The organism is Salegentibacter sp. 24 (assembly GCF_004362395.1).
Classification (GTDB): domain Bacteria; phylum Bacteroidota; class Bacteroidia; order Flavobacteriales; family Flavobacteriaceae; genus Salegentibacter.
The window spans coordinates 173,015-223,272 of the sequence record NZ_SNWE01000004.1 but is presented as its reverse complement, the minus strand read 5'-3'; the positions used below and the strand labels follow the sequence as shown (position 1 = coordinate 223,272).

Here is a 50,258-nt window from a genome sequence, read left to right as displayed (position 1 = left end):
AGAAAAATGGTCAAAACTTAACCAGATTCAAGAGAAAACTAAAATGGCTCTAAAAAATTACTACTGCTAAACTACTCATGAATAGTCCGGGTTAAAAGGGAAGTTTAAAAATATTTTCAATCAGGTGGTTCTTTTATTAGCTGACCAGGGCGTATTATCTTTAAAGAACCTCTTTGTGGATGGCACCAAGATAGAGGCCAATGCCAATCGTTTTACTTTTGTATGGGGTAAATCCATCAAGAATAGTAAAGAGCGCATAAGGAAGCAACTTCGGGAACTATGGTCTTATGTAGAGAAGGTCTATGACCAGGAACAACTACTTCCAAATGAGCCTGATTTTGAGGCTATCGATCCGGCTGAAGTAGCCAAAACCATTTATACCATTAATGAGGCATTAAAAGATAAGGAGATCGACAAAAAGGTAAAACAAAAGCTCAACTATGCCAAGAAGAACTGGCCCGGGAACCTAAAGAAATACCAGAAGCAGGAAGCAATTCTGGGCAAGCGTAACAGCTATAGCAAAACAGATCCCGATGCCACTTTTATGCAAATGAAAGATGATTACATGCAAAATGGGCAGTTAAAACCCGGGTATAACTTTCAGGCCTCCACCAATAACCAGTTCATCACCAACTACACTTTAGCCCAAACCACCGCAGACACCACTACTCTAAAAGACCATCTGCAAGAACATATAAATTCCTACGATCAAACACCTCAAAGCCTTACTGCAGTTGCCGGCTATGGCAGTAAAAAGAATTATACCGATTTAGAAGAAAAGGAAATCACTGCTTATGTGAAATATAACTACTTCCATAAGGAGCAACGCGATAAAAAGCATCGGGAAAACCCATTCCATCCGGACAACCTATTCTATAATAAAGAAACCGATACGTATTACTGCCCGATGGGTCAGGCGATGAAGAAAGTAAAGCGTTATGAGAGTGAAACAACTACCGGTTTTAAGCAACAGATCCATCGTTACCAGGCCGCCAACTGCCAGGGGTGTCCCTTGCGGGGCAGCTGCCATAAAGCCAAAGGAAACAGAATCATTGAACGCAATCACAACCTGATTCGTCTCAAGAAAAAAGCCAGGAACCTATTATTAAGTGAGGAGGGAATAACACATCGCAAAAGAAGATGCTGGGATGTAGAAGCAGTCATTGGAAATAACAAGCAAAATATGGGCTTTAAGCGATTTATGCTCCGAGGAATGGATAAAGTAACTACTGGAATAGGCCTAATAGCAATGGCACACAACTTAAAGAAGTTCAGTATAGCCTAGGCCAGGGGATCTCTCTCTTTCATTTTTTATCACAAAGAAAATTTACAAAAAGAAAAAGTGTTTTTGTTCACAAAAAAATTATCAAAAAAAAAGGCCATCTAAATACTTTTTAGACGACTTCATTTGCAACATACTTACTAGAAACCTGAGTTCAACCTAAGGATTTAATAAAACAGTGCAATTTGATTGGTTGTTTGTGTTTCAAATTTAATCGCTGGTTTTTTTTCCTGGAAAGAATAGCAGAATAAGCAATAAGATTCACTACAAGATTGGTAATAAAATTCCCAAAGCTTCTATGCCTTGAATGTTCAGCCTGGCAGATATTTTTAAGCTGATCGTTGATGGTTTCTATAACTGACCTCTTTAGTAACAAGATTTTATTTAGCATGGTCATCAGTACATTCTTCATATTATTTCTTATTCCTGTCACCAAATGTAGTCCCTGATCGAATAGTAGCGCAGTGAGTTCCTTTGAGAGGTACCCTTTATCAGAATATAAGCTACCAAAAATATTCTTTAGAAAATTGTCTTGTTCTATCGGTGTTCGGTCACAACATTGACTTGGTAGATAATAAAATCAAGTAATTCCCCTTTATCATTTACCACTATATGTAGCTTAAATCCATAAAACCATCCCATCGTGGATTTGCCAGTGGTAGCAATATCTTTAAATACTTTTATTATTCTTTATCCGCTTATTTTCACAAACTCGTATGGGAGTAGAATCTACGAATGAAATTCCGGTACATTCTCCAAGACAGCAAGTTTTCATATAAAGGGTCAGTGGAAGCATATTGGCCTGCATCAGTTCTACAAAGCGGTTATATGAAACTGTCTGGGGAAATTCTTTTTGTAAATGTTCCTGAACATAATATAAATAGAAGTGTTTAAAGCTGCGATGACCACTCAGGTGAAACAGCACAGTGATGGTTAATATTTCACTGGTAGACATCCTAAAAGATCGATTTCGTTTGTTTCCTCCCCTGGTAAGTGTTCTTTGTTTTAGTGCAGGTTCAAAAACTTTACAAAAGTCATCGAAAGAACAGAAAATTTCAGTAATTTTATAAATAGTAATCCTAAGCAGAAATTAGGTTAATATTTTGGTTTTCATATACTTAAATACAACCATATGTCTGCTTTTTTCATGCTAAAAAACTACTTTTCTTACGTCGAACTCAGGTTAGATGGATATTTAATAAATTTTAAGTTAATATACAAATGTAAATATGGCTTATAATTCGGTGTATTCTGAAAAATAAATAATCTCTAAATAAAGAGAGGATTGAAACCAACATAGGTTATGAAATCAATTATCTATTTTGATAATTCAAGGTTGAACTAACATAGCATTTTATCAAAATCAAATTCCTAGTCAATTAAAACTTCAGAAATTTTGTGTATTATGCAATCTTGTAATTTGATGGCAGAGCCTGAAGATTTTCGAGAAGGAATTAGCTCTCTGAACATCGGAACCAACTGGTCTCTAAAAACAGACTTCGGTGAAAACACCTCAGAATGTCTTTAAAACTTCTCTATTTACCAGCATAACATTTATAATCGGGGATAAACTAATAATTAATAATAAAAATCATATTGAATTTAATGAAGTTTTAATAGACTCGATTGTTCATGGATCATTCTCAAAAGTTGTGTGTGAATTGAAATAATAGTTTGATTTTTGTTTTCTAAAACAGGAAGCATTGGATCCATATATAGACCTACTCAAGATATTATTACCAGAATTATTAATCACCCATTTTGATCTTACCGGACATCAATCAGAGGGAGATCTACTACACCTGCATTTTGAAGAGAAGCCGGATATTCCTAAAGAGTTTTCTTCAAACCAGGTCATAGCACACGGGTTCCATAAGGAAATAACAATTCAGGATTTTCCTGTACGTGGAAAAAAGGTATTCCTGCATATAAAACGCCGTCGCTGGCTGGATAAACAGAACAAAAAAGTTATGCAGCGTGACTGGAACTTAGTAGCACAGGGAACCCGAATGACCGTCGAGTTTGCTGCTTTTTTAAAAGTACTTAGTCAGTACTAAAGCCTCTGACTGTCATACCATCGGTGCATTTTACGGGGTAAACGGAAAGAAGCTCCAGCGCCAGTATAAAGATTATTTAAGCGATTTTAAAGAGTGGGATCAAAAATCCCATTCCAAAGAATGGCTCATCTTCCCTAAGAACATCAGCTCAAAGCTCTCTATAGATGAGACTGCACTCTCCAAAGGGGAACTTTACACCATTATTACCAATAAAAAAGCTAAGGGTAAAAAGGGCAGTATCGTAGCTATTTTCTCGGGAACCAAGGTAGAACCCATTATAGAACAACTGCTTAAAATACCCGCTTCAAAACGAGCACGAGTCAAGGAGATCACCCTAGATATGGCCAATTCCATGAAAACCATTGCCAGGAAATGCTTCCCTAAGGCCGTACAGGTTACCGACCGTTTCCATGTGCAAAAACTTGCCTTTGAAGCCCTGCAGGATATTAGGATCAAGCATCGATGGGAAGCTATAGATCTGGAGAACGAACAAATCAAACAAGCCAGGTTAAAACAGAAAAGTTTTAGTCCAGAAATCTTTGCAAATGGGGATACCAGAAAACAATTATTAGCGCGTAGCCGGTACCTGCTCTATAAAGCACCTTCAAATTGGACAGAGAACCAGCAGGAACGCAGCAAAATACTCTTCGAGCAATACCCGGATATAAAGTTGGCCTTTAAGCTTACACAAAGACTTAGAAATATATTTAACCATGCTAAATCAAAAGAAGGGGCTTACACAAAACTAGCTCACTGGTACAAGGATGTGGAGGATACGGGGTTTAAGGCTTTTAATACCATAGCTAACACCATTACTCTTAACTATAGGTCTATTCTCAATTACTTTATCAATAGAAGTACCAACGCTTCAGCAGAATCTTTTAATGCAAAGATAAAAGCGTTTAGGGCTCAGTTTAGAGGAGTGAAAAATGTTGAATTCTTTCTATATAGATTAACCACAATTTTTGCCTTAACACAACAATTGCGCTTGATCCTTGTTCATTTCATCGATTATTTTTGTCTTTCATCCATTTTTTATATATTTATTAAAATTATATCTTATGAAAAAATTATTACAACTTATCATTATTCTGACTTTCTTAGCTTGTAGCCAAGACCAAGTTGATACCACTAATGAATCCATCTCAAAAGAAATCAAGAATCAAGAACATCCTTTATTTAAGGAACTTTTAAAATATGGTTTTAATAAAAAAAGCATAAGAGAATTCGAGAATTATTTTATAGTAGAGGAGGATATAATTTTCTTAAAAAAGAATGAATATTTCGACCCAAATGATAATGTAGTAAAACAAAGGCGTACAGAATACTTAACCACCTTAACATCTATAAATATCTTCATTGATGAGGGAATGGATTCTAATTGGGAAAATGCAGTAGAGGAAGCTATCACAAGATGGAACAATGTTGAAACCAATTTAATTTTAAATAGAGTCATCAATTCCTCAGACGCCCATGTTACAATAATTTATGATTTTGATGATGGCCGTGAACTAGGTTTGAATACATTCGGTAGTGCATTACCACCCACAGTAAATGGCTTGCCAGGTAATAAAATATGGATTAATCCAAACTTTAGTCCATTTTCGGCATCTTGTGACAACCCTCAGCCAGTAACTCAGGCTATGAGAATTTCCAATGTACAACACGAAATTGGACACACTGTAGGTCTGCATCATACAAATATCACTGGCGATGATTCCGTTTTGATTCCTGGAACAAATGAAAGTGACCCTTTATCAATCATGAATGAGGGTATAGCTTGTACATTAGACTGGTCATTTAGCCCTGGTGATATAACCGCCTTAGAAATTTTGTTTCCTCTACCTCAAACGTATGTTTACATCTCAGGTCCTTCATCCGGGAATAATAGCGGCTCCTATACTTGGACAGCCAACGTTCAAAATGCTCCTACACCAACTACCTTTAATTGGAAATATAGTTATGATGGCGAAAATTATGTAAATTCCTTTAATTCAACAGAATCTATTACTAGTAATTTACCTTTAAATAAAGATCTATATTTGAAAGTCACTGTTAGTATTAATGGGGTTAATTATTCAGCCACTTATTTTGTTCGAAATAGTGACGGCGGGATTAAACCTCCAAGAGAAGTTTGATCTTTACTTACTTATTTAGGAGGCAGTCAAAGACGACAGCCTCCTAATTTTTATATATAATCGGATAACATTTCTCGTCAATTACAGTTTACAATAGTTAATCTCTGATTTGGAAATAGTGATTTCATGGATTTCCGTTGTCCTCCCTTTTTATTTCTTATTCCATCTTTATCTAGCGATGTTTTCTAACCAGCTTGGAGGTTTTGATTAATCCTTTTGTATCCGGCAAAATTCATTATTTTTCGCATTCAACCTTTAGTATAATAACCATTGATTATTTACTTTTAAATTTGGTTCTTCCCGAAAAATGTTGATCCACTTTTAAATTTATGTCCGTTGACTTTTCACAACAATTATCAATAAGATCTTACTTACCAAAATTCCTTCTAGGAAATCAAACAACAGCGTAATTTAATTATTTGTTCCATCAAATTAGACTTCTAAATACCTTTTTGAAAATAATAGGTTAAAAGAAAAGAATGGTAATTAAATTCCCATAGCTGCTGTGTTTAGAGTGTCCCTGCTAGGATAATATTTTTTAGTTTTCGAATAATTGTACTATAACTGATATCTATCGAAAAAAGATTTAATCTCGCTTGACCATCAGTAAATTCTTCATAATTTTTATTTATTTGGATATAAATGTTTTTGAAAAATAAATTTAAGCCCGAAAAAGAACTTTCGTTGTCCCATGGTTATGATGCGAGGTGTAGGAAGCATATAAAAATCTATTAAAATTATATTTAGACAATCTATTTATAGAAATCTTAAATTTTTAAAAACAAAACCTACCTTTGCGCTATGGAAGAAACTACACGTATTTTTGGAATCAGAGCTGTTATCGAAGCTATCCAGGGTGGAAAGAGTATAGATAAGGTATATATACAAAAAGGCCTTGCAGGACCTCTTTTCCAGGAATTAAACCATTTGGTACAAAAAGGGGATTACAATATTTCTTTTGTTCCTGTTGAAAAACTCAATAAACTTTCCAAAGGAAACCACCAGGGTGTTGTAGCTACAATTTCACCAATTAAATTTGGCAACCTTGATGAAACAATAGAGAAGATCCTTACAGAAAAAGCTAATCCACTCTTCCTTTTACTGGATCAGATCACCGATGTTCGAAACTTTGGAGCTATCATTCGAACTGCGGAATGTACCGGAGTCGATGCCATAATTATTCCAGAAAAAGGAGGGGCCCCAATCAATGCGGATACTGTTAAAACTTCGGCCGGCGGAGTTTTCAATCTTCCCATTGTCAAAGTAAATCACATAAAAGATGCTGTTTTTTATTTACAGTCTTCCGGGGTACAAATTGTAGCGGCCACCGAAAAAACAGATGACAACATCTATGATGTTGAATTCGATAAGCCTTCTGCCATTATAATGGGAAATGAGGCCAAAGGAGTTTCCAATTCAGTTCTGAAAAGCGTAGATAAAAAAGCAAAACTCCCTATGTTTGGCAAGATTGAATCATTAAATGTTTCAGTAGCCTGCGGAGTGTTTTTATATGAAGCCATAAGACAAAGAAGTCTACAATCTGAAAAAAAATAAATTTAGCAGTTTACTTTTTTCGATCTTTTGACTCTTTATAGATATACCTATAAGTGATATTAGTCTGTTCTTCCTCATTTAAAGGGTTCTGCTCAGAAAAAGAAGACTGCAGATCTTCTTCCTCTTCCTTTATTTCAAAACGTCTTTCGATGAAATTTCCATCTTCATCAAAATGCTGCATAAATAAATCTTCCTCCACTTTATATTCAGGTTTCTCCCATTCATATTTTGGGGCAGGAATACTATTTTTTCTATAGATCAAAGACAAAACGAAACCGGAAATTAAACCAGACAAATGACCTTCCCAGGAAATTTCGGGATCAATTGGAGTTACATACCAGAGCATTCCGCCATATAAAAAGACAACGATCAGTGAGAGCGCTACCAGGCGATAGTATTTGGAGAAAATACCTTTAAAGAATAAAAAAGCAGCAAGCATATAAATAATTCCACTGGCCCCAATATGGTTTGCCGGCCGGCCTATACTCCATGTTAAAATTCCGGTAAGCACCAAACCAATTAGAAGCACCTGCCAGCTAATCTTTCGGTAGAAATAGAAAAGGGCCATCGAAAGGACAAAGAGTGGTATTGTATTGTTAAAAAGGTGTTTTATATCCCCATGGATGAATGGTGAAAATATAATCCCCCGTAAACCTTTTACCTCCCCCGGGCGCACCCCAAAATCATTAAAACTTATTCCAAAACGAATCTCAAACCAGAATACTATCCATATAAGCAGCACAAAAAGGATGGGATAGCCCAAAACACCAGTAGTAAACACAAATGGACTCGACTGTTTCAAAAGATTTTGTTTTATTTAATATTACAAAAAAGAATCCATTTGTTAATAGATGACAAAGTGTTATCCAAATTACTAATTTTGTCAGATGAGCAAACCCTTAGCAGAAAGATTACGACCACAAACTTTAGATGATTATTTAAGTCAGCAACATCTTATTGGGCCAAAAGGAGCCTTGAGGCAACAACTAAAACAAGGGATCATACCTTCCATAATATTCTGGGGACCTCCGGGAGTTGGAAAAACCACTTTAGCCAATATTATCGCTACAACTTCAAACAGGCCATTTTATACTCTTAGCGCGATCAGCAGCGGTGTTAAGGATGTTAGGGAAGTGATTGAAAAAGCTAAAAAAAGTGATGGCTTATTTACCACTAAAAATCCGATTTTATTCATTGATGAAATTCATCGGTTTAGTAAATCGCAGCAGGATTCCCTGTTAGGAGCCGTAGAAAAAGGCTGGGTCACCCTAATTGGCGCTACTACCGAAAATCCCAGTTTTGAGGTGATCTCTGCACTATTATCCCGTTGCCAGGTATATATTCTTAATCCTTTTAGCAAAGAAGATCTGGTGGCGCTTCTGGAAAGAGCAATGCGGGAGGATAAAATCATAGCTTCAAAACAAATAACATTAAAGGAAACTGAAGCCCTACTCAGGTTAAGTGGAGGGGATGCCCGAAAATTGCTGAACATTTTTGAGCTATTAGTCACATCCTCTGAAGGAAATATCGAAATCACCAATGAGCTTGTCTTTAACAGGGTGCAGCAAAATACAGTCCTATATGACAAAACCGGGGAACAGCATTACGATATAATTTCAGCTTTCATAAAATCTATTCGGGGTAGTGATCCCAACGCTGCAGTTTACTGGCTTGCAAGAATGATTGAAGGAGGTGAAGATGTGAAATTCATAGCCAGGAGATTATTAATCCTGGCTAGTGAAGACATTGGAAATGCTAATCCGACTGCCCTGGTAATCGCAAATAGCACTTTCCAGGCCGTAACTACCATTGGCTACCCAGAAGCCCGAATTGTACTTAGCCAGTGTGTCACCTACCTGGCAACTTCCCCAAAAAGCAACGCGGCCTATATGGCAATTAACCAGGCCCAGAGTGCGGTGAAGAAAACCGGAAATTTATCGGTTCCGTTATCTATTCGAAACGCCCCTACGAAATTAATGAAAGATATCGGCTACGGGAAAGATTACAAATACGCCCATAACCACGAAAATAATTTTGTCGAAGCTGAATTTCTACCCGAGGAAATAAAAAGCACAAAATTTTATGATCCCGGCAATAATCCACGGGAAAATGCGCAACGGGAATTTCTAAAAAAACGATGGAAAACCAAATACAATTATTGATTGGCACGAGCTATATAAACCAGCCTCACTGGTTTATTTGTCGCATCTAAATATTCAACTACCAAATTTCCTTCCTGATCAAAATAGGCGATGCCCTGATGCGTAAGGGATTTATAGATGAAACTGTCTTTATCCCCAGATTTTGCCAACACCGCAAAGGGTTCCTCGGAATTTTGCTGAAAAAAAGAATAGCCCGATTCAGATTTTTCCAGAAAATAGGTGATACCTTCTTTTTCAAAATCCAATTCTTTTGCCGAAGTCTTAACGACCATAGGCTTCCCAGCAGGGACCTCAGTCTCAGCAGCTGTCGCTTTTCTAACCTGGGAGGCTTCAACCGCTTGAGTTTTGGGCCTGGTTTGGGCCAATTCAGTATTCATTTCTGGTGAAGTTCCCCTTGTCCCAGGTTCATATTGGTAATTTAAATCCTGAATATCACTAAAAGCATTCCGCAGAGCCTCGTGATAAGCCTCTTTAAAATCCTTTAACCTACTTCTCCCCTCTTTGGTTTGGAAAACAATATTCCCGCTGCAATCTTCAAGTTGGACCACCAATTTGGTGACAAACAAACCAGAATTATCTTTTACACTGGTAGTAAGACCTAAACAAGGCTTGCCCTGAAGATCAAGTGGTTTTAATTCCCGTCTCATCAGGGTTTCAAACCCGAACTTTTCAAACAGGAATTTAGTGAGTGCATTTAATTGATATTGGTTTTCTTCCTTAGAGAAATCAAACTCCTCAGGAACGATTACATATTTATATTCATTTAATTCCTGGGCACAGACATTGAAGGTTCCCGAAATCATAAATAGTATAAAAAGTATTTTTCTCATGTATCGATATTTTAGCAAAAATTGAAAAATCAAGTTTAATCCTTCCTCAGGAAAATGCCTGAGTTAAACCCTAACCTACTGGTTCTGATTAATTGTTATTATCGTTAAAAACCAACTGCATCCCTAACTGAATTGAAGCGCTATGGGCTTTGGCCAGGTTAGGGTAAGCCAGTAGATTATTGACTGCAAGATATACATTAAAATTATTAAAAGTTCTGGTATACATCAAACCAATATTCGTTAAAGAATAATCGTCTAGAGAATAGGAAAGTTTAAATCGTTGGTTTTCATCAATTTTTCTGTCCCAGTAGGAGGTAAAGGTATATACAAAGCCTTTGGGTCTTTTTACTCCACTGAGTTGCATTCCGAGTAAATTCATATACCTTACTTTTTTTTCACTCAGGTAGTGGCAGGGCAGATATGCCGGTCCGAAGCCATATTCCATAGCGAAATTTGCCTTTACAGGTCGCCAGGTAGTATAAGATTCGCTTGTGGTTCTGTCTCTGAGGTTTCTGTCTACCTCGTCTTCAAAAATATCCCAATAAGGAATAGCCTGATCATTCTCATCTAAATCTGGAAAAAGAGGTTCTATACCACTGGTTTCATAAGATCCAAAATAACGGTAATTCTCTACTTCCTTACGTTGAAAAACGACCCCAAGATCCTGCACAGAACCAGAAAGTATAAATTGTTCATCAAGAATATAGGAAAGTCCAAGATCCAACCCGAACCCCACGTTACCACCAAAAAAAGACCTACTTAATAATTCAGCTGTTGCTTGTTCTACGGTCATGTTCGCTTCTTTCTTCAAGGGTGCAAAACCGGAAGTATTCACTAAAACATTAAGGTCCACCACCTCGTGATTATATACATTTCTACCCTCAGGGGTGGTATAAGTGGTAAATCTTCCCGTATTCCCGGTACTTTCCACATTAAATACCCCGGAATAAAGCTTCGCCCTTGCTCCTACTGTAAGCCTTTTATCAAATTTATGATTAATTCCTAAATGATAAACCGTCACAATCTCCCCGGTAAAGGAAACATCATCGAAATAAAAAGGTTCATTTAAATAATTGCTATTGCCCTCGTTGACAAGTATAGCAGGATCCTTGGGAAAATAAGCGAATAGATCCATTTCCTGGTAAATGCCGGTAGATAGGTAGTTTCGCCTATCGAGTTTCCAGCCTAAAGAAATAACTTCCAATTGCTGGTTCACCGAAAAATAATCCCTGGAATCCATACTTCGCATAGTTTCCTGAATTCGGTCATTTATATCGCCAGAGTCCTCTGCAAAAATATCATAGAGATTGGCGCCGGTGGAACCTGCTGAAATATGGATCTGAGAAAAAAATGGAATTCCGATATGGCCTGTGAAATTAATTTGAGCCCCGGGATTGCTCATTAAGGTTTGAGGAAGATCATCTACATTAAATAGCAAGGGTTTGTTTTGAGCTACTACCGTACTGCATAGAATCAGGAAAAGGTATAAAAGCCGCCACATCTTTAAAATTTAAATGTAAAGAGACCTTTCGAAGCAAAATCCAATTCTCCCTGGAATGCTGTTGCTCCCGGCTGGACCTCTAATTCCACTACCATTTTTATACTTCTGCGTACTAAATCTATACGCTCTTCTTCTATTAGTTCATAACGCTCCGTAGTTACGGGTTTACCTTCTGCACCTGGTTTTATGGTATAGTTTACAGCGAACTGCTCTGAATTCTCATTAGACAGGAACCTGATTTTACTTTCAATCTCGCGGGGAAAGGTATTGATATGCCTAAAATAAAATTCTACTGAAGTAAGATCTTTCTGAATATAATCATCATCAAGAAACGCTAGACGTACCGTATCGCTTATCCTGGTTTTAAGGTCTCCGGTTTCGGGATCCATGAACTTAGACTGATCGATGTTGTATATAAGTAAATCGATTTGGACCTGGGGACCAAGCATGATATCTTCTCGCTGCTCTAGGTCCACGTCCTTCACACAAGCACACAACGAAACACTGATAGCCAAAAGGCTAATGATTTTGGTAAGAAAAGTTGAGAAAAACTTCATTAGCTACCAGCTTAGGTTGTACTAACGAAATTAACAAAAGATTATTATTACAGGTAAGCCTTTAGTTCATTTAACGTTTTTATGTGTATTATATCGATGTTTTCCCTGTTCCCGTAATAATCAAAGAAAATTGGTCTCATTCCACAATTTTCGGCCCCCGTGCAATCGGCCTCAAAATTATCACCAATCATAATGCTATTTTCAGGCCTGGCCGAAGATTTTTTAAGCACAACTTCAAAAATTTGTTTGTGAGGCTTTTTAACCCCGGCCTCTTCTGAAGTGGTTACCGTGGTAAAATATTTATCAATTCCGGAATTTAAAAGCTTTTTATGCTGCACCTCCCCAAACCCATTGGTAATGATATGCAGGAGATAATTCTGCTGAAGATATTCAAGCACCTCTTCACTTCCATCCAAAAGGTGATTGTGGTCCGGAAGGTATTCTATATAATCTACAGCTATTTTATCGATTAAATCGCTATCGGCTTCGAATTTTAATAGCTCAAAACTATCTTTCAATCTTCCGTATCGCAGTGCTTCCTTGGTAACTTCATCATTTCTGTAACGTTCCCAGTAGTTAAAATTCACCGGCATATAAACTTCAAGAAAACTATCTACTTCAAGAGGAATATTTCTAAACTTAAAAACCCGCTCAAAGGCCAGGGCTGAATTTCTATCGAAATCCCACAGGGTATGATCAAGATCGAAGAAAATATGCTCAATATTATTTAATTTCATAAATCTGATTTATTAAGGCATAATATGCCTTAAAGTTGGCATATTCTGAAAAATCCTGGTTCTTGAAAATGGCTTTAAAACTACCATCTACTTTTTTAACTTCATTCAGCATTTTTCCAACATCACTAGTTAATTTTCCAGTATCAGTAGTCTCAACAATATTCGAATTGAATACATATGGATGAATTTTTAAGGCCAAGGTGGATTCCGTATTGATATCATAAAATAAAAAAGGGCTACAGGTACCTGCTCTAAAACCGGCGGTTTCAGGATAACCCATAGAGTAATCATGCGGAATCTCGAGCTCAGTCAAAAAGGTATAAAATTCGGGAATATTCAAATTATACTTCACATTAATCACCCTTTCCAGTGGGGTATGAACGGTGTTTTCCATCCGCAGCTTTTCCTTACGTAAGGTTTTAAAATCATCAAAAGCAAAATATCCCGGAATCAATCCTACTTTAGCATAGTCGGCAACATATTTAATAATCGAGCGATATGGGTTTCGGTTATAATTAATATTGCGATCATATATGGAAAAATCACTTAACTGGAACATAAAAAGCATAGACACCTTATGCTCTTTAATAAAGCCAATAAGATCCTCAAAAATATTAATTGGATCTTTCTTTATCCTCATAAGTACCTGAAGGCGATCTATCACTTTATTGAATTGTAACTTGATGATATCTAGATGCAGGCCAGCCAGACTTCGTAAAAAACCTTTATTTTGAAAATTAAAAACATGTTCTACCGCTATAACAGCCTCGGTATGAAATTCCCTATTGGCTAGCGAAATTTCCGGAAACCTTTCAAGCAAGATCTCTTTAAATTTATAAGCCCAAATATCCACTACTGGAGCATGCAAAAAACCTTCTTGATACCCGACACTTTCTGAAGCCGGAAAACGGCCGAAATCGTCTTTGACATGGGGTAGATATTCCTCATACCTACTTAACAGGAAAAAAGAAGCAGCAAAGATATCAAAAGGCAAAGCGCTGTTTTCGGAGACGGGAAAGAAACAAAAGTTATCCCCCCATGGTTGCACCTTAATGTCTACCTCACCTAATCCCTGCTCAAGTAAAAGGTCTACTTTCTGAAGAAACAATTCGTTTCCCAGCGCCTGTTTTCCATAGGAAAGTTTCATACCTTCGTGGGCGATGAATTCTTCGATTCTTGTGGTAAATTTTATAGAAATCCCCAGAATATTTGTACAGATATGTTTAAATGTATAAACTATTCGCGGAGTGATTTTCTGGGTATAAATTAGTAGCATTTAAACAATTTAAAGTACGCCTTCGTCTGCAAAGCTAAAATATGATTTTTCAGTTACAATAAGATGATCGAGTACTTTAATATCTAAACTCTGGGCAGCTGCTTTAAGCTTTTGTGTGAGTTGTTTATCGGCTTCACTGGGTTTTAATGTTCCTGAAGGATGGTTGTGCGCCAATATTAAAGAGGTTGCCCCAACTTCAAGTGCCTTTCTCAGGGTGATTCGAACATCTACAAGGGTTCCGGTAATTCCGCCTTTACTGAGTTGTAATTGTTCAATAATTTTATTGGAATTATTAAGATAAATAATCCAGAACTCTTCATGTGGAAGTTCACCTATTATAGGTTGCATCAGTTCAAAAACCGATGCGCTGGAAGTGATTTTCACTTTCTCTAATGCCTCTTCCCTTCTTCTTCGCCGACCAAGTTCCAAAGCAGCCACTATACTTATGGCCTTTGCAGGACCTATGCCTTTAAATTCACAAAGTTTTTTTACGGAAAGCTTGCCCAGATCCCCAAGTTTATTCCCTGTGGAAGCTAAAATGCGTTTGCTTAATTGTACAGCAGATTCCTTATAACTGCCCGAACCAATTAAAATAGCGATGAGTTCCGCGTCACTAAGGCTGAATTTACCCTTATGAAGGAGTTTTTCCCTGGGCCGATCATCTGCTGCCCAGGATTTAATTCCAAAACGAATTTGATTTTCCTGCCCCATAGTTTTATAAAGATAAAAAATGATTCTTTATCCTGGTTAAAACTATTTAAAATCAACTGGTTAAATCAAAAAAAAGTTTTCACCTCTTCCAGGTCCAAATTCCCAAAAGTCCCACTGCTCATCAAAAGCAATACGGAATTATTTAAATCCTTCGATCGCAATAAATTACTTAAAACTGAAGTTTCGGAAATTACTTCCAGATCCGGTTTATTAAAGGATAATTGTATATGTTCGGCAGAAATGGCTTGCATTTGTTTTTTTGCGATTGCCTCCGGAGAATAAAAAATGATTGCTTCATCGGCAGCATCCAAGGTGTTTTTATACTGCTTAATAAACTCTGAATTAAGACTGCTATAGGTATGTAATTCCAGACAGGCTATAAGTTTTTTGCTGGGATATTGTTCTTTCACGGCCTGAGTACTGGCTTTGACTTTTGAGGGACTATGCGCAAAATCTTTAAAGATCATCGAGGTCTGATTTTCATAGACCTTTTCCAACCTTCGCCTGGCCCCTTCAAACTCCATCATGGCTTCATAGAAATCATCTTCATCAATTCCCATATGCTGGCAAATCCATTTTGCACCGGCAAGGTTACTCATATTGTGCCTGCCAAATATTTCTAAAGGCATATCCCCTTCCGAAGTTTCTAAAATGGTTTCTCCATTTGATATGTGATATGTGGGGCTGGTATACCCATGCTTTCTTATTTGGTTTTCGGTACGCTCAACAAGTGACTTTAGGGTTTCATCTTCTTCATTATATACGAGGATCCCGCCCTTTACTATAGAATTTATAAAAAACTGGAACTGCTCTACATAGTTTTCAAAAGTTGGAAAAACATTTATATGATCCCAGGAAATACCGCTGAGTAAAGCAATATTAGGCTGGTACAAATGAAATTTTGGTCGAAGATCTAGTACCGAGGCCGGGTATTCGTCCCCTTCAATAAGGATAAAATCATTTTCATCGCTTAAATTAATGGTTTTTTCGATCCCTCCAACCGGCGCCCCAAGCATATAGTCAATCTCCTTTTCGTGATATTGCATCACGTGAAGTATCATAGCCGTAATCGTAGTTTTTCCGTGAGATCCCCCGATGACCACGCGGGTTTTTTCTTTCGAAAGTTCAAAAAGAAATTCAGGATAAGAATATATTTTCAAACCCAATTCCAGAGCTTTCTTTAATTCAGGATTATCTTTCTTAGCGTGCATACCTAAGATAACCGCGTTAAGATCAGTGGTAATTTTTTCAGGAAACCAGCCTAAGGTTTGTGGAAGCAAACCTTGTTTTTTCAGGGCTGATCTGGAAGGTTCGTAGATCGCATCATCGCTTCCTGTGATAGTATTCTTTTTTTTATGAAGAGCAAGGGCCAGACTATGCATAGCACTGCCGCCAATTGCTATAAAATGAAGTTTCATAAGATTTTGTATCGTGCCATTGATTTGGCTGTTTCCAGGTTCTTTAACAGCTTACAAATATAGTTAAGCATTAGGAAAATCCCCTGGCTTACATCTCTAATATTTGTTGTTTCAGTTTTTCAGCCTCCGGAAAAATCAATTTTTCAGTCAATGCTCGATTTATGTGTATTAAAGCTTTATCCTGATTGTTTTTAGAAGCCTGGATTTTAGCAATATAAAAATGCGCCCAAGCAGGAGATTTTAAGTCTTTGTAATTATAATTCGCTATGTAATTCTCTAAGAACCCTATTGCTAGATTTGGCAAAAGCCCTAAAGTAGCCGCTCTTTCTCCCAGTTCATAATTTAAATAATTACGCTCCACCAGACTTTCATCCTTCTGGGCCTCCTCCAGGGCGCTAGTTACCGCGGTTCTCATGGCTTCCATATTTTCTTCGGTTTTATGAATATAAGCCTGAGCCAAATAGGCATCTACTTTATTGATCGAATGAAGCTCTGTAACATACTGCTGAGCCAAATCCTTGTCACCCCCTATAAAAAACGGTAATTGCATGTAAAGCTCAACCAGCGCCCGACGAACCTGCGCGTGATTTTTATCCAATTCCGCAGCTTTGTTCAGATATGATTTAATATCCCCAAGCATTAGAGCCGCTTTTAATTTAGAAATTTCCATAGCTTTCATACCCATAGCACCTCCAAGCTTAAAATTATATGCCGAAGAGTTAGGCTGGTTTTCCACCAGTTTTTCATAATATGCTATTGCTTCATCCCATTTTTTTTGGAAACTGGCGATATCGCCAAGGTATTCTACAGCTTTTAAATTATCCGGATGGGCCTCAAATACCGCTTTAGCGCTCTTTATTTGGTTTTCTTTAAGATACTCTTCTCCCTTTTGAATATCGGATTGAGCGCTAGCAGGCATTGCTACTGTTGTTAGGAATATTGCGATTATTAATAATTTCTTAGTCATCCTATTAATTTTTTCATAAATTTATTGCGAATATCGACAGAAAGCACCAAGTAACGTTTAACCTAAATTGATGCATTCAGTATCAAATGATAAAAATTGTTAAAGTAGTGCTTAGTTTAACTCACAATCTTAAAAATTATTTTAATATTTGTGCTGCTAAAATTATTTAAACCTAATACTAATAATTGAATTTTAACACCTAGCCTATGCAAAATTTTACTTTTGGGAGGAAGGGAACGAATTGGTTCCTTTTCGCCTTTGTTATGTTAATTGGAACCTTGCCTTCATTTGGGCAAGATTGCGCCACTAGCGTTGGAGATGATGACAGCGACCCTAATAATGGGTATCAGCAATCATTCTGCTACCTACAAACAGTAGAAGACATTGAAAGAACCGGAACAGACACGGCTATCTTTGAAACTGATGACACTGTAAATGATACTCAACCTATTGATTCTGATGAATTATTAACCGATGGTATTACTTACTACGTAGGTAGTACTACGCAAGACTGTGACCGGGTAGCTGTTGAAGTTACTGTAACTGCAGCGGCCACTCCAGACAATACTTTATTTCCTGGACAGGACAATTTCACGATATCACCTTGTGTATCTTCAAGTTTTACGGCTGAGGATCTTGAAGAATTGTTTATAGTTGATGCTGGAACAAATTATTCGATTGAAGCTTATACTTCTGAATTCGGAAATGAAACTGTAACTGGAGATTTATCACCTGGAGAAAGCTATTATGTAGCCCAAGTTTCTTCAGTAGCAGGCGAATGCCCTTCACCCAGAGCTGCTGTAGGATATGATCCTACTGAAGCTCCCTCTCCAATTACTGAGTCAGCTCAAACTTTTTGTGAAGGTGCAACAGTAGCAGATCTTGTTGCTGAAGGAACGGAAGAAAATACTCAGGCCATCAGATGGTACAGAAGTGGAAATTCCAATAGCCCCCTGGCAGATGATGTTGAATTAATAAATGGTGAAGATTATTTTGCTTCTCAAATTGTAAACGATCGTAATGATCCTTTCCCCCCTTGTGAAACCGACCCTGCAGACAGAGCTGTAACAGTGGTTACTGTAGAGTCTCCAGATGCAGGAGAGAATGCTTCTGTCACCTTTAACAGAGGAGATGGAACGGTAAACCTAATTAACTACTTAAACGGCACTCCTGATACAGGAGGAACCTGGGAACCTGGCAATGCTGATGGAACTTTTGATACTGCAACAGGCGAACCTGGGGTATATACTTATACTGTAACTGCAGGAGAGTGCGAAGACTTCGCTACACTTACAGTTTCTTTTGATGATTGTCCCGTAGTAGATGATACTGAACAGGCATTTTGTGAACTTCAAACAGACTCAACTGGAAACAATCCTCGAATAGCACAGGTAAGAGACCTGATGCCTATGGATGCTTTCTGGTATACCGAGAATAATTCTACAGAAGCATTGGATCCAATGACAGAATTAGTTGATGGCGAGGATTATTTCGCCGGAAATGAGGACGCCAGCTGTATTAATCAAAATGGTGTAACTGTAAACATAGATGAAGCCCCTAGTGCGGGTGCTGTTACTATTATAAGCGTTTGTGAAGACGCCGCAGCTTTTGATGTGGTTCCCTTTATAAATGACGCAGTGCAGGGTCCTGCTGAAGCAGGAGGCACTTTTTCACCGGAATTTGCAAGCGGAACAACTGTATTTGACCCAGCCGTAGATACTGCTGGAAGATATACTTATGCGGTTTCCAGCGAGAATGGAGGCTGTGAAGATGATACTACTTTTGTAACATTCCAAATAGAAGATAGCCCTAATGCAGGAGCCGATGAAAGCCTTGCACTATGCCAGTCAGAGTTGGATGCAATTATTGATTTAGCTTTCACAAACCCCGATGCAGCTCGAGCATTATTATTGGACAGGGTTGGAGATCGTGACTTAGACGGTACTTTTAACTATCAAAACCTTCTTGCTCAGTATCAAGCTGGTCAACAAGCTGGATATCCTATTAACATCAATGCAGAGTATACAGTAACTAACACATACGAAAATGCTTATCCTCAGGGAGACGAAGGAACCCTGGAGTGTGAAGATTCTGCTACTCTCAGTCTTACAATATATGAATCTCCTTATGCAGGTGATAATACAAGTAGAGAGGTCTCTACAGAAGATGATCCTCTAGATCTTTACCAAGTTTTAGTGGAAGATAGCGAAAACACTCCAGATACGGGAGGAACGTGGTCTTCAGGAAATGGAACATTTGATCCAGCAACTGATGAATCTGGAAGTTTCACTTATACCGTAACTACGGAGAACGATTGTTCTGATAGTGCTACTGTAACCATCACGGTTCAGGACGAACAAGAATGCCCAATCGTTGAGGAAACCACTCAATCTTTCTGTGAGTTACAGACAGATAGTACAGGAAATAATCCAAGAAAGGCACAGGTTAGAGATTTAGCTCCTAGCGGCGCAACCTGGTATGCTACTGCAGATTCCGAAGAACCCTTATCAGCAACAGCCTTGCTAGTAGACGGAGCGACTTACTATGCAGGTAATGCAGCAGGGGAATGTCCAGCAAGGACTCCAGTTGCAGTGAATATAGACGAAGCTCCAAGTGCTGGTGCTGTAACTATTATCACTGTTTGTGAAAATGACGACGCTTTTGACGTTGTTCCTTTAATCAACGAAGCAGTTCAAGGTCCAGCTGAAGCCGGAGGAACCTTTTCTCCTGAATTTGCTAGCGGAACTACAATTTTTGATCCTGCTGTTGATCAAGCAAGGAGGTACACTTATAATGTAGCAAGTGAAAACGGAGGTTGTGAAAATGACTTTACTTTCGTAACCATAAATATTACCCCAGCCGAAGATGCAGATGCAGGTCCTGCTGTGCAACAAGAATATTGTTCAAACGAAGCTACCAAAGACTTATATAGCCTAATTCCAGACGGTACAACAACTCAGGGAACCTTTGAAGGTTATGAGGACGGTAATTTCGAGCCAGCCAATAATATTGGAACAACTGAGATTACTTATGTTGTGAACCCGCAATCGGGATGTTTTAATGGAGTAGCTGAAAGCACATATACTATTACCGTGTATGAAGCTCCAAACGCAGGTGAAGATGTAGATCTTGAATATTGTATTACAGATATTGAGGAAATGACAGAAATAGAAGTATTAGAAATTTTTACTTCTCTTTTAGCAGATAGGGATCAAAATGGTTTCTTCCCGGAAGGCGAAACACCGATGGATCTATATGCAGATTTCAGTGCAAATCCTATTGGAACTTTTTCAACGACCTATACCGTAACCAATTCAAACTGCACGGACTCAGCAGAACTTTCCATTACAATAAATGATACTGAGTTGGCTGATGCTGGTAGCGATGTTGGAAACATTACTGTATGTTCTACAGATCCAGATATCAATTTATTTGATTATCTGAGCGAAGATGCCACCCAGGCTGGTTACTTTGAAGAATTAGAAAATGGAGTATTCAGCCCATCCTCAAATGGAGCAGGTACTTATACATTCACCTTTACTGTGGATCCTTCTACTGCTTGTGTGACTGACAGTGATTCTGCTATTTATACAGTAGAAGTTCTTCAGGGACCAAATGCAGGTGAAAATGGAAGTGTTGAATTTACCAGGGAAGATGATCCTGTGAACTTATTCACTTATTTGAACGGAACACCTGATGAAGGTGGAGTTTGGACCCCTGGCAATGCCGATGGTTCATTTGATCCATCTACTGGCGCAGCCGGCACCTATACCTATACCGTAACGAATGAAAATGATTGTTCTGATTCAGCAACTGTTTCTGTAAGTTTTGAAGATGAAGTAATTGTTGAATGCCCAGAAGTTACTGATACTGAACAAACATTTTGTTCGGTGGTGTCTGATGAAGATGGGAACAATCCAAGAAGACCTAATGTATCTGACTTAATGCCAATGAATGCAATTTGGTATGCAAGCGCAGATTCTGATGAAGCACTTACACCTACTACCCAATTGGTAAATGGAGAAACTTATTTCGCAGGAAATACCGAAGGTGATTGTGAGGAAAGAAATAGTGTTGAAGTTACTATAGAGGACAGTCCAAGTGCTGGTGCAACTACGATTTACGAAATATGTCAAAACGGGGAACCTTTTGATATTGTAGATATTATGAACCCTTCGACAGAAGGACCAGCAGAAGCAGGAGGAACTATAACTCCTGCATTGGCAAGTGGCACTACTATTTTTGACCCGGCGGTTGACACAGCTAGAAGATATACTTATACAGTAGCTAGTTCAGGCGACACCTGTCCAGACGATTCTGCTTTCATCACCATCAACTTTACTGAATCTGCTTTTGCAGGTGCCGACACTGAAGTAGATGTTTGTATGAATTCAGGAGCGCAGGATCTCTTCAATTATATAGATGTTGATGCTGACACTAATGGGGAATTCATTTTGAATGATACTGAAATAGAAGATGGTATTATGAATCCAACTGATTTTGAAGTAGGAACTTACGAAATAACTTATTTCGTAGCTTCCGAAAATGATTGTGGAGAAGATGAAGCGACAATTACAGTAAATGTATTAGAAGCTCCAGAGGCTCCCGTGACAGCTGAGCAAGTTGCTTTCTGTGCAATTGACGGCGCAACTGCTGCTTTGCTAGAGGCAGAAGGAACTAACTTAACCTGGTATTCTGATGCTGACCTAACAATGATGGTGACTGAAGAAGACCTATTGGTAAGTGGTGAGTACTATGTTACACAATCATCAGACGAAGGATGTGAATCTGAAGCTGCTATGATTACTGTTAATATCGTAGATTCTCCTGCTCCAACAATTAGTACAGATTACGAGCTATGTGAGTTTGATAATCCAACACTTGCGGAGCTTACTGCCGAAATCAATGAAACAGGCGAGGTGACCTGGTATGATTCAGCCGATAGCATGACTGCTCTAAGCGACAATGCTATGCTTACTGATGGTACCACTTACTATGCCACGCTAATTTCAGACAACGGCTGTGAGAGTTCAGAAAGATTAGCTGTTACAGTTACTCTGGAAGATTGTGCTCTATTATTCCCAGAAGCCATTACACCAAATGGGGACGGGATGAACGATAGTTTCGTAATTGAAAATATCGAAAGTGAATATCCAAACTACAACATTACCATCTTTAACAGATGGGGTAGTGCTGTTTACAAAGGCAACGCCTCTGTACCGGCTTGGGATGGAACTTCTAACCAATCAGGTAGTCTTGGAGACGGTGTACTACCGGTAGGTGTATATTTCTATGTGGTAGACTTTAACGACGGAAGCACAGAGCCACGTCAGGGTAGAGTATACTTGAACAGATAATATAAAAGGATAAACATTAGAAAGAAATGAAAAAAACAATCACAAAATATTTAATATTCGCAGGCATTATCCTTTTCTCAATTAAGGGTATGTCTCAGCAAGACCCTCTGTTCACTCAGTATATGTATAACATGAGTGTAATAAACCCGGCCTATGCTACCGATGATCCTGGTATGTTAAACCTGGGGGGTATTTATAGATCTCAATGGCAAAATGTTGACGGTGCTCCAAGCACCGCCAACTTCTTTGCCCACACCCCAATTAGTGAAAGGGTAGAACTTGGTTTAACCGTGGTTCATGACGAAATAGGTAATATTGTAAATGAAAACAATATCACAGCTGATTTCGCTTATGTAATCCCTACGGGAGGAGAAAGCAAAATCTCTTTCGGTCTTAAGGGTGGTCTTACCACATTTGATGCAGACCTAGCTGGTTTACAGGTAAATGATCCCACTGATCCTGCATTGCAGAATATAAACGAAGTATTCCCGGTATTTGGGGTAGGTGCTTTTTGGTTTGGAGAAAACTATTATTTAGGTGCCTCTGCTCCTAACCTGTTTACTTCAAAGTATATTGAAAATGAACAAGGACTTGCAGCCTTAGGGGAAGAAGCAATACATTACTATTTAACCGGGGGGTACGTTTTTCAACTCAACCCAGATCTTAAACTAAAGCCTGCATTTATGGCCAGAGGAGTTAAAGATGCCCCGTTATCAGTAGATGTTACAGCAAATGTTTTGTTATATGACAGATTGGAAGCTGGTATTGGTTACAGGTTTAATGAAACCATAACCGGTTTGGTTAACTTTAAGATAACCCCGTCACTTCGTGTTGGGTATGCTTACGACCATTTTACTTCCGAATTCGCAAACTACGATTTAGGTGGAACTCACGAAATTATGCTGTTGTTTGATCTAGACCTGTTTGGCCTTACCAAAGGATATGACAAATCACCTAGATTCTTCTAAAAACCGAATAATATGAAAAATTTATATAGTACACTTTTTATTCTTTTTATAGGCCTTGCCGCTTTTGGGCAAAGTGCTGAAATAAAGAAGGCAGATAAATTGTTTGTTCAAAGAGCATACATTGACGCTGCAGATGCCTACGAAGATGTTGTAGATAAAGATCAACATGTATTGCAGAACCTTGGTGATGCATACTTTTTCACCAATCAAATGGAAAATGCAGCGGAAACTTACCGTACTCTTTTTCTTAGACATGCAGAAATCACGGCTCCTGAATATCAGTTTCGATTTGCCCACGCTCTGCGTGCCACAGGAAACCAGGAAGAAGCCGATAAGTATATGAGTGCATATACTGGAGAAGATGTAGACTACGAAGATTTTGCACGTAAATTAGATACTGCTGTTCCCCACGTTTATACCACAAATCAGGTTATGAGCAACAGTTCTTCTGCAGATTTTGGTATTGCCTTTTATGGGGACCGTATAGCTTTTGCTTCTACTAGAAACCAAGAGCGCCCGATTTACCCCTGGAACAAAAAACCAACCTTAGATCTTTACAGCGCTGAAATTTCTGATGATGGGGAACTAAGTGATATCGTATTATTTTCTGATGAGATTAATACGGATCTACACGAAAGCTCCGCTACATTTAGTGAAGATGGCCAGGTGATGTATTTTGACCGTACCAGTGAAGACAGAGTTAAAAATGAAGAAGGAATTAGAGTTGCTCATATTAAAATCTTTCGTGCAGAAATGGTAGATGGCCAGTGGAGCAATATCGAAGCACTTCCTTTTACAAGTGATGAATATTCTACGGAACACCCAAGCTTAAGCGCAGATGGCAGCAAACTTTATTTTGCCAGCGATATGCCGGGTTCTGAAGGTTCTTTTGACATCTATGTTGTAGCTATTAATGAGGACGGTACTTATGGGGAACCAGAAAATCTTGGTACAGGAGTTAACACTGCTCATCGTGAACAATTTCCTTACATTGATCAAAAAGGAGTACTTTACTTCACTTCAGATGGTCACCAGGGATTTGGTAACCTGGACGTATACAGAACTGAAGGAGATTTCTCAGAAGTTCAAAACTTAGGTAACACGGTTAACAGTGGTCACGACGATTTCGCTTTTGTAATCGATGAAGAAAACCAGAAAGGCTACCTTGCTTCCAACAGAAGAGGTACAGATAACCTTTATGTTTTTACAAGGGAAGATTATGTTCCTCCAGTTGTTGAATATGATGACAGGGAAACCAACCCTGAAACAGGAAGACAACAATTAAGAGATGTAGGTAACATTTACTTTGCTTTTGATAAATCAAACATTCTTCCTGAGGCTGAAATCACTCTTAACAAGGTTGTGGCTATTATGAATAAATATCCAGACCTAGAGATAGAGATAGGTTCTCATGCAGATTCAAGAGGATCTAATCCGTACAATATGGCTTTATCTGAAAGAAGGGCTGCCTCTACTCTGGAGTATATTGTAAGCCAGGGAATTTCAAGAGACCGCTTAACAAGTAAAGGTTATGGAGAAACCGTTCCAATTGTAGATTGTGAGGCTGAGACCATCAATTGTACAAAGGCTCAATTTGCATTAAACAGACGTAGTGAATTCACAATTATGAATGACGAAAACGCTATGGATTCTGAAGAAATGGAAGACGAATAAACCTTCCATAGGTTAGCTACTAACTAACCAACCAAAATGTGAAAAGCCCCGGATTTCCGGGGCTTTTTTATTGGTTTCAAAATTATAACCATACCCCTCACTAATAAATTCTTAGTTCTTCTCTGGTGGATATCCTTTTAAGGCCTTTTCAACTATTTTTTCAAACATAGCACGTCGTTCCTGCGGGGAAGCATTAAGATTGATTTTAGATTCTACCACAGCTTGCCATATCAGCGCATCCTCTTGTGCATTAATAAAGTCTATGGTAATCTCAAGAATCTTGGTATTGTTCTCTAAAGGGATCCCTCCTGAAACTCCTACTCCAACATTACCACTACCACCCCCAATTCCTATACCGACCCTACTTCTATTCTGGTCAATATATTCCCGGGAATAAGCATTGACATAAATATCGGGTTGCTCCGAAATAGAAAACCCATTGTTTTTCATTCCCTCTCTAAGGCTCTCGATAAGCCTGGTTTCATCTAAGGCAGACAGCTCCGACTGAAAATCAGGATAGAGCCCATAAGTATTAAATCCTTTAAAACTAATGCTCTGGTCGTAATCATAAATCGCTCTCGGGCTATTACATGACATAAGGATTAGGCAAACCAAAACCAATTTTATTAATTTCATAGACGGTTATTATTTAAATTAAAAGCATAAAAAAACAGCGTAGAAATTAATCTATGCTGTTTAAAATTAATCAAAAACTCTGCAGGAATTCTAAAATTAACAGGGTTTAAGAGGGCTCTTTATTTAACATTTCCCATAACCTGTCTTTTAGTTCGGTCAAACCTTGTTGTGCCACTGAAGAAATAAACAGATAAGGAACTCCCAGATTTTTATCTAATTCGTTTTTCAACTCTAATTTTAATTCGGCATCCAGCATGTCACTTTTTGAGATAGCAACCAGCCTGTCCTTATCCAGCATTTCCGGATTATACCTACGTAATTCATCCAGGAGAATTTCGTATTGTTTTGAAATATCAGGGGCATCAGCCGGCACTAAAAATAATAATGTCGAATTTCGTTCAATATGGCGCAGAAAACGATGGCCGATGCCTTTACCTTCAGCAGCACCTTCAATAATTCCTGGTATATCAGCGACCACAAAGGTTTTAAAGTCACGGTATTCCACAATCCCCAAATTGGGTTTAAGGGTCGTAAACTCATAATCGGCAATCTTTGGTTTGGCAGCGGTAATTACAGAAAGTAAAGTTGATTTACCTGCATTGGGAAAGCCAACCAGGCCGACATCAGCAAGGATTTTTAACTCCAGGGTGATATCTACCTCGGTACCATCTATTCCCGGCTGAGAATATCTCGGGGTTTGGTTGGTGGAGCTTTTAAAATGCCAGTTCCCGCGACCACCCATGCCCCCTTCAGCGATAAGATATTCTTTTCCGTCTTCCGTGATTTCATGAATAACTTCCTGGGTTTCGGTATCGCGAATTACCGTTCCCAGAGGTACTTCTATATACTGATCAGCACCTTCAGCTCCGGTACTACGTTGCTTACTACCGTTACTACCGTGTTCAGCACGAATATGCCTTTTAAACTTTAAATGATATAGCGTCCAAAGGTTTTTGTTTCCCTTCACAATGACATGTCCGCCTCGTCCTCCATCACCTCCATCAGGCCCGCCTTTGGCAACGTATTTTTCACGGTGCAGGTGTGAAGATCCACTTCCTCCTTTTCCGGAAGCTACATGAATCTTTACATAATCAACAAAATTCCCTTCAGTCATATTTTAAATTTATTAAGCCTGCAATTTATCAATTACGGTACTTAGACGCTGGGTAATTTCCTCCACGGAACCGACCCCATCCACACCGTAATATTTGCCTTGTTTTTTATAATATTCTTTAAGGATAGCGGTTTCATTATAATACACCTTGATCCTGTTTCTTATTACCGATTCATCGGCATCATCTTTTCTTCCTGAAGTTTTTCCTCTTTCTAAAAGTCGTTCTACTAACACCTGATCATCTACTTCTAAGGCAATCATTGCGGTCACTTCGGTATTCTTTGATTCCAATAATTCAGCTAAGGCATCTGCCTGGGCCGCAGTTCTGGGAAATCCGTCAAAGATAAAACCCTTAGCTCCACTATTTTTTTCCACCTCAGCATTCAGCATTTTTATGGTCACTTCATCGGGAACCAACTGTCCTTTATCCATAAAAGATTTAGCGTGTAAACCCAATTCAGTTTTGCTTTTGATGTTATACCTAAAAACATCTCCGGTTGAGATATGGATTAGTTTATATTTCTCTTTTAGAATGTCTGCCTGAGTTCCTTTACCGGCGCCGGGTGGGCCGAACAAAACCAAATTTGTCATGTTGTTTTCTTTACGTTTATAGATTTGTGTAAGATTTCGTCCTAAACCATCATAATCCAGACCATAACCTACAATAAATTTATTCGGAATCTCTAATCCTATATATTTTATTTTAAAATCCTTTTTATAAGCTTCGGGTTTGTAAAATAAGGTCGCGACTTCATAATTAGCAACCTCTTCCTGGTGCAAGATTTTATTGATCTCCTCCAAAGTATTACCGGTATCCACAATATCTTCCAGTAAAATAACTTTTTTACCCTTGAGCGACTGAGTCAAGCCTAAAAGGGTTTTTACTTCCCCAGTAGTTTTGGTACCCTGGTAAGAACCTAGTTTCACAAAACTAACTTCGCATTCTCCATTAAATCTTTTAATCACTTCACTTGCAAACATAAAAGACCCATTAAGCACTCCTAAAAAAACCGGATTAGCATCACGGTAATCTTCATTAAGCTTCGCAGCCAAGCTAGTTATGGCTACATTGATTTCTTCTTCTGAAATATAAGGCTCAAATTCTAAATCGTGTAGTTTTATCAAATCTGAAAAATTTTAAAGGGCAAAGATAAGGATTCTTAACAACCCAAACTGCCAGATTTCCATAAGAATAATAGCACAGCTTGACCGAAAAAATTATTTTTGCGGAAACATTCACGGTATGATCAATTATTTTTCTTCCGATTTTAAATTGGGAATTCTAGGTGGGGGACAATTGGGCAAAATGATGCTTTATGAAACCCGCAAATACGATATCCAAACCAATGTTATAGATCCAAACCCTGAAGCCCCCTGCAAAATTGCCTGTGATTATTTCGAAACCGGGGATCTTATGGATTTTGATACGGTGATTAACTTCGGAAGAAAAGTGGACGTGCTCACTTTTGAAATAGAAGGTGTAAATATCGAAGCATTAAAGCAACTACAGCAGGAAGGTGTAAAAACCTATCCTGCGGCTGAAACTCTGGAGAAGATTCAGAATAAGGGAGTTCAAAAGAATTTTTATAAAAAACATCAAATTCCAACCGCTGATTTTAAAGTTTATTCCACCAAAAAAGAATTGATTTCCGCCCTAGAGAAAGGTGAAACGCATCTGCCTTTCGTTTGGAAAAGTACAACCGGGGGTTATGATGGAAAAGGAGTTTCGGTAATAAAAAGCATGGAAGCTATACAGGAGCTCCCGGATGCAGAATGCATTGCGGAAACCCTTGTTCCTTTTAAAAATGAATTGGCAGTAATTGTAGCTAGATCAGCTTCAGGAGAGGTAAAAACCTATCCGGTAGTAGAGATGGAATTCCACCCCACAGCCAACCAGGTAGAATATGTAATTTGTCCTGCCAGGATCGAAGATTCGGTGGAAAAAAAAGCCAGGAAGCTGGCGGTTAACGTATCCGAGGCATTTAAGCACGTCGGCCTGCTAGCTGTTGAAATGTTTCAAACAGAAGCTGATGAAATTCTGGTGAATGAAGTCGCACCCAGACCACATAACAGCGGGCATTATAGTATTGAATCGAGTTATACCAATCAGTTTGAACAACACCTTCGTGCTATTTTAGATTTACCACTGGGAAATACCGATAGTAAAGTCGGTGGAATTATGGTAAATTTGGTAGGTGATCAGAATCACCAGGGCGAAGTGGTATATGAGAATATTGAAAAGATAATGAGGATGCCGGGAGTAACACCACATATTTACGGCAAAAAAATGACTCGTCCATTTCGGAAAATGGGTCACGTTACCATCGTAAATAAAGATCTTTCGGAAGCGAGAAGAATTGCAGAAAATGTTAAGAATTCAATAAAAGTTATTTCTAAACAATAAGGTTTACAAAGTTTTTTGAAACTATAATTATGAACAAAGTAGCAGTAATAATGGGAAGCACCAGCGATCTTCCGGTAATGCAGGAAGCCATAGACATTCTGGAAGGCTTCGACCTGGAAGTGGAAGTAGATATCGTTTCTGCCCACCGTACCCCAGAAAAATTATTTGAATATGGAAAGACTGCGCACCAGCGTGGAATAAAAGTGATTATAGCCGGTGCCGGTGGCGCCGCTCACCTCCCTGGAATGATTGCCTCGCTTTCCCCCCTTCCGGTAATTGGAGTTCCGGTTAAATCCAGTAATTCTATTGATGGCTGGGATTCGGTTTTATCTATCTTACAAATGCCGGGTGGTGTCCCGGTAGCTACAGTAGCACTTAACGGAGCAAAAAACGCAGGAATTTTAGCGGCTCAAATAATTGGCGCTTCTGATAAATGTACCTTAGATAAAATTCTGGTTTATAAAGAGGGCCTCAAAGAAAAAGTAATTGAAGGCTCTAAAAAAGTAAAGCGATAAAAAGCAAAAGCCACGTCGCAAGACGTGGCTTTCTTTGTAGTAAACTTACCTAAATCTGTACAATTATTTATTAACCATTCTAAATATTTAAACCAGAAAAACTTTAAAAGCTACTACAATTTTAAAACGTTCAATATTTTAAAGCTGAAATATACAGTTTTTCCCATAAAAAAAATGTTTTGCGTTAAAAAAACTTACTAAAAACGTCAAATTTAAGTTAAGTACATGCCTAAAATCGCTTAAACAGTGATTAATAAATAAATTAGACATTTCAAATTAAAAAGCAACCAGAGATAATGACCACTCAAAATAATCCCCTTTTACAGGAATTTGATTACGCTCCGTTTTCAACAATTAAAAACCAGCATTTTAAACCTGCGATTATCAAAGCCATTGAAATGGCCAGGGAAGAAATAAATGCGATTAGCACAAATCCTGAAGAACCCAGCTTTTATAATACCATTGAAACCTTAGAATTTTCAGGAGAAAAATTAGACCGGGTCACCAGTATATTCTTTAATCTTAATTCCGCTGAGACCAATGAAGAAATTCAGCAAATCGCTCAGGAAGTTTCCCCGATTCTATCAGAATTCAGGAACGATATAATCCTCAATAAAGCGCTTTTTGAAAGAGTGAAATCGGTTTACTTAAAAAAAGAAACACTTGATCTAAATACCGAACAAAACACACTATTAGATAGAAAATACAAGGCTTTTGCTCGCAACGGTGCAAACTTACCTATTGAAAAACAAAACGAACTTAGAGATATTGACAAATCCCTTTCAAAGTTAAGTTTGGATTTCGGTCAAAATGTACTTGCCGAAACTAACAAATTTGAATTACAGCTCACCGATGAAAATGATTTAAAAGGACTTCCTGAAAGCTTTAGGGAAGAAGCGGCACAGGTGGCCAGTTCAAAAGGAAAAAAGGGCTGGATATTTACCCTGGAGTACCCCAGTTACCTCCCTTTTATGAAATATGCTCAAAACAGGGATCTAAGAAAAAAAATGGCGCTTGCCTTTGGTTCCAAGGGCTTTCACCAGGACGAATTGGATAATCAGAAAAATGTGCTGCAGATCGCTCAATTAAGATATAAACGCGCACAACTCCTGGGTTACAAAACCCATGCTCACTTTGTTCTGGAAGAACGTATGGCAGAAACTCCGGAAAAAGTAAACAGCTTTTTAGAGGAAATTCTTGAAAAGGCTAAACCCGCTGCTGAACGTGAATTTGCAGAGCTAGAAAATTTCGCCAGAGATTTGGATGGCATAGATCAATTACAAAAATGGGATGCGGCATATTATAGCGAAAAACTCAAACAGAAATTATTTGATCTCGATGATGAAAAACTCAAACCTTATTTTAAACTTGAAAATGTAATAGAAGGCGTTTTCACGGTAGCCAATAAACTTTATGATCTTAGTTTCCAGGAAGTTTTTGATGTGGATAAATATCACAAAGACGTAAAAACCTACCGGGTTATTGATGAAAATAAAAAAGAAATCGCACTTTTCTATGCCGATTTCCACCCTAGACCCGGCAAACGCGATGGCGCCTGGATGACGGGTTATAAGTTTCAATACAAAAAAGACGGTATGGAAGAACGTCCGCATATTTCTATTGTTTGCAATTTCACCAAACCTTCTGAAAAACAACCTTCGCTGCTTACATTTAATGAAGTCACTACCCTTTTCCACGAATTTGGGCATGCCTTGCACGGGATGTTGGGTGATACGCAGTATCCGAGTCTTTCCGGTGCGAACGTATACTGGGATTTTGTGGAACTACCCAGTCAGTTATTAGAGAATTGGTGCTACGAAAAGGAAGCACTTCAGTTGTTTGCAAAACACTACGATACCGGGGCCGTAATACCTATGGAACTGATTCAGAAAATAAGGGAATCGGCAAATTTCCAGGAAGGAATGGCCACCCTTAGACAACTTAGTTTTGGCATGCTGGATTTGAGCTGGCACGGGGTTAATCCTTCTTCAATTAAAGAGGTCAAAGCTAATGAGGACAAAGCCTTTGAGCGTACAAAATTATTTCCAAATGTAGCAGAAAATTGTATGAGTACCGCATTCTCCCATATTTTCCAGGGCGGATACTCAGCTGGGTATTACTCCTATAAATGGGCGGAAGTTTTAGATGCCGATACCTTTGAATATTTCCAGCAACACGGAATCTTTAGTCGGGAAGTTGCCAATAAATTTAAGACAACTATCCTTTCCCAGGGCGGTACGGACCATCCGATGACCCTCTATAAAAAATTCCGAGGTAAAGAACCCAAACCCGATGCTTTACTTAAACGTGCCGGACTGATTGAAAAACAATAAAGTTATTAGCGGTTTGTAGTTTCAAACCGCTTGCCCTTTCTTCAAAGTTTTTTGCGATAAAAGCTTATAAGATCAATAGCTTATATATCCAAATACTTTTGTTAATTTTGAAGTGACCTTGAAGCTAGCTTATGCCAACTCACCAACTCGATCCTACAAAATGGGTGGACAAATATTCAGATTACCTGTTTAACTATGCAATTGTTAGGGTAAACGATCGCGAGGTGGCCAACGATTTAATTTCGGAAACCTTTCTGGCTGGGCTTAATTCTAAAGATAATTTTGAAGGAAGAGCCACCGAGCGCACCTGGCTTATTTCCATTTTAAAACGTAAAATTATAGATCATTATCGCAAGATAAATTCACAAAAAGGTAAAGCAGAGGTGCGTATTAATTATTCGGATTCTGAAAATAATGGAGACTGGCTGGAAGAACAGGTAGCCGATACTTTTGATCGCTCTGCCGAGGATGATATGGAAAACACGGAGCTAGGACTGGCTATTTTAGAATGTCTTGAGCAGATAAACGAGAAACATGCCGCTATTTTCAAAATGAAAACCATTGATGAGGCTGACACTGAAGCAGTTTGTAAAGAATTCAATATTAGTCCGTCTAACCTTTGGGTAATTATTCACAGGGCACGTACCGCTTTGGCCGCCTGCCTTGAAAAAAACTGGTTCTAAATTATGCCGAAACGAAATTTTTTCATTTTTGATTGTTCAAAAGCTGAAAACTGCTGTGATAAAAGCCAGTACAACGAAGCTGGAACCCGAGAAAAGATCGCTATGCTCATGCACCTGCTTTTATGCAAACCTTGCCGGAAGTATACCTCCAAAAATACTAAACTTACCCGCTTAATTAAAAAATCCAAGGTCAAAACCTGCTCCGAAGAAGAAAAAAAGGCATGGAGAAACCGCATCGAAAAGGAGATGGCTAAAAAAGAATCTTAACTACCAGCCAGCAAAACAACCAAAATACAGGAATCCCCTCCACCCAAAAGGCCGAATAATATTTATGTTGATCCACTTCTGCGGCTTTAATAAAAAATGCTGAAATCAATAAAGTCATACTAAGAGCGATAAAATTTATTATTGAAGCGCCAGGCTTTAAAAATTCAAAAGCCAGCATAAGTGCAAGTAAAATATAACCAATTCTCTTAGTATTTGCTATTCCAGTTTGTTGGGGGATAGTATTTAAATCCCCGGAATCAAATTTAAGGTCTCTTATCTCAAAGGGAAGCGTTATAGCGATCACAAAGAAAAAACGTTGGAAAAAAGTAATGCTCACCTTATAAAAACCTGCCTGATCTATTACAGGCAAAATAACCGTAACGCCTGCCCATACCATGGCGATAATAAAAATTTTAACACCCCCTATATTTCGTAAATTTTGCTTGTTTTTTCCTGGGGGAATTGCGTAAAGCAAAGTAAAAACTCCTAAAATCCCAGAAACCAAAATTGTTTTTAACTCCTGTTGAAAAGCAAAATATACAAAGGCTAGAAAGCAGAAAAATGAGAAAATTTGTAGCAGTTTTAGGTTCCTGGCCAGACTGGCATGATGAAGTCTGGCAATGCCAGCGTATTTTACAAAATTATAGCCGGTAATACTTCCCAGGAATATAAAAAGCAGCAGGTCTTTATCCAATTCAATATGGAATTCCAGAAAACTTAAAATGCTTAAAGAAACCACGGCCAAAGCCACGTGCAGACTGCTATTTATATAAAAGTCAAGAATTTTTTTTAACCCCCACATGCTGCTAAAATAATCATTCTAGCCGCAACCAGGATTGTGCGTTCAAATCTTAACAAGTGTATCGGCCTAAACACTAAAAATTTACGTTAAAAATATGTACTTTCGCAGCACAAAACCACAACTTTATTTTAATGAGAACAGATTCTTTTGCCCTACGCCATATTGGCCCTAGAGAAAGCAATCTACAGGCTATGTTGGACACCATTGGTGTAGATACGTTAGAACAACTGATATACGAAACCATCCCTGACGATATTCGTTTAAAATCGCCATTAAATTTACCTTCGGCACTCAGTGAAAACCAATACGCGGAGCATATTGGAAAACTTGCAGCTAAAAACAAGATTTTTAAGAGCTATATAGGTCTTGGTTATCACCAGGGAATCTTACCGGCAGTTATTCAAAGGAATATTTTGGAAAACCCGGGTTGGTATACCGCCTACACCCCGTACCAGGCGGAAATTGCACAGGGAAGACTGGAAGCTTTATTGAATTTCCAAACTATGGTAAGCGATCTTACCGGGATGGAAATAGCCAATGCCTCACTTTTAGACGAGTCAACTGCAGCGGCGGAAGCTATGGGGCTTTTATTCGCGGTGCGAGATCGTAAGCAAAAGAAAAATGAAGTTAATAAATTCTTTGTTTCTGAGCAGGTCTTACCTCAAACTATAGACCTCATTAAAACCCGTGCGGATTTTATGGGCATTGAGCTTGTGGTGGGTAATCACCAGGAATTTGATTTTAACGAGCAATTCTTTGGCGCTTTGCTACAATATCCGGGCAAATACGGTCAGGTTTTCGATTATGCAGCTTTTGTTTCTAAATGTAAAAATGCAGGGATAAAAGTGGCCGTTGCTGCCGACATTTTGAGTTTGGTAAAACTACAGGCACCGGGAGAACTTGGTGTAGATGTCGTGGTTGGCACCACCCAGCGATTTGGGATTCCGTTAGGTTATGGCGGTCCTCATGCTGCATATTTTGCAACCAAAGAAGATTATAAAAGAAATCTTCCCGGAAGAATTATTGGTGTAACCAAAGATATCGATGGTAACCATGCCTTGAGAATGGCACTTCAAACCAGGGAACAACACATCAAGCGCGATAAAGCTACTTCAAATATTTGCACTGCTCAGGTCTTATTGGCCGTTATGGCAGGGATGTATGCAGTTTACCACGGTCCTAGCGGGTTAAAATATATTGCTGATACCGTTCACTTCTCTACAGTGACTTTAGCTGAAGAGTTAGAAAAAATGGGGCTTAAACAAGTCAATTCCGCCTATTTTGATACGCTCCAGGTCAAGGCAGATGCTAAAAAAATTAAAACTGAGGCTGAAAAGAACGAAATCAACTTTTATTATCCTGATTCCGAAACGGTTTGTATTTCACTCAATGAAACCACAACCCAGGAGGATATCAATAATATTTTAAAAGTATTCGCTTCAGTTGGCGGTAAAAATGCCGCTGAAATTGAAAGGCTAAATGAAGAAGAAACAATTCCTTCGGCCTTACAAAGAAAAACGGAATTTCTGACTCATAAAGTTTTTAACCTTTATCATTCGGAAACCGAATTGATGCGTTATATCAAAAAACTGGAGCGAAAGGACCTTTCGCTTAACCAGTCTATGATCTCGCTCGGAAGTTGCACTATGAAATTAAATGCGGCTTCGGAAATGCTTCCTTTAAGCAATCCGCAATGGGGAAATATTCACCCGTTTGTTCCCGTTGATCAGGCCGAGGGTTACCAGATCGTTTTGAAAAGACTGGAGGAGCAGTTAACGGAAATCACCGGGTTTTCTGCAACTTCGCTGCAACCAAATTCAGGCGCACAGGGAGAATATGCCGGCCTTATGACAATTAGAGCCTACCTCGAATCTAAAGGGGAAGCACATAGAAACATATGCTTAATCCCGTCTTCAGCGCACGGAACCAACCCAGCTTCCGCGGTAATGGCCGGAATGAAGGTGGTAGTGACCAAAGCTTCAGAAAACGGAAATATAGATGTTGACGACCTTCGAGAAAAAGCTATAAAATATAAAGATAATCTTGCCGCCTTGATGGTCACCTATCCTTCTACCCACGGGGTCTTTGAATCGGCTATCAAGGAAATTACGCAAATTATTCACGATCACGGGGGGCAGGTTTATATGGATGGCGCAAATATGAACGCCCAGGTTGGCCTTACCAATCCCGGGGTGATTGGTGCCGATGTTTGCCATTTGAATTTACATAAAACCTTTGCAATTCCTCACGGGGGCGGTGGTCCCGGTGTAGGTCCCATTTGTGTTGCCAAACAATTAGCACCGTTCTTACCCGGTAATCCTGTAATCAAGACGGGTGGGGAAAAAGCTATCGGCGCCATCTCCTCCGCTCCATGGGGTTCTTCTTTAGTTTGCCTTATTTCATACGGTTACATTACTATGTTAGGCAGCAAAGGACTTCAGAAAGCAACTGAATATGCTATATTAAACGCCAATTATATAAAAGAACGTTTAAACGATCATTACAAGACATTATACTCTGGAGAACGCGGTCGGGCTGCTCACGAGATGATCCTGGATTGTCGTCCATTTAAAGAGAAAGGTATTGAAGTAGTTGATATTGCCAAGCGATTAATTGATTACGGATTCCATGCACCAACGGTTTCTTTCCCGGTGGCAGGAACTATGATGATAGAACCTACCGAAAGCGAAAGTAAAGCCGAACTGGACAGGTTTTGCGATGCGCTTATTTCTATTAGGCAGGAAATACAGGAACTGGATAGCCAGGAGGATAACGTCCTTAAAAACGCCCCGCATACCATAACGATGCTGACCTCAGATGAGTGGAAGTTTTCATATACCAGGGAAAAAGCGGCCTATCCGCTTAATTTTGTTTCCGAAAATAAATTCTGGCCAAGTGTAAGACGTGTAGACGAAGCCTTTGGAGATAGAAATCTAATGTGTACCTGCCCTCCCATTGAGGAGTATATGGATGCATAACATAAAGAATTGCCTGAAAATTTTCTAGGGAAATTATCCTCAAGGTTTTTTTCAGGCATTTTTTATATATGATTCCGATCACATTTCAGTTTATTTTTCAGATTTATTTAAAGCTGATTATATTTGTAATTAGTACATTGGAGTTTAATCTTAATTAAAAGTCAGATGAATATTAAAATTACCGGCACAGGTAGTTATATCCCCAAAGTTATAACCACAAATGCTGACTTTGATAACCATGAATTTTTAAATCTTGACGGAACAGGATTTCCCCAGGACAATAAAACCACCATTGCCAAATTTAAGGCTATCACGGGAATTGAAGAACGGCGATACCTGGAGGAGAATTTAAATACTTCAGATATGGCGGTAATTGCCGCCCAGCAAGCTTTAGAAGCCTCAGGCACCGATCCTGAAACCCTGGATTATATTATTGTAGCCCATAATTATGGTGATGTAAAACACACAAGCATACAAAGTGACACGGTTCCAAGTATGGCTACAAGAGTGAAATATCATTTACGCATTAAAAATCCGAAATGTGTTGGGTATGATGTTCTTTTTGGCTGCCCGGGTTGGATTGAAGGCGTTATCCAGGCACAGGCTTTTATTAAGGCGGGAATGGCTAAGAAATGCCTTGTGATTGGTGCTGAAGCCCTATCTCGCGTGGTAGATAAGCATGACCGTGATTCTATGATTTTCTCTGATGGTGCCGGGGCAATAGTTTTAGAGGAAACCAATCAAAAAGGAGGAATCCTTGCCCACGAATCCGGCACTTATTCCTTTAATGAGGCCAATTATATTTACTTTGGCAAATCAAACCGGACGGAATCTCCAGAGGATTTACGATATATTAAAATGAATGGTCGTAAAATTTATGAATTTGCCTTAATGCATGTGCCGACAGCGATGAAAACCTGTTTAGAAAACAGCGGCAAAAACATAAAAGATCTAAAAAAGATCTTTATTCACCAGGCAAATGAGAAAATGGATGAAGCCATTATAAAACGCTTCTTTAAACTGCATAAACAGAAGGTCCCAAATAAGGTAATGCCGATGACCATCCAGGAACTAGGCAACAGCAGTGTGGCTACGGTTCCTACGCTTTACGATCTTGTGGTTAGACATCAAATCGCTGATCAGCATCTTGATAAGGGAGATGTGGTGATGTTTGCCAGTGTTGGTGCAGGAATGAACATAAACGCCATTGTTTATCAATATTAGATGTACGAGAATAGTTTTCCTAATAAACGTTATAAAGAAACTTTAGATTTTTTAGAGTCCAATGTGCCGGCGCCCGCCAAAATTCTTGATTTAGGAGTTAGAAATCCTTTTTCGGAAATTATGGAAACTCATAATTATCAGGTGCAAAATACCCAAGGGGAAGACTTAGACCTCAATACTGAAGCTGTAGAGAATTCAGAATATCAGGTAGTTACTGCCTTCGAAATTTTTGAACACCTGGTTGCTCCCTACAATGTTTTAGCAAAAATTAAAGCTAAAAAACTAGTAGCGACAGTCCCGCTTAAATTATGGTTTTCCGCTGCTTATCGAAGTAAAACTGATCTGCGCGATAGGCATTATCACGAATTTGAAGACTGGCAATTCGATTGGCTTTTAGAAAAAGCAGGCTGGAAAATTACGAGCAGAAAAAAATGGACCAACCCGGTAAACAAGCTGGGGATCAGACCGATTTTGAGACAGTTCACCCCTAGGTATTACGCGGTCTATGCAGAAAGAATCTAGAGGAATTTATCTTTAACCGGCAGCAACACTTAAATTACGGCCATTGAAAATCAATATTATCATCCCTGTTTATAACGAAGCTGATTTTATTGGTGACACCCTCCAGTCTTTACTAAACCAAAGTTATCCAGCTGAAAGGATTGTAGTGGTAGATGATGGTTCCACTGATGCCACCCCAGTGATCGTCCAGAATTTTGCAGCTAAATATTCTCAAATTTCCCTTGTAAAAAATAAATCCAGGGCAATTCATTTACCCGGAAGCAAGGTTATAAATGCCTATAACCAGGGTATGGCAAAGCTGGATTCTTCTTTTGATATCATCTGTAAATTTGATGGGGATTTAATTTTTTCGACAAATTATTTAGAGAAAATTATGATGCATTTTAAACAAAATCCAAAAATTGGAATGGCTGGCGGATTTTGTGAAATACAACAAAATGGAGCATGGGTTTTAGAAGACCTAACCGGGAAAGATCATATTCGTGGTGCTTTAAAGGCCTACCGGAAAGCTTGTTATAACGATATTGGCGGGCTCAAACCGGCTATGGGATGGGATACCGTTGATGAATTGCTCGCCCAGTACCATGGCTGGGAAATAAAAACCGATAAAAGTCTAAGGGTAAAACACCTTAAACCCACCGGAAAAAACTACAATAAAACTTCGAAGTACAAACAGGGCGCAGCCTTTTACAGTTTGAGATATGGTTTTGTAATATCGGTAATCGCATCAGCCAAACTTGCTTTTAAAAAGAAAAATTTAGGCATATTTCGGGAGTGTATCGTGGGTTTCTTAAGGGCTAAAAATGAAAAACGACCTTATCTTGTTAATAAAGAACAAGGTCGTTTTATCAGGAATTTACGTTGGAAAAAAATGCAGGAAAAACTATTCTGATATTTCCGACTCTCCTTTTTCCAGTAGCATATGCAATGGTGTTCCGGTTGTTCCGTTTGGAAAAGAAATTCCCAAAATAGCCGAAACTGTTGGCGCTATATCAATGATCTCTGTTCGCTTTGTTGTGCTCCCGTGTTTTACCCCATTTCCGTAAAAAATCAAAGGGGCATGGGTATCATACATCAATCCGCTGCCGTGAGTCGAACCGGTTTTAGAATAAACAATGGTTGCAGGGTCTAAAACATAAACTACATCGCCACTCCTTTTTTGATTAAATCCATTTTGAATAGCAGATCCTGCTCCAGTAACAAAACTGCCGCTACTAAGTTGGTCCCTGGTAAAGACTTTGTCTATTTGATCCAGCTGAAGGATATAATGAGCCACTTTTGACTGCAATTCCGAAAAATTGATTCCCGTTTGCTCCATAACTTCATAATTAAAGAAAACCTGGCTATTGTAAACACTTTCTATAAGGTTTTCCACCTCAAATTCCTTAAGCGTAAATTCTTTTAAGGCTTTTGTAAATTCATCAGATTCAAAATAACCAGCCGGAATATTTACCGATTTCAAATAGGCCGGCACATCTACCCCTCCGTGATCTGCAGTTAGGAATACGGTATAGTTTCCTTTGCCCACCTTCTCATCCAATTGTTTTAATACCTCTGCTATATTCTGGTCCAACCTTAAATAAGCATCCTGTACTTCTTTTGAGTTAACGCCAAAATTATGTCCAATATAATCCGTACTGGAATAACTTAATGTGAGCACATCCGTAATGTCATCCCTTCCTAAATCTTCCGCATCAATAGCAGCAAGAGCAAAATCTGTCGTGATATCATTACCGTAGGCGCTGGATTTTAGAATTTCATATTTACGATCAGTATCACCCAGTTTGGTCAGATCGTAAGGGAAGGTGGCGGTCTCCTTGCCCCTGTAGCCCCCTTCAAACTCATTAAGGTCGCTCCCACTTTCATGATAAGTATTAATATCATATAAAGTATTCCATGTCTTTAAATAAGCTTCAACTTTATCTGAATCATTAAAATCCTTTACCCACTGTGGTAAATCCTCCATATAAAAAGAACTGCTTATCCACTTTCCTTCATCTCCGCCATGAAACCAGTAAGCCGCATTTGCGGTGTGACCAGCAGGAAGAATGGATCCACGGTCCTTCAGGGCAACCCCAATGGTCTTACCCCTCATTTGAGTATGTAAGCGGTTTTCATCGGCAAAAGTGGTAGTTTTCAGTCGGTGTGGTGACATTTGCCCTGCATCATCCCGGGTTCCCACCGGATTAACAGACGCATCTCCCACACAATAAACCGATTCATGTATAAATTTGTTGTACCAGCCATTCCCGATAATTCCATGGTTCATCGGGCTGGTTCCAGTATAAACAGAAGCGTGGCCCGGGCCGGTATAAGTAGGCACATAATTGAAATGATTGTTTTTGAAATTAAAACCTTCATTTACCAGTTTCTTAAATCCGTTTTCCCCGAACCGGTCCCAGAATCGCGTTAGGTAATCGTAACGCATCTGATCCACCACAATTCCAACAACGAGTTTTGGTTTATCCTGTACCTCTTCCTGAGAAAATCCCTGAAAAGTCAATAATCCGGTCAAAAATAAAAATGCAATTCTCTTCATTATATTATGTTTTATAGAAGTAGTTCAAAATTACTAAACTTATTAGGCTAAAGATTAATTCTACGTTAAATACTTTGGAGTAATTTTTTAGTATTTTAGCTTTACAAAAATTGCTTAATGAACTATCTACACTCCATTGGGGAATATTTTTTAATGCTGAAGGGGACCTTTCACAGAATGACGAAAGGATCGGTTTTAAGGGGCTTAATCCTTAAAGAATTAGATGACCTGATCATTGGCTCCATGGGAATTGTGTCTTTTTTATCCTTTTTTATTGGAGCCGTAGTGGCTTTACAAACTGCCCTTAACTTAAATAACCCGCTAATTCCCAAATCGCTGGTGGCATATGCTGCAAGGCAATCTATAATTCTGGAATTCGCACCTACCTTTATCTCCATTATCATGGCAGGGAAAGTTGGGTCTTATATCACCTCTAGTATAGGCTCTATGAACGTAACGGAACAAATTGATGCTCTTGAGGTCATGGGAATAAATTCTCTCAATTACCTGATTTTTCCCAAAATCATAGCGATGTTATTCTACCCGTTCGTGATTGCGATTTCTATGTTTCTGGGGATTCTTGGCGCTTATACAGCGGCAGTTATGGGCGGTTTTGTACCTCCCGATATTTTTGTACAGGGCCTTCAGGAGGATTTCATTCCCTTTCATCTCGTATATGCTTTTATTAAGACATTTTTATTTGCTTTTATCCTGGCAACCGTTCCGGCTTATCACGGGTATTATATGAAAGGCGGCGCCCTGGAAGTTGGTCAGGCCAGTACCACATCTTTTGTCTGGACCAGCGTGGTTATTATTATTACAAATTACGCAGTAACCCAATTATTACTAAGTTAATGATAGAAGTAGAAAATTTACATAAAGCATTTGATGGTGAGGAGGTCTTAAAGGGAATCGATTTTACTTTCGAAAAAAGTAAAACCAACCTCATTATCGGGCAATCCGGCTCCGGAAAAAGTGTGCTTTTAAAATGTTTACTGGGGCTATTCACTCCGGAGAAAGGAGTAATAAAGTATGATGGGAAACCATATACGGAATTTACTGAAGATGAAAAAAAAGATCTTAGCAAACAAATAGGAATGGTTTTTCAGGGCGGTGCACTTTTTGACTCCATGACCGTGGAAGAGAATGTTCTATTCCCCTTAAGGATGTTTACCAAAAAGAAGAAAAAGGAAAACCTGGAACGCGTAAAAGAGGTTCTAAAACGTGTCAATCTTGATGGTTCGGAGAAAAAAATGCCTTCAGAGATTAGTGGGGGAATGCAAAAAAGGGTTTCTATAGCACGTGCGATAGTAAACCGGCCAAAATACCTTTTTTGTGACGAACCCAACTCTGGACTGGATCCTAAAACAGCGACGGTAATAGATAATCTGATTCAGGAAATCACTCACGAATATGATATCACCACAATAATTATTACCCACGATATGAACTCTGTTCTGGAAATTGGAGAAAAAATCGCCTTCTTAAAAGACGGCGTTTTAGTATGGAAAGGAGATAAATCACAAATTTTCCAAACCGATGATGAAGCCGTAACCGATTTTGTATACTCCTCAAACCTGTTCCAAAAAGTAAGAGAAGCCCAACAAAAAGAACTTTAATTAACGGATCGCACCTGGAGGGTATCCAGCTTTAATCGAACTTTTAGCCATCGTTCAAAACGCTGCTTTTGCTCAGCAATCTGGCTGGTTTTTAAATTATTTTTCCAACCAACGGTAAAGGTGGGAATGGTATCTGTTTTTGAAAAGTTCGTGGTAATAAGGTTTGAATAGCCTAACTCCTCTATACCCTCATAGTTGATTTTCGCTTCCTGACTTAAATCCAAGAATGAAAAACCCTGGCCACGATATTTCGAAATTTCATTTTCTAATAGTGCTATTTTTTCATCCTTATCCTCAATAAGTTCCTGATTCTTCATATAAAGATCTTCAAGGATACCACTTCTAACCTGGGTGGAAAGCTGATCCAATGTCCCGCTGGGATCTGCTCCCTGGTGTATAATTAATTCCGATTCCTTTAAGGCTTCAAATTCATTCAGTTGCTGTTGCCAGTTTGAAATTATAGCTTGTGGTACACGGTTTCCTATTAAATAAACTTCGATACTTTTTTCGTTATAGTCGTATGAAGATTTTATAGTCTCCGTCCCTTCGTATCTCATTACATCAGATATAAACTCCTTGGCTTTGGATTCAAATAATTGTTCCTGGAGCAGGAAAACAAATAAAATCACACTGGGGATCATTACAATTACCGCTATGGTGGAGGCTATTTGAGCGGTCCTTCGACGCTTTTTACTGTTCACATATTTCACCAGGGGAAAACCGAGCACTTTGGTGACTACAAATGTAGAAAGTGCAATAAATACAGCATTAATGGAAAAAAGATATAAGGCACCACCTGCATAGGACCAGTTTCCAATGGCCAGACCGTACCCTACCGTACATAATGGTGGCATAAGAGCGGTGGCAATGGCAACCCCAAGAATGACACTGGCTATGGTTCCCTTCTTCGTTTTAGCCACAATAAGAGCCAAACCACCAAAAATAGCTACTAAAACATCCAAAATCGTGGGATAAGTCCTGGCAATAAGTTCTGGAGTTTCTTCTTTTACCGGTGAGATTAGAAAATAAATATAAGCGGTAAGTACGCTTAGACCTACCATCAAACCGAGGTTTATAAACGATTTTCTAAGGGTAAGTACATCATTTATGGCAACGGACATTCCCACGCCTACAATAGGCCCCATTAAGGGCGAGATTAGCATTGCTCCGATCACAACGGCCGTACTACTCACATTAAGCCCAATAGAAGCTACGAAAATTGAAAAAATAAGAATCCACGCATTGTGTCCTTTAAAGGAAATATCTTTCTTCACTGCTTCTACTGTAGACTCCCTGTCGGTATCGTGCCGGATTTCCAAAAGCTCTTTCACCAGTGCTTTTATACTTTCCCAAATTCCCTGTGCGTTGGCGCCTATAGCTTCTTGTTTATCCTGCGTTTTCAGGGATTGATTCGTCCCAGGATTCTGATTACTATCCATACAGTTTAGCCTAAATCTTCTCCAAATTCTTCAATTGCTTTTTCGCGAAGCGCCTTTATCTCTTGTATTTTATCCTTTGGGGTAATTAGCAACACCTTATCATTGTCTACCACGATAAAATCGTTTAAGCCATCTAAAATCACAGCTTTGTTATTCTGGGTTTTAATGATATTACCAGTTGCATTAACCGGCATCAACCGGCCGTTGACCATGGTATTCTGCTGTTCATCCTGGGGTAATTCATCTTCCAGGGATTTCCAGGTTCCTAAATCATTCCATTTAAATTTAGCAGGAATCACGTAAACGCTATCAGACTTTTCCAAAATGGCATAATCTATAGAAACATTCTGTGTTTTATGATAATTTTCATCCAAAAATGCCTGCTCCCTTGCCGTGTTATAAAAATCATTTCCCCTTTCAAAAAGTCTGAAAGTTTCCGGATGATACTTCTTAAAGCTTTCCAGAATGAAATTCGCACTCCAAATAAAAATTCCAGCATTCCAAAGATAATTCCCTTCTTCCAGAAAAGTCTCTGCCTTTTTAAAGGAAGGTTTTTCCGTGAATTTCAAGACGGGCTTCGCCCCCGCTCCCTTTTCTTTTTTATACTTGATATAACCATATCCTGTATTGGGAAAAGTAGGTTCTATGCCCAGGGTTATTAATTTGTCCTCTGCTGCCACAATAGTAAAAGCTTCTTCAATATTTTCCTGAAAATCAAGATCTCCCTGAATCCAGTGATCACTAGGAGCGACAAGAATTAACGCATCTTTATTCTTTTTCTTGATTTTTAAGGCGCCAAGTAAGATACTGGGCGCTGTATTACGCATTTCGGGCTCAAGAACAATTTGCTTATCCTCTACTTGCGGAAGTTGTTCTTTCACGAGCTCCTTATAATCTTTATGGGTGAGAATTATAATGTTTTCCGTCGGCATCAACTTGGTCAAGCGATGGAAAGTAGTTTGGATCAGTGTTGACCCGGCCCCAAGAATATCCTGAAATTGCTTTGGATACTGCGTGGTGCTCACTGGCCAAAACCTGGAACCAATTCCACCAGCCATCAGTATTGCATAATGATTTGTATTCTTCATAAAAAAGGAATTAATTTTTAAGTAATTCTACTTCCGCATTGGGTTGAAATAAATAAACCTTACCCGTATCCAATTCAAGACATTCGTAGCGTTTTATTCTTCTCTCTCCTTTTTTAAATGTTTTACCATTATAAATTCTAAAGGTTCCTCCAAGAGGAATTTCAAAAATATAATTTTTATCATTTTCAGGATCAAAACTTTTAAGGGCAACCGATAATTTTGCATCAGTATCACTACTGGCTTTGGGGTTTCTAAAATGCTGCGCAATCACTGGAAGTAATACTGCAGGAAAAATCTCCGGTCGTATAAAAGGCAACATGAGTTCCCTGAAAGTAAACTTCCATTCCTGACCATGAGGTTTTATTTGTCTTCCAAATTTTTCAAAAGCCAGTAAATGAGCGATTTCATGAACCAAAGTAATTAAAAAACGGTATTTATTTAAATTAGCATTCACGGTAATCTGTTGGGCACCATTAGGCATCCTTCGGTAATCCCCGTGCCTGGTTTTGCGCTCGTTCACAATTTTTAAATGCACGTTATTAGTCCTTATCATTTCAAAAACAGTAGGAACCGCTCGTTCAGGAATATATCTATCAAGAATTTCTCTCATTAGCTATGGCGTACTATTAGATACCTGCAACAATTTACCATTATAAAATTTATGCCCTGTCAGACTAAAGCTTGCTATATATTCCGCCATATCTTTTGCAGAAAGTGGTACTTTTAAACCTGGAAATGCTTCTTCCAGCATTTCAGTCTGTACAGCACCCAGTGCCAAAACATTAAATGAAGGGCCTTTTTCCTTATACTCTTCAGCCAAAAGTTCGGTCAAAGTAATCACTGCAGCTTTACTGGAACTATAAGCCGAAAGCCCAGGGAATTTTACACTACCCTGAACCCCTCCCATCGTACTAATATTTACCACATGTGAGGTCTGTTGCATAAAAGGCAACAATTTTTGAGTTAATCCAATTACCCCAAATACATTAGTGCTATAAATTTGATGGAATTCATTTGCTGAAATTTCTTCAAAAGGCTTATTGATTAAGGCCCCCGCGTTGTTTATTAAAACATCTACCTGTTTCCATTGTTTTGAAATAAAAACGGAAACTTTTTGTAGATCCGACTCTTTTGACAAATCGCAGGAAATTGTTTTTACATGCTCTAAATTCAATTGAGAAACAGGTTGATCATTTCGAGAAAGCGCCAAAACTCTATGTCCTTTTTCGGCAAAAATCTTCACCATTTCATAACCAATTCCCCGACTTGTTCCTGTTATGACTATATTTTTCATCAATTTAATTTTATTTCCTTTTCAGGGGTATTCGCCATTTTAAGAATTCCTGGAATCACACTTTCGATAACATTCTTCATATGCCCTACATTAAGCTTTTCAGCTTCATCCGCCACGTGATGATAATAATTATAATTGGTAAAATCAAAGGTAGAAATTGTTTGCGCCGGCACATTGAATTGCTCGAAAAAAGGATAATTATCACTTCTTTTAAAAAGGTTATATTCTTGGGCTTGTGGTAAAAATCCAAGCACTTTCTTTCCTGAATACTCATTGAATTTCTCAGCAAAATTAGAGTTTTCATAACCGGTAAGATAACCAAGGTAATCTTTATCCTTCATAGGAACACCAATCATTTCAAAATTAAATAGCGTGTATAGGTCCAAGTCATCTTCCTTTAGTCTTTTTGCAATTTTTTTCGCGCCCTGAAGTCCCATTTCTTCAGCCGAAAATAATACAAACATTATGCTGCGTTTATTATCATCAATTTCAGCAAGTTTTTTGGCAAGTTCTACTACCGCTACGGTACCTGCAGCATTATCATTAGCGCCATTAGCAATTGAATCGCCTTCAATGGCCTTTTGAACCCCAATGTGATCATAATGTGCACCCAGGATAATAAATTGATCTTTAAGCTGAGGATCGTTACCTTCCAGCATACCTACTATATTAAATCCTTCTACACCGTCAATTTTAAAATTATGCCTGTAAGAGTCAAAATATTCCTGAACCCCGCTTTGCTCAAAAATACCTTCAATTTTTTGTGCGGCCATTTCAATACCTTCCGTACCGGTTTGCCGCCCCTTTAATTCGTCTGAAGACAGATAATTCAGTAATTCCTCAACATCTCCTTGCTGAATATTGGTGTTTAAACTGGTTTGCACCGGCGCGGCAGTTTGAACAGATTGGGAATTTCCGCAGGCTGAAACAAGCAGAACCGAGGCTAATAAGCTAAAATTTAATGTGATTTTTCTCATACCGTTAAAGATAAAAAAATCCCGCAAGAGTGCGGGATTTTAATATTTAGTTATTTTTAAGTAACTGAACTCTACGCTAACATGGTTACCGGGTTTTCCAGGTACGTTTTAAGTGTTTTCAGAAAGGCTGCTCCCGTTGCACCGTCTACGGTTCTGTGGTCACAGGCAAGGGTTAATTTCATGGTATTTCCTACCACTATTTGTCCATCTTTCACCACAGGTTTTTCAACGATAGTTCCTACAGAAAGGATTGCAGAGTTTGGCTGATTGATGATACTGGTAAATTCAACAATTCCAAACATTCCAAGGTTGGATACGGTAAAAGTGCTTCCCTCCATGTCCTTTGGCTGCAATTTCTTGTTTCTGGCTTTACCGGCGACATCCTTTACATTATTCCCGATTTGGGTCATAGACATTTGATCAGCAAATTTTAAAACAGGAACTACCAGACCTTCTTCTACAGCCACGGCAACACCCATATGAATATGCTTGGCAATCTTTGTAGATTCACCTGTCCACTGGCTGTTGACACGAGGATGTTTACGAAGTGCCATCGCACTTGCTTTAATTACCATGTCGTTAAAGGAAACCTTCACGTCGGGCATTTCATTAATTTGCTTTCTCGAGGCCATTGCATTTGCCATATCTACCTCTATAGTTAGGTAGTAATGCGGTGCATTAAACTTAGATTCTCCTAATCTTTTAGCAATAGTCTTACGCATTTGAGAATTTTTAATTTCCTCAAAGCTTTCCTCCCCAGCAGGTACATAGGTTTGTAGCGCAGCAGCATTATCTTCTTTTACTTCTTTGGATTCAGCTGCTTTTTCTGATGGTTTATAATCTTCGATATCTTTTTTTACGATCCGACCGTTGCCGCCGCTTCCTTTGACATCTGAAAGATCTACACCCTTGTCTTCAGCCATTTTCTTGGCTAAGGGAGAAGCAAAAATTCTTCCGCCATCCTTAGATGAATCTGAAGATTTTTTGGGAGATGAGTTACCCTCTTCCTTTTTATCAGATTTCTCTTCTTTCTTATCCGTTTTATCTGAAGATTTCTTCTTAGACTTTCCATCTAATGAAATTTTAGAGACATCTGTTCCTTCCGGCCCAATAATTGCCAGCAGGCTATCAACTTTGGCAGTTTCCCCTTCCTCAAGACCAATTTTAAGCAAGGTCCCATCATAGAAAGATTCGAATTCCATTGTTGCCTTATCGGTTTCGATTTCAGCAAGAATATCTCCTTCTTCAACTTTATCGCCTTCTTTTTTCAACCAGGAAGCAACAGTACCTTCTTCCATAGTATCACTAAGACGTGGCATGGTGATAATTTCTACACCTTCAGGAATTTCTCCGTCATCACTATCCCCATCGCTCTCCGCTTCATCTTCCGGCTCATCCTGATCATCATCAGCATCTGACTTATCTTCTTTTTTCTCTTTCTTCTGGTCCTTTTCAGCACCCTTATCACCATTGAGTAATTCCGAAATATCTTCTCCTTCCTCACCAATTATAGCAAGTAAAGTATCTACAGGAGCGGTTTCCCCTTCTTCGATACCTATATGAAGTAAAGTACCTTCATAAAAGGATTCAAATTCCATGGTAGCCTTGTCGGTTTCAATCTCGGCAAGGATATCTCCTTCTTCAATTTTATCACCTTTCTGCTTTAACCACTTTGCAACAACACCTTCTTCCATGGTATCGCTCAAACGCGGCATATTGATTACTTCTGCCATAATTTACTGAGGTTTATGTGCTAAAAACGGATAATCTTCCTGTTCGTAAACAACATCATACATTACGCTCTTTTCCGGGAAATCTGACTCTTCAGCAAATTTCTCACATTCAGATACTTTATCCTTAACGCGCTTGTTGATCTCTTTTATTTCATCTTCTGAAGCATACTTTTTATCCTTAATTACATTCAACACCTTAGTAATTGGATCTAATTCCTGATATTCCGCAACTTCTTCTTTTGTTCTGTATTTTTGAGCATCACTCATCGAGTGACCGCGATAACGGTAGGTTTTCATTTCTAAAAATGTAGGCCCATCCCCTTTCCTAGCCCTCTTAATGGCCTCATCCAAAGCTTCTGCCACTTTTATAGGATCCATGGCATCTACAGGTCCACAGGGCATTTCATAACCATTACCCAATTTCCAGATATCAGTACCCTTAGAAGTTCGAGCTACAGATGTTCCCATTGCATACCCGTTATTTTCTACACAGAAAACTACCGGTAAATTCCATTTCACGGCCATATTTAAAGTTTCGTGAAGAGAACCTTGTCTGGCAGCACCATCTCCTAAAAATGTAAGTGTTACTGCTTCGCGCTTAAAATATTTATCTGCAAAAGCAAGGCCGGCACCAAGAGGAATTTGCCCCCCTACAATACCATGGCCTCCATAAAAATTATGCTCTTTAGAGAAAATATGCATAGAACCACCTAGACCTTGGGAAGTCCCGGTAGCCTTACCATAAAGTTCTGCCATGACTCTTTTGGGATCTACTCCCAAACCTATTGGCTGCACATGGTTACGATAGGCCGTAATCATTTTATCCTTTTCCAGGTCCATTACATGAAGGGCACCTGCCAGGATAGCTTCCTGCCCATTATATAAATGCAAAAAACCTCTTA

41 protein-coding genes and 2 pseudogenes (1 of these 43 cut by a window edge) are annotated in these 50,258 nt (G+C 38.8%); 20 read left to right on the top strand and 23 right to left on the bottom strand.

Annotated features, from left to right (window positions below):
• The first annotated feature begins 112 nt into the window (after positions 1 to 112).
• A complete protein-coding gene (locus DET49_RS04515) occupies positions 113 to 1,285 on the top strand; it encodes an IS1182 family transposase (protein WP_262707968.1) in 1,173 nt (390 codons plus the stop codon).
• 151 nt (positions 1,286 to 1,436) lie between these two features.
• Here the strand turns inward: DET49_RS04515 and DET49_RS18660 are convergent.
• Together DET49_RS18660 and DET49_RS18815 are read right to left on the bottom strand one after the other, a co-directional pair.
• A pseudogene (locus tag DET49_RS18660) lies at positions 1,437 to 1,924 on the bottom strand (IS982 family transposase).
• A gap of 28 nt (positions 1,925 to 1,952) precedes the next feature.
• Positions 1,953 to 2,237: a transposase gene (locus DET49_RS18815; protein WP_262707966.1), complete on the bottom strand. Its 285-nt coding sequence runs from the start codon at positions 2,235 to 2,237 to the stop codon at positions 1,953 to 1,955.
• A 748-nt stretch (positions 2,238 to 2,985) separates the two neighbouring features.
• Between DET49_RS18815 and DET49_RS04505 the strand changes: the two genes are divergently transcribed.
• The 4 genes and pseudogenes from DET49_RS04505 to rlmB all read left to right on the top strand — a co-directional run bounded on the left by DET49_RS04505 (position 2,986) and on the right by rlmB (position 7,031).
• The gene (locus tag DET49_RS04505; RefSeq protein ID WP_133546902.1) at positions 2,986 to 3,339 is read left to right on the top strand and encodes a transposase; all 354 of its coding nucleotides are present in this window, start codon (positions 2,986 to 2,988) and stop codon (positions 3,337 to 3,339) included.
• Between the two features lie 19 nt (positions 3,340 to 3,358).
• Positions 3,359 to 4,309 (top strand): annotated as a pseudogene (locus tag DET49_RS04500) (ISL3 family transposase); the annotation flags it as partial.
• 91 nt (positions 4,310 to 4,400) lie between these two features.
• On the top strand, positions 4,401 to 5,477 hold the full coding sequence (locus tag DET49_RS04495; protein WP_133546901.1) for a M57 family metalloprotease: 1,077 nt from the start codon (positions 4,401 to 4,403) through the stop codon (positions 5,475 to 5,477).
• Positions 5,478 to 6,278: 801 nt separating this feature from the next.
• Positions 6,279 to 7,031 carry a 23S rRNA (guanosine(2251)-2'-O)-methyltransferase RlmB gene (rlmB, locus tag DET49_RS04490; RefSeq protein ID WP_133546900.1) on the top strand — a complete coding sequence of 251 codons (753 nt, stop codon included), beginning with the start codon at positions 6,279 to 6,281 and terminating at the stop codon, positions 7,029 to 7,031.
• Between the two features lie 10 nt (positions 7,032 to 7,041).
• Here rlmB and DET49_RS04485 read toward each other — a convergent pair whose 3' ends face one another.
• Positions 7,042 to 7,833 (bottom strand): rhomboid family intramembrane serine protease, encoded by a 792-nt coding sequence (locus DET49_RS04485; RefSeq protein ID WP_133546899.1) that lies wholly within the window; start codon positions 7,831 to 7,833, stop codon positions 7,042 to 7,044.
• Between the two features lie 85 nt (positions 7,834 to 7,918).
• Between DET49_RS04485 and DET49_RS04480 the strand changes: the two genes are divergently transcribed.
• Entirely contained in the window at positions 7,919 to 9,193 is a 1,275-nt protein-coding gene (locus DET49_RS04480) for a replication-associated recombination protein A (protein ID WP_133546898.1), read from the top strand.
• Here the strand turns inward: DET49_RS04480 and DET49_RS04475 are convergent.
• The 8 genes from DET49_RS04475 to DET49_RS04440 all read right to left on the bottom strand — a co-directional run bounded on the left by DET49_RS04475 (position 9,187) and on the right by DET49_RS04440 (position 17,190).
• Positions 9,187 to 10,023 (bottom strand): hypothetical protein, encoded by an 837-nt coding sequence (locus tag DET49_RS04475; RefSeq protein WP_133546897.1) that lies wholly within the window; start codon positions 10,021 to 10,023, stop codon positions 9,187 to 9,189. The two genes, DET49_RS04480 and DET49_RS04475, sit on opposite strands and share 7 nt — an antisense overlap.
• An 88-nt stretch (positions 10,024 to 10,111) precedes the next feature.
• Entirely contained in the window at positions 10,112 to 11,524 is a 1,413-nt protein-coding gene (locus DET49_RS04470) for a DUF5723 family protein (protein ID WP_133546896.1), read from the bottom strand.
• 2 nt (positions 11,525 to 11,526) lie between these two features.
• Positions 11,527 to 12,081, bottom strand: a complete 555-nt coding sequence (locus tag DET49_RS04465) for a hypothetical protein (protein WP_133546895.1) — start codon at positions 12,079 to 12,081, stop codon at positions 11,527 to 11,529.
• 47 nt (positions 12,082 to 12,128) lie between these two features.
• Positions 12,129 to 12,818, bottom strand: coding sequence for a YjjG family noncanonical pyrimidine nucleotidase (locus DET49_RS04460; RefSeq protein ID WP_133546894.1), 690 nt, complete (start codon positions 12,816 to 12,818; stop codon positions 12,129 to 12,131).
• Positions 12,805 to 14,094, bottom strand: coding sequence for a DUF7033 domain-containing protein (locus DET49_RS04455; protein WP_133546893.1), 1,290 nt, complete (start codon positions 14,092 to 14,094; stop codon positions 12,805 to 12,807). The genes DET49_RS04460 and DET49_RS04455 overlap by 14 nt, the downstream gene beginning before the upstream one ends.
• 9 nt (positions 14,095 to 14,103) lie before the next feature.
• Entirely contained in the window at positions 14,104 to 14,805 is a 702-nt protein-coding gene (gene radC, locus DET49_RS04450; RefSeq protein WP_133546892.1) for a RadC family protein, read from the bottom strand.
• A 65-nt stretch (positions 14,806 to 14,870) separates the two neighbouring features.
• The gene (locus DET49_RS04445; protein ID WP_133546891.1) at positions 14,871 to 16,223 is read right to left on the bottom strand and encodes a UDP-N-acetylmuramate--L-alanine ligase; all 1,353 of its coding nucleotides are present in this window, start codon (positions 16,221 to 16,223) and stop codon (positions 14,871 to 14,873) included.
• 88 nt (positions 16,224 to 16,311) lie between these two features.
• The gene (locus DET49_RS04440) at positions 16,312 to 17,190 is read right to left on the bottom strand and encodes a tetratricopeptide repeat protein (RefSeq protein ID WP_133546890.1); all 879 of its coding nucleotides are present in this window, start codon (positions 17,188 to 17,190) and stop codon (positions 16,312 to 16,314) included.
• 206 nt (positions 17,191 to 17,396) lie between these two features.
• Here DET49_RS04440 and DET49_RS04435 point away from each other — a divergent pair, with 206 nt between their 5' ends.
• Genes DET49_RS04435 through DET49_RS04425 form a run of 3 tightly spaced genes read left to right on the top strand, consistent with a single transcriptional unit; the run spans position 17,397 to position 25,189 of the window.
• Positions 17,397 to 22,547, top strand: coding sequence for a gliding motility-associated C-terminal domain-containing protein (locus tag DET49_RS04435; RefSeq protein WP_133546889.1), 5,151 nt, complete (start codon positions 17,397 to 17,399; stop codon positions 22,545 to 22,547).
• Positions 22,548 to 22,573: 26 nt separating this feature from the next.
• On the top strand, positions 22,574 to 23,515 hold the full coding sequence (locus DET49_RS04430) for a type IX secretion system membrane protein PorP/SprF (RefSeq protein WP_133546888.1): 942 nt from the start codon (positions 22,574 to 22,576) through the stop codon (positions 23,513 to 23,515).
• Between the two features lie 12 nt (positions 23,516 to 23,527).
• Complete coding sequence (locus DET49_RS04425; RefSeq protein ID WP_133546887.1) at positions 23,528 to 25,189, top strand: OmpA family protein; 1,662 nt, start codon at positions 23,528 to 23,530, stop codon at positions 25,187 to 25,189.
• A 111-nt stretch (positions 25,190 to 25,300) separates the two neighbouring features.
• On the opposite strand, the gene DET49_RS04420 is transcribed toward DET49_RS04425, so the two are convergent.
• From DET49_RS04420 to DET49_RS04410, 3 genes are all read right to left on the bottom strand, one after another.
• Positions 25,301 to 25,825 (bottom strand): DUF4136 domain-containing protein, encoded by a 525-nt coding sequence (locus tag DET49_RS04420; protein ID WP_133546886.1) that lies wholly within the window; start codon positions 25,823 to 25,825, stop codon positions 25,301 to 25,303.
• A gap of 106 nt (positions 25,826 to 25,931) precedes the next feature.
• Complete coding sequence (gene obgE, locus DET49_RS04415) at positions 25,932 to 26,939, bottom strand: GTPase ObgE (protein ID WP_133546885.1); 1,008 nt, start codon at positions 26,937 to 26,939, stop codon at positions 25,932 to 25,934.
• Between the two features lie 12 nt (positions 26,940 to 26,951).
• Positions 26,952 to 28,064 carry an adenylate kinase gene (locus DET49_RS04410; RefSeq protein ID WP_133546884.1) on the bottom strand — a complete coding sequence of 371 codons (1,113 nt, stop codon included), beginning with the start codon at positions 28,062 to 28,064 and terminating at the stop codon, positions 26,952 to 26,954.
• A gap of 118 nt (positions 28,065 to 28,182) precedes the next feature.
• Between DET49_RS04410 and DET49_RS04405 the strand changes: the two genes are divergently transcribed.
• From DET49_RS04405 to DET49_RS04385, 5 genes are all read left to right on the top strand, one after another.
• Positions 28,183 to 29,343, top strand: coding sequence for a 5-(carboxyamino)imidazole ribonucleotide synthase (locus tag DET49_RS04405; protein ID WP_133546883.1), 1,161 nt, complete (start codon positions 28,183 to 28,185; stop codon positions 29,341 to 29,343).
• Between the two features lie 29 nt (positions 29,344 to 29,372).
• The gene (gene purE, locus DET49_RS04400) at positions 29,373 to 29,858 is read left to right on the top strand and encodes a 5-(carboxyamino)imidazole ribonucleotide mutase (RefSeq protein WP_133546882.1); all 486 of its coding nucleotides are present in this window, start codon (positions 29,373 to 29,375) and stop codon (positions 29,856 to 29,858) included.
• A 296-nt stretch (positions 29,859 to 30,154) separates the two neighbouring features.
• Complete coding sequence (locus tag DET49_RS04395) at positions 30,155 to 32,191, top strand: M3 family metallopeptidase (protein WP_133546881.1); 2,037 nt, start codon at positions 30,155 to 30,157, stop codon at positions 32,189 to 32,191.
• A 131-nt stretch (positions 32,192 to 32,322) separates the two neighbouring features.
• On the top strand, positions 32,323 to 32,874 hold the full coding sequence (locus DET49_RS04390) for a sigma-70 family RNA polymerase sigma factor (RefSeq protein ID WP_133546880.1): 552 nt from the start codon (positions 32,323 to 32,325) through the stop codon (positions 32,872 to 32,874).
• A 3-nt stretch (positions 32,875 to 32,877) separates the two neighbouring features.
• Positions 32,878 to 33,141 (top strand): hypothetical protein, encoded by a 264-nt coding sequence (locus DET49_RS04385; protein ID WP_133546879.1) that lies wholly within the window; start codon positions 32,878 to 32,880, stop codon positions 33,139 to 33,141.
• On the opposite strand, the gene DET49_RS04380 is transcribed toward DET49_RS04385, so the two are convergent.
• Positions 33,125 to 33,943 carry a hypothetical protein gene (locus tag DET49_RS04380; RefSeq protein WP_133546878.1) on the bottom strand — a complete coding sequence of 273 codons (819 nt, stop codon included), beginning with the start codon at positions 33,941 to 33,943 and terminating at the stop codon, positions 33,125 to 33,127. The two genes, DET49_RS04385 and DET49_RS04380, sit on opposite strands and share 17 nt — an antisense overlap.
• 131 nt (positions 33,944 to 34,074) lie before the next feature.
• Here DET49_RS04380 and gcvP point away from each other — a divergent pair, with 131 nt between their 5' ends.
• From gcvP to DET49_RS04360, 4 genes are all read left to right on the top strand, one after another.
• The gene (gene gcvP / locus DET49_RS04375) at positions 34,075 to 36,921 is read left to right on the top strand and encodes an aminomethyl-transferring glycine dehydrogenase (RefSeq protein ID WP_133546877.1); all 2,847 of its coding nucleotides are present in this window, start codon (positions 34,075 to 34,077) and stop codon (positions 36,919 to 36,921) included.
• Between the two features lie 165 nt (positions 36,922 to 37,086).
• The gene (locus DET49_RS04370) at positions 37,087 to 38,145 is read left to right on the top strand and encodes a 3-oxoacyl-ACP synthase III family protein (RefSeq protein WP_133546876.1); all 1,059 of its coding nucleotides are present in this window, start codon (positions 37,087 to 37,089) and stop codon (positions 38,143 to 38,145) included.
• Entirely contained in the window at positions 38,146 to 38,667 is a 522-nt protein-coding gene (locus DET49_RS04365) for a methyltransferase (RefSeq protein ID WP_133546875.1), read from the top strand.
• 43 nt (positions 38,668 to 38,710) lie between these two features.
• Positions 38,711 to 39,559 (top strand): glycosyltransferase, encoded by an 849-nt coding sequence (locus tag DET49_RS04360; RefSeq protein ID WP_133546874.1) that lies wholly within the window; start codon positions 38,711 to 38,713, stop codon positions 39,557 to 39,559.
• Here the strand turns inward: DET49_RS04360 and pafA are convergent.
• On the bottom strand, positions 39,551 to 41,206 hold the full coding sequence (gene pafA, locus DET49_RS04355; RefSeq protein WP_133546873.1) for an alkaline phosphatase PafA: 1,656 nt from the start codon (positions 41,204 to 41,206) through the stop codon (positions 39,551 to 39,553). The genes DET49_RS04360 and pafA overlap by 9 nt on opposite strands.
• 117 nt (positions 41,207 to 41,323) lie before the next feature.
• Here pafA and DET49_RS04350 point away from each other — a divergent pair, with 117 nt between their 5' ends.
• Both DET49_RS04350 and DET49_RS04345 read left to right on the top strand, forming a co-directional pair.
• Complete coding sequence (locus DET49_RS04350; protein ID WP_133546872.1) at positions 41,324 to 42,061, top strand: MlaE family ABC transporter permease; 738 nt, start codon at positions 41,324 to 41,326, stop codon at positions 42,059 to 42,061.
• Complete coding sequence (locus tag DET49_RS04345) at positions 42,061 to 42,825, top strand: ABC transporter ATP-binding protein (RefSeq protein WP_133546871.1); 765 nt, start codon at positions 42,061 to 42,063, stop codon at positions 42,823 to 42,825. Before DET49_RS04350 ends, DET49_RS04345 begins: the two co-directional genes overlap by 1 nt.
• Here DET49_RS04345 and DET49_RS04340 read toward each other — a convergent pair.
• The 7 genes from DET49_RS04340 to pdhA all read right to left on the bottom strand — a co-directional run.
• The gene (locus DET49_RS04340) at positions 42,822 to 44,264 is read right to left on the bottom strand and encodes a DUF389 domain-containing protein (protein ID WP_133546870.1); all 1,443 of its coding nucleotides are present in this window, start codon (positions 44,262 to 44,264) and stop codon (positions 42,822 to 42,824) included. The two genes, DET49_RS04345 and DET49_RS04340, sit on opposite strands and share 4 nt — an antisense overlap.
• 5 nt (positions 44,265 to 44,269) lie before the next feature.
• Positions 44,270 to 45,352 carry a mannose-1-phosphate guanylyltransferase gene (locus tag DET49_RS04335; protein ID WP_133546869.1) on the bottom strand — a complete coding sequence of 361 codons (1,083 nt, stop codon included), beginning with the start codon at positions 45,350 to 45,352 and terminating at the stop codon, positions 44,270 to 44,272.
• Positions 45,353 to 45,362: 10 nt separating this feature from the next.
• Positions 45,363 to 45,962: a SprT-like domain-containing protein gene (locus DET49_RS04330; protein ID WP_133546868.1), complete on the bottom strand. Its 600-nt coding sequence runs from the start codon at positions 45,960 to 45,962 to the stop codon at positions 45,363 to 45,365.
• A gap of 3 nt (positions 45,963 to 45,965) precedes the next feature.
• Complete coding sequence (locus DET49_RS04325; RefSeq protein WP_133546867.1) at positions 45,966 to 46,646, bottom strand: SDR family NAD(P)-dependent oxidoreductase; 681 nt, start codon at positions 46,644 to 46,646, stop codon at positions 45,966 to 45,968.
• Positions 46,646 to 47,623 carry a M20/M25/M40 family metallo-hydrolase gene (locus tag DET49_RS04320; protein WP_133546866.1) on the bottom strand — a complete coding sequence of 326 codons (978 nt, stop codon included), beginning with the start codon at positions 47,621 to 47,623 and terminating at the stop codon, positions 46,646 to 46,648. The genes DET49_RS04325 and DET49_RS04320 overlap by 1 nt, the downstream gene beginning before the upstream one ends.
• Positions 47,624 to 47,694: 71 nt before the next feature.
• Positions 47,695 to 49,356, bottom strand: coding sequence for a pyruvate dehydrogenase complex dihydrolipoamide acetyltransferase (locus tag DET49_RS04315; protein ID WP_133546865.1), 1,662 nt, complete (start codon positions 49,354 to 49,356; stop codon positions 47,695 to 47,697).
• 3 nt (positions 49,357 to 49,359) lie between these two features.
• A protein-coding gene (gene pdhA, locus DET49_RS04310) for a pyruvate dehydrogenase (acetyl-transferring) E1 component subunit alpha (RefSeq protein ID WP_133546864.1) crosses the window boundary here: on the bottom strand, positions 49,360 to 50,258 show its 3' portion. 103 nt of this gene lie beyond the right edge of the window; only the last 899 of its 1,002 coding nucleotides appear in the window; the start codon falls outside the window, past its right edge; the stop codon is at positions 49,360 to 49,362.

What these genes read in the sequence shown, in the direction of transcription:
- radC (WP_133546892.1), bottom strand. Translation starts at nt 14,805, where the DNA reads ATGGGGCAGGAAAATCAAATTCGTTTTGGAATTAAATCCTGGGCAGCA.
- DET49_RS04420 (WP_133546886.1), bottom strand. Translation starts at nt 25,825, where the DNA reads ATGAAATTAATAAAATTGGTTTTGGTTTGCCTAATCCTTATGTCATGT.
- DET49_RS04460 (WP_133546894.1), bottom strand. Translation starts at nt 12,818, where the DNA reads ATGAAATTAAATAATATTGAGCATATTTTCTTCGATCTTGATCATACC.
- DET49_RS04335 (WP_133546869.1), bottom strand. Translation starts at nt 45,352, where the DNA reads ATGAAGAATACAAATCATTATGCAATACTGATGGCTGGTGGAATTGGT.
- DET49_RS04385 (WP_133546879.1), top strand. Translation starts at nt 32,878, where the DNA reads ATGCCGAAACGAAATTTTTTCATTTTTGATTGTTCAAAAGCTGAAAAC.
- DET49_RS04435 (WP_133546889.1), top strand. Translation starts at nt 17,397, where the DNA reads ATGCAAAATTTTACTTTTGGGAGGAAGGGAACGAATTGGTTCCTTTTC.
- DET49_RS04465 (WP_133546895.1), bottom strand. Translation starts at nt 12,081, where the DNA reads ATGAAGTTTTTCTCAACTTTTCTTACCAAAATCATTAGCCTTTTGGCT.
- purE (WP_133546882.1), top strand. Translation starts at nt 29,373, where the DNA reads ATGAACAAAGTAGCAGTAATAATGGGAAGCACCAGCGATCTTCCGGTA.
- DET49_RS04390 (WP_133546880.1), top strand. Translation starts at nt 32,323, where the DNA reads ATGCCAACTCACCAACTCGATCCTACAAAATGGGTGGACAAATATTCA.
- DET49_RS04430 (WP_133546888.1), top strand. Translation starts at nt 22,574, where the DNA reads ATGAAAAAAACAATCACAAAATATTTAATATTCGCAGGCATTATCCTT.
- DET49_RS04380 (WP_133546878.1), bottom strand. Translation starts at nt 33,943, where the DNA reads ATGTGGGGGTTAAAAAAAATTCTTGACTTTTATATAAATAGCAGTCTG.
- rlmB (WP_133546900.1), top strand. Translation starts at nt 6,279, where the DNA reads ATGGAAGAAACTACACGTATTTTTGGAATCAGAGCTGTTATCGAAGCT.
- DET49_RS04340 (WP_133546870.1), bottom strand. Translation starts at nt 44,264, where the DNA reads ATGGATAGTAATCAGAATCCTGGGACGAATCAATCCCTGAAAACGCAG.
- DET49_RS18815 (WP_262707966.1), bottom strand. Translation starts at nt 2,237, where the DNA reads ATGTCTACCAGTGAAATATTAACCATCACTGTGCTGTTTCACCTGAGT.
- DET49_RS04495 (WP_133546901.1), top strand. Translation starts at nt 4,401, where the DNA reads ATGAAAAAATTATTACAACTTATCATTATTCTGACTTTCTTAGCTTGT.
- obgE (WP_133546885.1), bottom strand. Translation starts at nt 26,939, where the DNA reads ATGACTGAAGGGAATTTTGTTGATTATGTAAAGATTCATGTAGCTTCC.
- DET49_RS04315 (WP_133546865.1), bottom strand. Translation starts at nt 49,356, where the DNA reads ATGGCAGAAGTAATCAATATGCCGCGTTTGAGCGATACCATGGAAGAA.
- DET49_RS04370 (WP_133546876.1), top strand. Translation starts at nt 37,087, where the DNA reads ATGAATATTAAAATTACCGGCACAGGTAGTTATATCCCCAAAGTTATA.
- DET49_RS04455 (WP_133546893.1), bottom strand. Translation starts at nt 14,094, where the DNA reads ATGCTACTAATTTATACCCAGAAAATCACTCCGCGAATAGTTTATACA.
- DET49_RS04480 (WP_133546898.1), top strand. Translation starts at nt 7,919, where the DNA reads ATGAGCAAACCCTTAGCAGAAAGATTACGACCACAAACTTTAGATGAT.
- pafA (WP_133546873.1), bottom strand. Translation starts at nt 41,206, where the DNA reads ATGAAGAGAATTGCATTTTTATTTTTGACCGGATTATTGACTTTTCAG.
- DET49_RS04345 (WP_133546871.1), top strand. Translation starts at nt 42,061, where the DNA reads ATGATAGAAGTAGAAAATTTACATAAAGCATTTGATGGTGAGGAGGTC.
- DET49_RS04475 (WP_133546897.1), bottom strand. Translation starts at nt 10,023, where the DNA reads ATGAGAAAAATACTTTTTATACTATTTATGATTTCGGGAACCTTCAAT.
- DET49_RS04325 (WP_133546867.1), bottom strand. Translation starts at nt 46,646, where the DNA reads ATGAAAAATATAGTCATAACAGGAACAAGTCGGGGAATTGGTTATGAA.
- gcvP (WP_133546877.1), top strand. Translation starts at nt 34,075, where the DNA reads ATGAGAACAGATTCTTTTGCCCTACGCCATATTGGCCCTAGAGAAAGC.
- DET49_RS04440 (WP_133546890.1), bottom strand. Translation starts at nt 17,190, where the DNA reads ATGACTAAGAAATTATTAATAATCGCAATATTCCTAACAACAGTAGCA.
- DET49_RS04350 (WP_133546872.1), top strand. Translation starts at nt 41,324, where the DNA reads ATGAACTATCTACACTCCATTGGGGAATATTTTTTAATGCTGAAGGGG.
- DET49_RS04320 (WP_133546866.1), bottom strand. Translation starts at nt 47,623, where the DNA reads ATGAGAAAAATCACATTAAATTTTAGCTTATTAGCCTCGGTTCTGCTT.
- DET49_RS04425 (WP_133546887.1), top strand. Translation starts at nt 23,528, where the DNA reads ATGAAAAATTTATATAGTACACTTTTTATTCTTTTTATAGGCCTTGCC.
- DET49_RS04405 (WP_133546883.1), top strand. Translation starts at nt 28,183, where the DNA reads ATGATCAATTATTTTTCTTCCGATTTTAAATTGGGAATTCTAGGTGGG.
- DET49_RS04330 (WP_133546868.1), bottom strand. Translation starts at nt 45,962, where the DNA reads ATGAGAGAAATTCTTGATAGATATATTCCTGAACGAGCGGTTCCTACT.
- DET49_RS04445 (WP_133546891.1), bottom strand. Translation starts at nt 16,223, where the DNA reads ATGAAACTTCATTTTATAGCAATTGGCGGCAGTGCTATGCATAGTCTG.
- DET49_RS04365 (WP_133546875.1), top strand. Translation starts at nt 38,146, where the DNA reads ATGTACGAGAATAGTTTTCCTAATAAACGTTATAAAGAAACTTTAGAT.
- DET49_RS04470 (WP_133546896.1), bottom strand. Translation starts at nt 11,524, where the DNA reads ATGTGGCGGCTTTTATACCTTTTCCTGATTCTATGCAGTACGGTAGTA.
- DET49_RS04395 (WP_133546881.1), top strand. Translation starts at nt 30,155, where the DNA reads ATGACCACTCAAAATAATCCCCTTTTACAGGAATTTGATTACGCTCCG.